The sequence below is a fragment of the Ruegeria sp. CI5 genome, assembly GCF_056536885.1.
Map to the genome: position 1 here is coordinate 342,977 of NZ_JBQFQN010000002.1, position 56,763 is coordinate 399,739.

Consider the following 56,763-nt stretch of genomic DNA (forward strand, 5'->3'; position numbering starts at 1 on the left):
CGCGCACCACGTTGCCGGGCGTGGCTGCGAAACTGTCCCAATGGGTCGGGCCGGCGCCGCCCTGTGCGTGGCCTTCGATCTGATAGGCAGAGGTTGCGACACCAAAGAGAAAGTCTTTGGGGAAATCAGCGCGGGTGTACTTCATGTTCAGAACCTGTTGGGGGCGGGACCAGTCGAGCCGCCGACTACCAGTTCGGCCTCGAGCAATCTAGTCTTGGCCGGGTCGTGGGGCGCGCGGATGCGCTCGATCAGCATCTCGGCGGCCAGTTCGCCGGCGTGGCGCACCGAAGACCGGGTGGCGGTAAAGATCGGAACGTCCTGCCCGTTCTTCAGATAGGACAGGTCGTCGTCATGTGCGATCACCGACACGTCGCGGCCCATTTTCAGCCCGGCCTCGTCCAGCGCGCGCCGCACCCCGATCGCCGAGATCATCGACGAGGTCAGGATCGCGGTCGGCGGATCGTCCAGCCGCAGCATGTCGCGGGTTTCGTGATGGCCATAGACTTCGGTCATCTCGGCGCTGCGCATCAGGGCCGGGTCGGGCGACAGACCGGCTTGTTTCAGCGCCTCAAGATACCCGTCGCGGCGCCTTTGGGCAAAATCCATGTCTTCCAGACCGTTGATCAGCGCGATCCGCCGGTGGCCCAGGTCGATCAGAAAGCGGGTCGCACGCAGGAACGAGCTTTTGTTGTTCACGTCGATCCAGTCATAGGGCACGCTGACGCCGGTCGACCGGCCATGCACGATGAACGGCACCTGCATCCGAGTCAGAACCTCGATCCGCGGCTCGTTCACCTTGGGGCCCTGCAGCACCACGCCGTCGACCGCACCGCGTTGGAACAGGCTGCGATAGGCGTCTTCGATCGAGGTGTCGTCGGCATTGGTGAACATCATGTCGTAGCCGTGCTCGGCATATTTCTTGACCGCGCCGGCGACGAAATCGCCGAAGATCGGGTTCACCATCTCGTGGCGCGACGAGCTGGGGATCACGTGGCCGATCACCATCGAACGACCCGTCGCCAGCCCCTTGGCGCGGGCGTTCGGCCGATAGCCATGTTTGGCCGCCGCCGCCTGAACCCGCATGCGAGTCTCTTCGTTCACCTCTGGGTAACCGTTCAGCGCGCGGCTGACCGTTGTCTGTGACAGACCCAGGATCTGAGAGAGCTGTTTGAGGTTCATAGCGGTTTCAAAAGGCTTTCAATTCTTGTGTGCGCCCTGTTGTGTGGGGATTTGCGGCTTGCGTCAAGTTGTTTTGCCATTCTTTGCTATATGTCAAGAAAACATGGACACGGACGGCCCATGTCAAAATCTAGCCATTGACAGGGCCAACATGTTAGCGGATAACGGCCGCATTCAAAGCGCTTTGAAAACTGAGTCACACACGCGCGGATACAGTTGGGAGGAAAATCAATGAAACACTCGCTTTTGGCAGGTGCGGCCACGTTTGCCCTGGTGGCGGGCGCGGCCCAGGCCGAAAAGGTCACCGTGTTCGGCCCGTGGCTTGGCCCGGACCAGGAGAATGTCGAAAAGGTGCTGGACGGCTTTGCCGCGGCCACCGGTCATGAATATGCCTATGTCGGGTCGGACAGCTTCGAGCAGCAGATCCGCATCGACGCCGAGGCCGGGTCGGCCCCGAACATCGCCGTGTTCCCCCAGCCGGGTCTTGCAGCCGATATGGCCAAGGCCGGGTTTCTGACACCGCTTGCTGACGGGACCGCCGACTGGATCCGGGACAACTATGCCGCGGGCCAGTCTTGGGTCGATCTGGGCACCTATGCCGGCCCGGACGGTCAGGACCACCTGTACGGCTTCTTCTACAAGGTCGATGTGAAATCGCTGGTCTGGTACGTGCCCGAGAACTTTGAGGACGCGGGATATGAAGTTCCGACCACGATGGAAGAGCTCAAGGCCCTGACCGACCAGATCGTCGCCGATGGCGGCACGCCCTGGTGCATCGGTCTGGGGTCGGGTGGCGCAACCGGCTGGCCTGCGACCGACTGGGTCGAGGATATGATGCTGCGCACCCAATCCCCCGAGGATTATGACGCGTGGGTTGCCAACGAGCTGAAGTTCAACGATCCCAAGGTCGTGGCCGCGATCGAGGAATTCGGCGCATTCGCCCGAAATGACGACTACGTCGCCGGTGGGGCCGGTGCGGTTGCAACCACGGATTTCCGCGACAGCCCCAAAGGCATGTTCAGCTCGCCGCCGCAGTGCTACATGCATCGTCAGGCCTCGTTCATCCCGGCCTTCTTCCCCGAAGGCACGGTCGTGGGTGAAGATGCCGATTTCTTCTACTTCCCGGCTTATGAAAGCAAGGATCTGGGCAGCCCGGTACTGGGCGCTGGCACCCTGTGGGCGATCACCAATGACAGCCCCGCAGCGCATGACCTGATCGCCTATCTGCAGACGCCCGAGGCGCATGAGACCTGGATGGCGCTCAGCGGCTTTTTGACCCCGCACAAGGGTGTCGATACCTCGGCCTTCTCGGACCCGACGCTGAAGAAGATGAACGACATTCTTCTGGGTGCGACCACCTTCCGTTTTGACGGGTCTGACCTGATGCCGGGCGCGGTTGGCGCAGGCACGTTCTGGACGGGCATGGTCGACTATGCCGGTGGCAAACCCGCGCAAGACGTGGCGGACGAGATCCAGGCGTCTTGGGACGCGATCCAATAAAGCCATGAAACCGGGCAATCCGACCTCAGGGTTGCCCGACCCATTGTCGCCAGGGAGGGTGACATGCATCCCGCATTGCAAGGTCTGCTGACGATCGCCATCGGCGTATCCGGCTGTGTTGGTTACTTCTACTTGTCCAACCAGTTTCTGGACAAGATTCTGTTCCCGCCGCGCGGCCCGAACGCCGGACGCAACATCAATCGGGCGAACATGGTCCGGCCATGGTTGTTTCTATTGCCCGCTCTGGTCGCGCTGGGGCTGTACCTGGCCTACCCTGTGGTGGAAACGCTACGCCTGTCCCTGACCGACCGGGTGCCCGGCGGCGGATACGAGTGGGTGGGTCTGGACAACTACGCCCAAATGATGGGAGAGCCCAAATTCTGGGAAGCGATGCGTAACAACATGCTGTGGCTGATCGTGGTCCCGGCGCTGTCGACAGCATTTGGCCTGTTGGTCGCCCAGCTGACCGACCGCATCCGATGGGGCAATGTCGCCAAATCTCTGATCTTCATGCCGATGGCGATCTCGTTCGTGGGCGCATCGGTGATCTGGAAGCTTGTCTATGACACCCGTCCGGTCGAGCAGGACCAGATCGGCATGCTGAATGCCCTGTACATCTTCTTTGGCGGAACCGACCCGCAGACCTGGCTGACGATCCCGTTCTGGAACAATTTCTTCCTGATGATCGTGCTGGTCTGGATTCAGACGGGCTTTGCCATGGTGATCCTGTCGGCGGCCCTGCGCGGCATTCCCGAAGAAACGGTCGAGGCCGCCATTCTGGATGGCGCCAGCCCGTTCCAGATCTTCTTCAAGATCAAGGTGCCGCAGATCAAGACGACGATTCTGGTGGTGTGGACCACGATCACCATCGTCGTGCTGAAGGTGTTCGACATCGTTTTCGCCATGACCAACGGCCAGTGGGAGACACAGGTGTTGGCCAACTACATGTTCGACAAGCTGTTCCGCGCCAATGACTGGGGCGTGGGTTCGGCCTCGGCCATGGTCATCATGCTGCTGGTGACGCCGATCCTTGTCTGGAACGTGCGCAACGCGCGCAAGGAAATGGAATAGGGGGTGCGTCATGAGTGAGATCGCAGGAACCCGCCCGGCGCTCAGATGGGCCGTACATGCCTCGGTTCTGTTTCTGGTGGTGCTGTGGGTGGTGCCCACGCTGGGCCTGTTCATCTCGTCGTTTCGCACGGCGGACCAGATCGCGACCAGCGGCTGGTGGCGGGCGATTTTCCCGTCCGAGCAGAACCTGACGCTGCGCAGCGCCGCGCCCGACACCCAGGTGCAGGAAAACGGCCTGTATGTGATCGAGGGCAACCTGTTCGACGCGGGCACCAAGGCGCGCATCTCGAAATGGGGCATCAGCTCGCGCGAGATCGATGCGTTTGAGCCGGGCCAGACCGCCGAACTGCGCAAGGGCGGTACGATCACCGTTCAGGCCAATGGCGACTACCGGATGGAGAACACCGAGGAATTCACTGGCAGCCGTGGGTCGCGCGTCTTCGTGACCGCCGAGTTGCCGCCCGAGTTCACGCTGGACAACTACCACAAGGTCCTGCTGGCCGAGGACAGCACCGACAGCATGGCCAAGGCGTTCTTCAACACGTTGACGGTCACGATTCCGGCCACGATCATTCCGATCCTGGTGGCGGCTTTCGCGGCCTATGCGCTGGCCTGGATGGATTTCCCGGGCCGTGCGCTGTTGATCGCCGCGGTGGTCGGTCTGCTGGTGGTTCCCTTGCAGTTGGCGCTGATCCCGCTGCTGAAATTCCACCTGAACATAGGCATCGGCAAAGGGTATCTGGGCGTCTGGCTGGCCCATACCGGCTTTGGCATGCCGCTGGCGATCTATCTTCTGCGCAACTACATGGCCGGGCTGCCCCGCGACCTGATCGAGAATGCGCGGGTCGATGGCGCCACCGAATTTCAAATCTTCACCAAGCTGATCCTGCCGCTGAGCTTTCCGGCGCTGGCCTCGTTCGCCATCTTCCAGTTCCTGTGGACATGGAACGACCTGCTGGTGGCCAAGGTGTTCCTGATCGACGCATCCGGCGAGACCACCGTGATGACCAACAGTATCGTCGAGCTTCTGGGCACGCGGGGCGGCAATTGGGAAATCCTGGCCACGGCCGCATTCGTGTCGATCGCGGTGCCGCTGGTCGTCTTCTTTGCAATGCAGAAATACCTGGTCCGCGGATTGCTGGCCGGTTCAGTAAAATAAGGGCGTGTGATGAACGTGCAGAACAACGTGGACCTCAAGCACTCAACCAAGACGGCGTCCGACTGGTGGCGCGGCGGCGTGATCTATCAGATCTACCCGCGCAGCTTTCAGGACAGCAACGGCGACGGCATCGGAGACCTGTGGGGCATCACCCAGCGGCTGGACTACATCGCCGGTCTGGGGGTCGATGCGATCTGGATCTCGCCCTTCTTCAAGTCGCCGATGAAGGATTTCGGGTACGATGTCAGCGACTATCGCGCCATCGATCCGATGTTCGGCACGATGGAGGATTTCCAGACGTTGCTGGACCGCGCCCATGGTCTGGGTCTGCGGGTGATGATCGACCTGGTTCTGTCGCATACCTCGGACCAGCATCCGTGGTTCGTCGAAAGCCGCAGCAACCGCGAAAACCCCAAGGCCGACTGGTATGTCTGGGCCGACCCCAAGCCTGACGGGACCCCGCCCAACAACTGGCTGTCGATCTTCGGCGGCTCGGCCTGGCAGTGGGATACGCGCCGGCAGCAGTATTACCTGCACAACTTCCTGACCTCGCAGCCGGACCTGAATTTCCACAACCCCGATGTGCAGGACGCGCTGCTGGACGTGGCGCGGTTCTGGCTGGACATGGGCGTTGACGGGTTCCGACTGGACACGATCAACTTCTACTTCCACGACGCGCAACTGCGCGACAACCCGGCGCTGCCGCTGGATCAGCGCAACGCAACCATCGCGCCGATGGTCAACCCCTACAACCATCAGGACCATCTGTATTCCAAGAGCCAGCCGGAAAACATCGCCTTCCTGGAACGGCTGCGCGCCCTGACCGACCAATATGACGGCCGCGCCTGTCTGGGCGAGGTGGGCGATGCACAGCGCGGGCTTGAGATCATGGGCGAATACACCCGTGGCGACAAGCGCATGCACATGTGCTATGCCTTTGAATTTCTGGAAAAACGCCGCCTGTCAGCAGAATACACCAAGCATGTGTTCGACCAGCTTCTGTCCAAGGCCGGCGACGCCTGGCCGTGCTGGGCGTTCTCCAACCACGACGTACAGCGCCACGCCTCGCGCTGGGATCTGGACGAGGCCGGCATCCGCCAGCACGCGGTTCTGATGATTTGCCTGCGCGGCTCTGCCTGCCTGTATCAAGGCGAAGAGCTGGGCCTGCCCGAGGCCGACGTGCCCTTTGAGCACCTGCAGGACCCCTATGGCATCGAGTTCTGGCCTGAATACAAGGGCCGCGACGGCTGCCGCACGCCCATGGTCTGGGCCTCGCAGGACGAACAGTCAGGCTTTACCACCGGTGCGCCCTGGCTGCCCGTCAGCACCGCTCAGGCCGAGCGCGCCGTGGACCGGATGGACGCCGACCCGCAGTCGGTGCTCAACCACTATCGTCGTGCCATCGCTTTGCGCCATGAGTATCCGGCGCTGATGTCAGGCACCCAGTCCGACACGCGCGAAACCGGCGCGATCCTCAGCTTCCTGCGCGAGGATGATACTCAGCAGGTGTTCTGCGCCTTCAACCTGGGAGATGGCGCCGCGGAAATCGACCTGCCCGAAGGCAACTGGCGCTGCATCGGTCAGGATCTGGGCGCTGTCGAGGCGCAGGGCAGCGCCACGCTGGCGCCCTCGCAATTCTGCCTGATGGTCCGAGAGAAAGGGTAACCCATGTCCGAGCTCAAGCTGACCGATGTCGCCAAGACCTACGGCAATGTCGATGTCCTGAAGGACATCAACCTCGAGATCCAGCGCGGCGAGTTGATCGTGTTCGTCGGCCCCTCGGGCTGCGGCAAGTCCACCCTGCTTCGGATGATCGCGGGGCTGGAACGTATTTCGGGCGGAACGCTGGAGATCGAGGGGCAGGTGATGAACGATGTGCCCCCGGCACAGCGGGGCATCGCCATGGTGTTCCAAAGCTACGCGCTGTATCCGCACATGACCGTGCGCGAGAACATGGCCTTTGCCCTGAAGATCGCCAAGATGCCCACCGATCAGATCGACGCGGCGGTAAACCGCGCGGCGCAGATCCTGCAGCTGGAACCGTTTCTGGACCGGCTGCCCAAGGCCCTGTCGGGCGGTCAGCGACAGCGGGTCGCCATCGGCCGGGCTATCGTGCGCGACCCCAAGGTCTATCTGTTCGACGAGCCGCTGTCGAACCTGGATGCCGCCCTGCGGGTGGCCACGCGGATCGAGATCGCGCGCCTGAAAGAGGCGATGCCTGACAGCACGATGATCTATGTCACCCACGACCAGGTCGAGGCAATGACCCTGGCCAGCCGGATCGTGGTTCTGGCCAACAAGGGCATCGCGCAGGTCGGCACGCCGCTGGAGCTGTACGAGACGCCCGACAACGAATTCGTGGCCCAGTTCATCGGCTCGCCCGCCATGAACCTGCTGCCGGGCACGATCACCGGCACCGGCGCCGCCACGACCGTCGCGCTGGATTCCGGCGGCACGGCGGTGTCGGCCATCCCGACCCAAGACGCCGACGCCGGCAAGAAGGTCAACGTGGGTGTGCGGCCCGAGGATCTGGTGGTCGCGGAAGGTGACCCCATCCTGACCGGGACCGTGGACTTTACCGAAGCATTGGGCGAGGTGACGTTGCTCTATTTCGCGAAAGCCCCCGGCGCCGAGTCGGTGATCGGCAAACTGCCGGGCATCCATCGTGGCTTGCGTGGCCAGACGGTTTCGGTGACTGCCGCGCCGGAGAAGATCCACCTGTTCCATGACGGCCGGTCAATGCGCAAATAGCTCCAACCGTGTCGTGATTCTGGTCTGAATTTGTCGCAATTTGATTTTTGCGGCTGAAATGATGCGCATCGATTAGGCGGATGCGCAAAAAATTCGCGTGATCTCCCTGTGTGACATGAGGCCAGTTCCGATGCGCCGTTAGGTATCGTCGGCCCTTTTGATATATGATCCTCGCGCGAATTCCAGCAGAGTCGCGCGCTGTTTGGGCGGGCTCCGGGCTTGGGCTTCCAAAGGAACTGGACCTAAGAATTTCGCAAACTGTCACTTTTTGGACTGACGGGGCGATCGCAAAACTCTAACGTGACGCACGGATAAAAAACAAAACTCAGTCCAAACACGGGAGAAACACGAATGACCAAATCGTCAAACTTCAGCCGTCGTACGGTGTTGAAAGGGGCCGGCGCCGCAGCGCTGGCGGCACCTCTGTACAGCAAAAGCGCCCTGGCATCTTCGGGCGAAGTCAACATCCTGATGTGGTCGGATTACCTGCCGCCCAGCTTCATCGAAGAGTTCGAGACCCTGACCGGGATCAAGGTGAACTACACCGGTATCGGCTCGAACGAAGAGATCATCAACAAGATGAAGGCCACCAAGGGTCAGGGCTTTGACATCGTTTCGCCGACCAACAACCGGTCGCTGCAGTGGGAGCCGCTGGAGCTTCTGCAGCCGTTCGACATGAACAGGGTTCCGATCGACAAGGTCAACCCGGCGATGGCCAAGATCGGCACCGATGCCTGGAACTTTGGTGACAGCGGCGCGCATTGGCTGCCGCATATCTGGGGTACCGAAGGCATTGCCTATCGGACCGACCTGTGGCTGCCCGAAGGCGACGCTCCGTCCTATGGTGACGTCTGGTCGGAAGAAAACGCCGGCAAGACCATGGGTCGCGCGCATTCGATGATGCTGGGCGCAGGCCTGTACATGGAGCGCATCGGCGAGATGGAGCCCGGCTCGGTCTGGGCCGCATATGGCGACGAAGACACCATGCGTAAGGTCTGGGGTCAAATCACCGACTGGTGCATCGCCCGCAAAGACCGGATCAAACTGATCTGGAACGACGCCGACACCCAGAAGAACGGCCTGCTGAACGAAGGGGTTGTCGTCGGACAGACTTGGGATGGCCCGCCGCTGGCACTGAAATCCGCGGGCGAACCGGTGCACTACCAGGCTCCGGTCGAGGGTGCGATGGCTTGGGTCGACGGCATGTCGATGCCGACCGGTGCAACCAATATCGACCAGGTCTACGCCTTCATCGACTTCGCCTATCAGGCCAAACCGGCCGGTGTCGCGATCGACAGCCACGGCTACAACTCGCCGGTTCTGGGTGCCGACCAGTATTCGGGCGACACCTACAAGAAGAACTTTGCCGAGGCCTATCCGGGCGACTCGCTGGCCAACCTGAACCCGTGGCCTGCCGAAGCACCTTGGTATGCCGAGACCCGGACCGAGTTCGTCAACAAGTTCAAGAGCGCCTGATCGCCTTGAGATCGCGCCCCTCGCGTTGTCGCGCGGGGGGCCTTTGGACCCCGCACGCGTTTGCCCCGCGTGACGGACAACGATGCGGTGCGGCCTGAAGCTGCATCACAGGGAGATACCAAAAATGAGTGCAGGGATCGGAGTCGATCTGGAAAACCTGTGGATCCGCTTCGGCGATTTTGTCGCTGTGCGAGATGCGAACGTGAACATCAACGGGGGCGATTTCTTTTCGTTCCTGGGGCCCTCGGGCTGCGGCAAGACGACGATTCTGCGCGCGGTGTCCGGGTTCCTGGAGCCCAGCGAAGGCAATGTGCTGATCGGTGGAAAGAACATGAAGGGCATCGGGCCGAACAAGCGCCCGACCGCGTTGATCTTCCAGAACCTTGCGCTGTTTCCGCTGATGAAGGTCTGGGAGAACATTACCTTTTCGATGGAGATCAAGGGCGCCAGCGCCGCCGAGCGCCGCAAGCGCGCGGATGAGCTGCTGGACATGATCGCTCTGCCGGGCCAGGGGGACAAGCTGCCCAGCGAGTTGTCAGGCGGCCAGCGCCAGCGTGTCGCCATCGCGCGCGCCTTGTGCGCCGAACCGGACGTGCTGCTGCTGGACGAACCGCTGTCGGCGCTGGACCTCAAACTGCGCCAGCACATGCGCACTGAGCTTCGCGAAATTCAGCAGCGGGTGGGCATCACCTTCATCTACATCACCCATGACCAGGGCGAGGCCCTGACCATGTCGGACAACATCGCCGTGATGCGCGCTGGCGTGATCGACCAGATCGCCGATGGCAAGACCATCTACAACGACCCGACAACCGCTTTTGCCGCCTCGTTCGTGGGCGAAAACAACGTCTTCCGCGGCAAGGTCAAAAGAGTGATGGGCGAAGAGGCCCTGATCTCGACCAACCGGTCCGGCGATCTGGTGGCGCGGATATCGACCGCCAATCAGGGCAAGTTGGCCGAAGGTGACGACGCCATGATGTTCATCCGACCCGAGGCGTTCTCGATTGCACCCGAGGGGACGAGCGGCGATCACTTCGTCACGGCGCGGGTAACCCACGAGGAATTCGAAGGCAACGTCTTCAACATCTTCACCGAAGGAGAGGGCGGCAAGGAGATCAAGGTCTCGATCCCGAACCACGGGCAGTCGTTCAAAGATCACACCGGGCAGAACATCACGCTGGAATACGAAACCCGCAACGCGGTTGTCGTTCCGGCGGGTGAGCTGGCTGCGGAATAAGGAGGCCCGACGATGCCTGGCTTCCTCAGGGACTTCTTCAACCGCAACGGTTTCGGCATGGGGCTCGCGATTTTGGGGCTTGTCCTGTTCTGGACGATCGGCCTGATCATCCTGCCGCAGCTGTCGATGCTGGACTTTTCCTTCCGTCCCAACCTGCCGCCCCCGGAAATCGGTGGCCCCAAGGACGTGTACACGCTGGAGAACTACAAATATCTGATCTACGGGCCGGAAGGCGGTAGCCAGTCCTACAACGCCGTTGATCTGCGCGTGTTCTTCCGGACGTTGATCGCCGCGGTCTGCGTGACGATCTTCAACCTGATCATTTGCTATCCGATTGCCTATTACCTGGGTCAGTCCAAGGGCAATCACATTCGTATCTTCGCGATCATGCTGATCATCCCCTATTGGATCAACGAGATCCTGCGTGCCTTTGCGCTGCGCATCATCTTCGGAGAGACCGGTGTGTTGAACACGCTGTTCGTCGGATTGGGGATCTGGGACACGCCGTTCGATTTCATTCGTAACGACATCGCGCTCTATGCGGGCCTCGGCTACGCGTACATCCTGCTGATGATCTTCCCGATGTACAACGTCATCGAAAGCCTGGATGGAAACCAGATCGAAGCGGCGCGCGACTTGGGCGCTCCGTGGTGGCGGATCCACTGGAGGGTGGTCATCCCCTATGCCAAGCCCGGCATCAGTTCCGGCTGTACGATGGTGTTCATGCTGTCGGCCGGTGCGCTGGCCGCACCGCAAATCCTGGGCGGGCCATCCAGTCTGTGGTTCACGCAACTGATCTATCAGCAGTTCAATGACAACAACGACTGGCCACAAGGCGCGGCCTACGCGATCGTTCTGCTGGTCACCTGTATCCTGTTCGTGCTGGCAATGATGCGCCTGTTCAAGGTGAACATGGGGGATATCGGGAAATGAACATGTCCTTCCTCCGTATCAGCATCTGGGTCTATCTGGCGATCTTCTTCGCGTACCTGCTGGGTCCGCTGGTGATCATGTCGATCACCGCCTTCAACTCGTCCGGTTTCCCGCGCATGAGCCCGTGGGAATGCCTGACCTTCCAGTGGTTTGGCGAGTTGTTTCAGGACCAACGCATCCTGAACGGCATCAAGAACTCGATGATCATCGGCGCGGGAACCGTGGTTCTGTCGGTGGCGATGGGCTTGGCTGGAGCGCTGATGCTAACCCAAATCTGGCCCAAGCTGCGCGCCACCTACTACACGATCATCATCGCTCCGATCCTGATCCCGGGCGTTGTTCTGGGTATCTCGACGCTGGTCTTCTGGGACCGGATCAACCGGATGCTGGGGCTGGGCGCCGACAGCTTTTTGTCGAACGGTATTTTCCTGACCGTGATTGGCCAATCCACCTTCATCGCCAGCTATTGTATGTTGGTTCTGGTGGCCCGGCTGCAGCGATATGACCTGGCGCTGACCGAGGCGGCGCTGGACCTTGGTGCAACGCATGCACAGGCGTTTCGCAAGATCCTGCTCCCGTTCATGCGCCCGGCGATTGCTTCGGCGGCGGTGCTGGCGTTTCTTGCCTCGTTCGAGAACTACAACACCACCACCTTCACGTTCGGCGAATACCCGACACTGACAATCGAACTGGCTCAGAAGGTGCGCTACGGCATTACACCTGCGATTTCGGCGCTGGCCTTTATCATCGTGGCGCTGACCGTGTTCTTCGCCCTGTTGAACGAAGCCAAGTTGAAGCGTCAGGAACTGGTCGCCGCCGCGCGCAAGGAAGCCACGGTCGAGGAGCTGGCAGGCAAGATCAAACTGCCCAGCTTTTTCTCGGGGAACATGGCGGCCGTGCTGCTGGTCATGTTTGCCGTGGCAACGATCACTGTCGTCGGGACGGCCATGGCCTACAACCCGGCCCAGTGCATCGCGGACGTCAAGGAAGAAAAGCGTCTGGAAGCCGAGCAGCGCATTCAGGAATTGCGCAAGCAACGCGAGGAGCAGCGCAAGCGGCGCGAGGCCGAGCAAGGCGACGCGCAGCAATCCACGCCCAAACCGTCGAACAACAGCGGTTTTGGCAATGTGTTCGCTCCGAACACATTGGGTGGTCAGGACGACGAAAGCTCAGCCGAGCCTGAAGATCAGCCTTCGGGCAACAGTGGGTTCGGCAACGTCTTCGATCCAAACAGTCTGAAGACCGACGAGTAGGAAGAAGCGCCTACCAGAGCACCACATCCGCCCGGTTCAGGTTCATTTCTTGCCGGGCGGATTGTGTTTCAGGATAGCGACTCCGCAGGCAGCGATGCTGTGGCCGTTCCAATCCACCGGTGTGGCGTTGTAGTTGATCAGGAAGTCATGGGTCGCGGTCTCGCGCCGCCGCAGGCCGGGCGGCATCGGGTGCAGGGTCAGCCCGACCTTCTGCGCGGCCATCTCAACGATCCGGTCCCACAGGTCTTCGTCCGGGAAGCCGGCCAGATACCAAAGCTGGTCACCGCCCTTGAGCGCCGGGGTTCCGTCCGCAAAGGTCAACAGATCGGGCGCGTTGCCGGTCAGCCGCTCGACCCAGTGTTGCGCGGCACCGCCGTCCTGAACCGGGCGGGTGATCTCGGGCGGCAGGGATTCCACCAGCGCCACGTCGCAGTCCAACGCCTGCAGGCCGGGGCGGCCTTGGGCCGGGATCTGGAAATCAGCCGTGATTGCTCCGGCGCGCGGGCCCAGAACCGTCAGTTTGGCCGCTGCCCGCAGGCGGTCGGCCAGCGCGTCGTCCAGCGTGGCCAGCCCGGGGGCGAGGATCAGATCATAGTCGGCGTCGTCCATGCCCGTGGCCGGAACGACGTCGACCGACAGCCCGGCGCGGCGCAGGGCGCAATAGGCGGAAAACACCAGCCGGAAATAGTTGAACCCCGCGCCCTGCGGCTGGGTCGCCCAGGCCCAATCCGACGGGTAGTCGAACAGGATGGCCACCCGCGCCTGCACCGGTTCGACCGGTCCCAGCGCGGCCAGTTCTTCGGCCGTCTGCTGCGCCTCGGCCAGACCTGGGGCAGGGTGGTTGTTCGGCGTCAGCAAGCCCGCGTGCATCTGTTCCTGTGCATAAGGCGCCTGCCGCCAGCGGAAATAGCTGACCACCTCGGCCCCGTGGGCCACGGCCTCGAGCGACCAGAGCCGCACCATGCCTGGCAGGGGGGCCGGATTGTAGGGCGCCCAGTTCACCGGTCCGGGCTGTTGTTCCATAACCCACCAGCGACCGCACCCGACGGCGCGGTACAGATCGTGGTGAAAGGCCTGCATGTCCGGGTCGCCCTGCTGCAGAAAGGCCGCCTTGTGCGCCGCGTCGGCCTCGAGCCGGTCGGACAGGAACCCGATCGGGTAGCTGTCCCAGGTGGCGATATCCAGATCGGCGCCCACTTCGAAATGGTCGAAATCCAGAATCCGGCCCATGTAGTTGTGCAGCAGCGGCGCATCGGTCAGGGGCCGCAGCGCCTGAACCTGGGCCCGGTTGAAGGCCGCCACCTGATCCGAGCTGAACCGGCGGAAGGCCAGCACATGCGCGGGGTTGGGTTCGGTCACGGTCAGGTTGGGCAGGTCGATCTGATCGAAATCACTGTATTCCATCGACCAGAACACGTTGCCCCAGGCCGCGTTCAGCGCCTCAATCGAGCCATAGCGTTCGGCCAGCCAGCGGCGGAAGGCCTTCCGCGCGGGCTCGCTGTAGCTGACGGTGGTGTCGTGGCAACCATATTCATTGTCGATCTGCCAGGCGGCCACATGCGGGTTGCGGCCATAACGTTCGCCCATGATCCGGGCGATGCGGACGCATTCCTCGATATATCCGGGATGGCTGAAACAGTAGTGACGGCGTGAGCCGAACTTCCGCGGCTGCCCGTTTTCATCTACCGCCAGCATGTCCGGGTGCCGGTCCAGCATCCAGCGCGGCGGCGTGGCGGTTGGGGTTCCCAGCACCACTTTCAGCCCGGCCGCACCAAGGGTCTCGATGGCCTGATCCAGCCAGTCGAATGTCAGTCGGCCCGGTTCCGGCTCCATCCGGCTCCATCCGAATTCGCCGATCCGGACCCAGCGCAGGCCGGCCTCGACCATGCGCGCGGCATCTTCGGCCCACATCGACTGGGGCCAATGTTCGGGGTAATAGCAAACGCCAAGTTCGGGGTTCATAGGATGACTCTGTGTTCTGCCTGACCTTGGCCCGCGTTTTCCGCGGCAAAGGTCATTCCGTTGGTGGGGTGCGATGCGATGGTGTCCGCATCCAGCCCTTCACGGGCCGAGGTGCAGAACAGCGTCGTCAGATCCGGTCCGCCGAAAGCGGGGCACGAGGTATGGGCCGCCGCGAAACGCACCGCGCGCAAGAAGGTTCCGCCGGCGTCATAGGCCGCGACCCGCGCCGCGCCCCATTGCGCGAGCCATAGGTTGCCCGCGGCATCGACGACCGCGCCATCGGGGTTCAGCCCCTCGGTGCGCAGGTCCAGAAACACCGCGCTGTCGCCCTCGGGCCAGCCGGTTTCCGGGTTCAGGCCCCAGCGCCGCACCTGCCCGGTGGCCGTGTCGCAAAAATAGGCGCAAGACCGGTCAGGCGCGAAACTGATCGCGTTCGAGATGGTCACGTCCGGCACCAGCTGCCGCAGCTCACCCCGCCAAAAACGATAGATCGCCCCCGCGCCCCGTTCCGCGCGCTTGCCCATTGTGCCGATCCAGAACCCGCCCCACGGATCAGCCCGCCCGTCATTCGAGCGGGTCACCGGGTTGTCGGCCTCGAGCGCGACGATGCGGTCCTTGTGACCGGTCTCAAGCCCGAACCGCCACAGGCCGGTTTCCGACGCGATCAGCAGCGTGTCGCGGTCGATCCAGCCTGCGGCCGAGACGTGCTCGGCAAAATCCCAGCTTTGCGGGCCACCCGCGTCGCGGGTCATCAGGCGCTTGTTGATGATGTCGAACCAGAACAGCTGTTGCCGTTCGGGGTGCCACAGCGGGCCTTCGCCCAACGCGCACGGGCGGTCGTCAAAGACCTGGCTCATCGCGCGGCCTCGTCAAAGGCGGCGACGATCTGGCAGGCGTTTTCGGCGATCTGGTCCACGGACATGCCGGGTTTGAACAGGGCCGAGCCGATGCCGAAACCGTCGGCCCCGGCCTTGAGCCAGTCGCCGAAATTCTCGGGCCCCGCGCCGCCCACGGCATAGACCTGCGTGCCCTTGGGCAGGATCGGGCGCATGGCCGCCAGCCCCACCGGTCCGGCCATCACCCCGGGAAACAGTTTCAACCCGGTGGCTCCGGCGCGCAGGGCGACGAAGGCTTCGGTCGGGGTATAGACCCCGGGCCAGCTTTGAAGGCTCAGATCCACCGTGCGCGCGATAACCTCGGCATCGCAATTTGGCGACACGATCAGCTTGCCGCCAACGGCGGCCACCTGTTCGACTTCGTCCACGGTCAGGACGGTTCCGGCCCCGACCAGCGCGCGGTCGCCGATCGAACGGGCCAGACGGCCGATGCTGTCCAGCGGGTCGGGCGAGTTCAGCGGAACCTCGATCCGGTCGATTCCGGCGTCCAAAATGGCTTGGCCGACGGCCTCGGCCTGTGCCGGTTCAAGCCCTCGCAGAATGGCGATGATGGGGCGGCTCATGCGGTTTGCCTCGTGAGGGTGCGGGCCTGCAGCAGACCGGCCAGCGTGGCTTGGGTCGCGTCGGCGGTTTCGACGAATGCGCCCTGTTGCTGCAGCGCGGTGGCATAGATGTTCGACAGGGCCTCGGCCCCGATGATGGCCAGTTGCTGACCCAGCCAATAGGGGCGGGTGGCGGCCAGTTCGGCACCGATCAGAGCGCCCGACAGGCGGGCGCGGGCGGTGGCCGGATCCTGGCCGTGCAGCAGGTCGGCCGCGCGCAGCCCGAACAGCCGCCCGGCCAGTTGCTCGGGCTTGGACAGCGTGTCCGCCACGGCCGTGGCAAAGGCGTCGTCGTCCCAGCCTTCGCCCACCGAGTGTTTCAGCACCGAGTGCTGGCCCAGCAGATCGAACAGTTCACCCGTCATGAAGGTGCGGAAACTGACGACCTCGCCGGCGCTGACCTGCACCCATTTGGTGTGGGTGCCGGGCAGGCAGATCACGCCATCCCAATGCGGGCGCGTGGACAGGTAGCCGGCGATCTGGGTTTCCTCGCCGCGCATCACGTCGGCGGGGTCGTCCTGTTTCAGACCGGGCACCACGAAGGCGCGGATGCGTGGATCGGTGCCGGGCACGCGCACCGGAACGGTCGAAATCGGCTTGGCCGGAACAGCCACATAGGGCGCCTCGACCCAGCCCTGCCGGGCACCGACCATGCCGCAGGCGATCACATCCACGGGCGCCGCGCCCAGCCAGCCTTGGACCAGCGTCAGCAACGCGTTCTGGAACTGATCCCGGCCCAGTGTCGCCATGCCCCGGTCGCATTGGGCGTGGTCCAGCACCGTGTCGCCCTGCATCGCCCAGGCGCGCAGATGCGAGGTGCCCCAGTCTACTGCGATCCACTCGGTGTTCATATCCTCACCCCGTTGTGACCACGCCGCCATCGACGACCATGCATTGCCCGGTCATGGCGCGGCTGGCCGTCGATGCCAGGAACAGCGTCGGCGCGATCATGTCGTCCGGGCTCAGATGTTCCTTCAGGCACTGGCGATCCATATGCGCGGCCAGATCCTCGGGCGTGGCCCACATGTCCAGTTGTTTCTGCGTCAGCACCCAGCCGGGCGCCAGCGCGTTGACGCGGATGTTCCTAGGCCCCAGCTCGCGCGCGAGCGAGCGGGTCATGCCGGTGATTCCGGCATTGGCCGTCGTATAGATCGGATAGCCTGCATTGCCCATCATGTAGCTGATCGAGCTGAAGTTGATGATCGACCCGCCGGTTTCGGCCATCTGGCGCGCGGCCTGCTGGCAGGCAAAGTAATAGGCCTTGAGGTTGACCTCGATCATCCAATCCCAGAACTCGGTCGTGGTTTCCTCAAGGCTGTGGCGCTTGTCATTGGCGGCATTGTTGACCAGCACGTTCAGCGGGCCGTGGGTCTCGGCGGCCTTGGTCATGGTTTCGTGCAGCAGCGCAGTGTCGGTCATGTCGCCCTGCAGGAACAAAGGCGCGCGGCCGTGTTTGGCGCGCATCTCTTCGACGAATGCGCTGGCGTCGGACCGGCCGATAAAGGCGACGTTGGCGCCTTGGGCCAGGAACCCGTCTGTCAGGGCCGCGCCCACGCCCGACCCGCCGCCGGTGATGAAGACGGACGCGCCGTCGAGGTCATGGAAGGTTGCTGGCTGGGTCATCAATGGCTCTCTCTGGTCACAAGGCGGGTGTCCTTGCCCACCAGGAAATCAAGGTCAGCGCCGCGGTCGGCCTGAAGGACATGGTCGATATACAGCTTGGCATAGCCGCGGGTGTAATGCGGGTCGTCGGGCTGCCAATCCGCGCGGCGGGCGGCCAGTTCCTGTTCGTCGACCAGCAGTTCCAACTCGCCCTTGCGGGCCGAGACGCGGATGCGGTCGCCGGTTTTCACCAGCGCCAGAGGACCGCCCGCCTGCGCCTCGGGGCTGACATGCAGGATCACTGTGCCGAAGGCCGTGCCAGACATGCGCGCGTCGGAAATGCGGATCATGTCACGCACGCCCTGTTTCACCAGCTTGGCGGGGATCGGCATGTTGCCGACCTCGGGCATGCCCGGATAGCCCTTTGGCCCGCAGCCTTTGAGCACCAGGATGGTCTCGGGCGTCACAGGCAGGTCGTCGCGGTCGATATTGGCCTTCAGGTCCTCGATGCTGTCGAAGACATAGGCCTCACCTTCCGTCTCCAGCAGGCTGTCTGTGGCGGCCGAGGGTTTCACGATGGCCCCGTTCGGCGCCAGGTTGCCGCGCAGAACGCGCAGCCCGGCGGCCGGTTTCACCGGATCGTCAAAGGCGTGGATCACGTCACGGTTGAAGCATTCCGCGCCCTCATAGTGGGCCGAGATGTCCTTGTTCAGAACGGTGCGGGCCGGGCGCAGATGCGATTTCAGCTCGGACAGGACCACCGGCATCCCGCCGGCATAGCAGACATCTTCCATCAGGTATTTGCCCGAGGGCATGCAGTTGACCAGCAGCGGAATGTCCGAGCCGATCTCGAAATCCTGCAGGGTCAGGTCCACGCCCACCCGGCCGGCCAGCGCCAGCAGGTGCACCACGGCGTTGGTGGACCCACCCACCGCGGCATTGGCCAGAATGGCGTTCTCAAACGCCGCCTTGGTCAGGATGTCCGAGGGTTTGAGGCCCTCGTCCACCATTTCGACGATACGTTTGCCGGTCATGTGCGCCAGCGCCATCCGGCGGGCATCGACGGCGGGCAGGGCGGCGTTTGTGGGCAGGCTCATGCCCATCGCCTCGACCAGCGACGCCATGGTCGAGGCCGTACCCATGGTCATGCACACGCCCTTGGACCGGCTCATGCCGGATTCGGCGTTCATGAAATCCTGCAAGGTCATCTCGCCGGCGCGCACGGCTTCCGAGAATTTCCAAACATCGGTGCCCGAGCCGATATCCTGACCGCGATACTTGCCGTTCAGCATCGGCCCCGAGCTGACCACGATGGTGGGCAGATCGACCGAGGCCGCGCCCATCAGCTGGCCGGGCGTGGTCTTGTCGCAGCCGCCCAGCAGCACCACGCCGTCGATGCCATAGGCGCGGATCGATTCCTCGACATCCATGGCCAGCAGGTTGCGGAACAGCATGGCGGTGGGCTTCATCTGGGTTTCGCCCAGCGACATCACCGGGAATTCGACCGGAAAGCCTCCGGCCTCCCACACGCCGCGCTTGACGCCTTCGGCGAGGTCGCGCAGGCCCGAGTTGCACGGCGTCAGTTCCGACCATGTGTTGCAGATGCCAATGATCGGGCGTCCGTCGAACGCATGATCGGGAAAGCCCTGGTTCTTCATCCACGACCGATGGATGAACCCGTCCTTGTCGAGCTTGCCGTACCAGTGCTGTGAGCGGCGTTTCTTCATGTCTGTGTTTCTTTTTTGTATTGGGTCGTGGTTTTCTTGTGTGTTTGCCGGATGATCAGGCCGCGCGGGCCGGACGGCACCAATCCGGCAGCCAGTCGGCATGGGCGGTCAGCAGGTCACTGACCAGGCTACGGATCTGGCGCAGGTCCAGTTCGGCGGCGGTGTGCGGGTCCATCATGGCGGCATGATAGATGTGTTCGGGGTTTTCCTCGACCAAGGCGCGCACGGTCAGTTCCTGCACGTTGATCTGGGTCCGCATCAGGGCGACCAGCTGCGGCGGGATGTCGGTCACGACCGAGGGCTGCACGCCGTTGCTGTCGACCAGGCAGGGCGTTTCGACCGCGGCGCCCAGAGGCAGCTGCGGGATCTGCCCGGTATTGGGGAGGTTGCCATAGGCGACATAGGGCGTGTCGGTGACGATGGCGTTCATCAGGTCGGCGGCGAATTCGTGGCTGCGGATCACCTCGATGTCGCGCCCGTCGGTCAGGGTCTTGGCCTGTTCCTTCCAATTCGCGACCTGCTCTTCGCAGCGGGTGGGGTATTCGTCCAGCGGGATCTGGAACTGGTCGATCAGGTCCTGACGCCCATCCTTGATGAACCACGGGACATACTCGGCCAGGTGTTCCGAGCTTTCGGTGCAGAAATAGCCCAGGTGATCCATCACCTCGTACCGCACCTTGTTCGGGCAGCGCGGCATCAGCAGCGGCGCCTTGGGCAACTGGCCGGCGTGATAGCCCCGGCGCAGCGCCGGATACAGGTCGCGGCCCTGATGTTCCAGCCGCAGGAAAAACGCCACATGGTTCACGCCCGCAACGCGATAGCGGATTTCATCCTTGGGCAGGTCCAGGTCATGGGCCAGCTCCTCGACCGTGTTCTGGACCGAGTGGCACAGACCCACATGTTTCAGCGCCGGGAACCGTTCGGCCAGCGCCCAGGTGTTGATGGCCATCGGGTTGACGTATTGCAGCAGCGTGGCATCCGGGCACAGCTGCGCCATGTCGCGGGCCACATCCCACAGGACGGGCACGGTGCGCAGGCCGCGCATGATGCCGCCCACGCCCAGCGTGTCGGCGATGGTCTGGCGCAGGCCATATTGCTTGGGGATCTCGAAATCGGTGACGGTGCAGGGTTTGTAGCCGCCGATCTGGAAGGCGGTGATGACGAAATCGGCCCCGTCCAGCGCCGCGCGGCGGTCGGTATGGGTGGACACGGTCGCGCCGGTCCCGACCGAGCGGATCATGGCGCGGGCCACGGTTTCGCTTTCGGCCAGACGCTCGGGGTCGATGTCCATCAGGGCAAAATGGCTGTCGGCCAGCGACGGGGTCAGCAGGGCATCGCCCACGATGTTCTGCATGAAAATCGTGGAACCTGCACCGATGAAGGTGATCTTGGTCATGACTGTAAACCTTGACTAGGCGTTATTTTACGGCACCGAGGGTCAGACCCGCGATGAAGTGTTTCTGCATCAGAAAGAACATGGCCACCGGCGGCAGGGCCGCGACGATCGAGCCGGCACTCATCAAGTGATAGGCGGCGCGGAACTGCGCGTTGAAGCTGGTGATGCCGGCGGTGACGGGTTGGCTCTCGGCCCCTTGGGTCAGCACGACGGCCCAGAAATAGTCATTCCAGATGAAGGTGAAGATCAGCACGCTGAGCGCGGCGATTGCGGGCTTCATCAGCGGCAGGACGACATACCAGAAGATACGCCATTCGCTGATGCCCTCGACCCGGGCGGCCTCGATCAACTCAAAGGGCAGGGCGCGGATGAAGTTGCGCATGAACAGGGTGCAGAACCCCGTCTGGAACGCGATGTGGAACAGCACCAGACCGGTTTTCGTGTTGTAAAGCCCCAAGTCCAGCGTCAGGTCGCGCACCGGCACCATCAGGATCTGGAAGGGTACGAAGTTGCCCGCCACGAACATGAAGAAGATCCACAGGTTCGATTTGAACTTGTAAATCCCCAGCGCGAACCCGGTCATGCAGCTGAGCGCCACCGCGCCGATCACCGTGGGAACCGTGATCAGGAACGAGTTCAGCAGATAGCGCGGCATGTCCGAGTTGAAGAACACCTGACCGTAGTTCCGTGCGCCTTCAAAGCTGGAGGGCAGACCCCAGTAGTTGGCGTTGGTGAAATCCGCCTCGGGCTTGATGGAAAACAGGGCCACCGCCAGCAGAGGGCCGAGCCACAGCAGAAGCGCGACCGGCAGCATTGCCTGATAGGAAATCTGCGCCGCGCGGGGTTGTTTTTCGATCGGTTTGGGAAACATCTCAGTGCCCCTTTTCTTCGCGGTACATCGACCACAGGAAGTAGGCGATGAAGCACAGCATGATCAGGAACAGGATCACGGCGATGGCCGCGCCATAGCCCATGCGGAACCCGTACTCCGACAAGGCGACTTCGAACATGTAATAGGCCAGCACGCGGCTTGACCCGAACGGCCCGCCCTGCGTCATGATCGAGATCAGGTCGAACGAGCGCAGCGCGCCGATAATGGTCACCACGAAGGCGATGAAGGTCGCCGGGCGCAGTTGCGGCAGGATGATATGCCACAGCATCCGCCCGCCCTTGGCGCCGTCCAGCCGGCCGGCCTCGATCTGTTCGGGGTCCACGGCGTTCAGGCCGGTCAGATACAGGATCATGCAATAGGCGGTCTGCGGCCAGAGGCCCGCGAAAATGATGCCGTAGGTTACGAAGCGTTCATCACCCAGGACGTTCAGCGGACCCAACCCGACCAAGCCCAAAAGCTCGTTCAGCAGTCCGAAAGTGGGGTCGTAGAACCAGGTGAAGACCAGCCCGACTACGACCTGGCTGATGACGAAGGGAAAGAAGAACAGGGATTTGTACAACCGGATTCCCCAGACCGTCTGGTTGAGGAACAGCGCGATGAACAGACCAGCCGGGATCGCCAGCAGGTACATGATCAGCCAGATCAGGTTGTTCTTCAGCGAGACATAGAAGGCGTCACGATCGACCCATTCCCAATACAGGTCTTCATAGTTGCGCATTCCGACATATTCGGCCGCGCCCAGCCCGTCCCATTCGTAGAGCGACAGGTTGAAGGACTGGAATACGGGGATGATCACGTAGACCATGAAGAACAGCACGCCCGGAGCCAGAAACAGCCAGGGTGCGATACGTTGCTGATTTCTGTGGAACCAGCTTTCGTGTTCGGTGACGTCGACAGCGGTCATGGTCAATCCCGGTTTGGAATGGGCAGGACGGGATCGTGCCCGTCCTGCGTTTGGCTACGGCGTGGCCGGGGTTGCCCCGGCCACAACCCGATCAGTTGTCATAGATGCGCTGACGTGCGCGTTCCAGCTTGGCCAGGATGCTGTCCAGGTTGTCCGGCTTGACCATGAACTCCTGGAAGCCTTCCATCGACACTTTGGCCATTTCCGCCGGTGCGTCGCGATCCCAGAACTGGGCGACGCCGCCAGGGCTGTTGGTCGACAGCATCTTGAAGCCTTCCTGCAGGAACTTGTCGTCATCCACTGAGGATTTGGCGTTGACGGGCAGTTGTCCGAGGTTCTTGCCGTTGTTGATTTCGGTCTGCTCGTCAGCCGAAACGACAAAACGCAGGAACTCGCGCGCGGCTTCTTTGTTCGACGCGTTCGCCGGGATGTGGAACGTGTCGGTCGGCGCATCTTCGGCCAGCTCGACATCTGGGTTGATCGCGACGAACTGGTAGAAGTCCAACTGGTCATCGGTCAGACCGGCCTCGCGCAGCGGAGCCACCGCGAAGTTGCCCATCAGATAGGCCGCGGCGTCACCCTGAACCATGAAGGGCAGGGCCTCTTGCCAGCTGTAGGTCTGGTGGTTGTCGATGAACGCGCCCATGTCGATCAGCTGCTTCCAGTTGGCGAAGGTCTGCTTGACCCGGTCGTCTTCCCAGCTGACCTCGCCATTGGCCAGTTGCTGGTGGAAGTCGAAGCCGTTGGTGCGCATGTTCAGGTAGTCGAACCAGCCGCCAGCCGTCCATAGGAACTTGGTACCGATGGTATAGCAGGCGCGACCCGAGTCGACGATCTTCTGGCAGTTGGCCAGCTCTTCTTCCCAGGTGGTCGGCTCGGACAGGCCCAGCTCGTCAAAGATGTCTTTGCGGTAGTAGACGCCCCACTGATAGTAGGTGTAGGGCACGCCCCACTGCTTGCCGTCGATGGTCATCGCGCCCTTGGTAGAGGCAAGGTTTTCGGCGATTTCCGGCTCGGCCCACAGGTCCGATACATCTTCGAACAGTCCGGCCTCGACATAAGGCTTCATGCGGTTGGCCGCGTACCAGGTCGCAACGTCGGGCGTATCCGCCGTCAGGAAGTTGCGGATCTGGGTCTTGTACGCCTCGCGGTCGATGACCGTGGTCTCGATCTCCAGACCCGGGTGCTGAGCCGCGAACCGCTCGATCATCGCTTCCATCGTCGCACGCGGCGCCGGATTCGATGTGTCGAGGAAGATTCGCAGCTCGCCGGTCAGTTCTGCCGAAACGGGCGCTGCAAGTGCCACACTGGCCGCCAGAGCCGCCGCAGTGCGCTTGAACATGGAATGCATGGTTTCCTCCCTTAGCTTCCATTCAGTGGTTCCAAATAGTGAAACCAAGTTTTATATATTGAAAACTACACATCGAATCGGCTAGGCTTGTCAATACCCTCGCGGCCCGTCCGCAAGGGGAAGTGGAGGAGAAATCAGACCCGTGGCAGGTGACGGAACCATCGGCAAAGCATGTGACGTGCTGGAACAGGTCGCGGCGTTCGGCCGGCCTGTGCGGTTTGCCGAATTGCTGGAAAGCAGCAGCTTTCCCAAGGCGTCCCTGTACCGGTTTCTGCAGTCGCTGACCAATCAGGGCATGTTGTCTTACGACCCAGACCGGCAGACCTATTCGCCCGGCCTGCGGCTGGTGCGGCTGGCGCATTCGGCCTGGACGCAAAGCTCGCTGGCGCCGATCGCGCGGCCGATCCTGGATGCGCTCAGCCTGGAAACCGGCGAGACGGTGCACCTCGCGCAGCTGGATGCCAGCCAGGTTCTGTACGTCGACAAGCGCAATGCCAAGAACCCGGTCGAAATGTATTCCGAGGCCGGAAAAGTTGGCCCGGCTTATTGCACCGGTGTGGGAAAGGCGATGCTCGCCTTTCTGGATGATGACCGGCTGGACAAGGCGATCTCGCAGCAAAGCTTTCACCGCTTTACCGACAAGACGCTGACCTCGGAGGAGGTGCTGCGGGCGGATTTGGCCCGGATCCGCGAACGGGGGTTCGCCATGGATGATGAAGAGCACGAGCCCGGCATCATCTGCGTGGCCTGTCCGATCCTGACATCGGGCGGGCGGGTGCTGGGGGCGATCTCGATTACCGGATCGACCCAGCGCATGGATTTCGACCAGTTGAAGAAATGGGTCCCTCGGGTACGGCGATCGGCCGACCAGATCGGGGCCGAAGCCGAAGCATGGCGGTTCCCCGAGGGCCGCAAGGACAGGATGCAAGCATCATGACAGGCGTTACCCTGAAGGGCGCAATCAAGCGTTATGGCCAGACCCAGGTCATTCACGGCATTGATCTGGAAATCGAGGATGGCGAGTTCTGCGTTTTCGTCGGACCGTCGGGCTGTGGCAAATCCACCCTGTTGCGGATGATCGCCGGGCTGGAGGAAACCACCGAGGGCGAAATCCGTATCGGTCAGCGCGATGTGACCCACATGGACCCGGCCAAGCGCGGTGTCGCGATGGTGTTTCAGACCTACGCCCTGTATCCGCACATGTCCGTGGCCGAGAACATGGGCTTTGGTCTGCGCATGAATGGCGTGCCCAAGGCCGAGATCGACAAGAAGGTGGCCGAAGCGTCGGAAATCTTGAAACTGGACCCGTATCTCAAGCGCAAGCCCAAGGCCCTGTCGGGTGGCCAGCGTCAGCGGGTCGCCATCGGCCGGGCCATCGTCCGCGGCCCCGAGGTTTTCTTGTTTGACGAGCCGCTGTCGAACCTCGATGCCGAACTGCGCGTTGAAATGCGGGTTGAGATCGCCCGTCTGCACCAGGAGATCGGCGCGACGATGATCTACGTCACCCACGACCAGGTCGAGGCGATGACCATGGCCGACAAGATCGTCGTGCTGCGCGATGGCCGGATCGAGCAGGTCGGCGCTCCGATGGATCTGTATCGCGACCCCGACAACCGGTTCGTGGCTGGGTTCATCGGCTCGCCCGCAATGAACTTTTTGGAATGCGATGTCGTCGATGGAACGGTGCGTCACCCCGCTCTGACGGACTCGATCCCCGTCACCAATGGCGTGCCGACCGATGCCAGGAAGGTGATCCTGGGGATCCGTCCGGAACATATTGCCGTGGATCGATCCGGCGACACCTGTACTGTCGATCTGACCGAGGCGCTTGGCGGCGTCTCCTACAGTTATTTGCTGACGCCCAACGGCGACAAGCTGATTGTCGAAGAGCGGGACGATCAACGCAGCAAAACGGGAGAGCGGATCGGAATCTCGGTCCGGCCTGAACGGGCCATGCTGTTCGACCCGGAAAGCGGGATGCGGTTGCGCTGAACCGCTGTTCAGTTGGAAAGTGTCAACACGCCGGGCCATCTGCCTGGCGCGTTTTTCTTTTGTCAGACGAATCGGATGGATTTTGGATACAAAATCCGATACAGCGAGATTGAGACAATGGATTTGAACGCCCGGCGATGGACGCGGGCAACTTGGAAAGGATCGGCCACATGTCACCCGACGTCTTTACCGGCACCATGCCCGCGCTCATGACCCCTTGTACGCCCGACCGTCAGCCCGACTTTGACGCCTTGGTGCGAAAGGGTCAGCAGATGATCGAGGCGGGCATGTCCGCGGTCGTCTACTGCGGGTCGATGGGCGACTGGCCGCTGCTGACCGACGAACAGCGGATGGAAGGGGTCGAGCGGTTGATCGGCGCGGGCCTGCCCGTGGTGGTGGGCACCGGGGCGGTCAACACGCAATCCGCCGTGGCGCATGCAGCGCATGCGCAAAAGGTGGGTGCAGCTGGGCTGATGGTTATCCCGCGGGTCCTGTCGCGCGGCAGTTCGGTCACGGCGCAGCGCAACCATTTCAAGGCCATCCTGTCGGCGGCACCGGATATTCCGGCGGTCATCTACAACAGTCCGTATTATGGATTCGCCACACGCGCCGACCTTTTCTTTGCGCTGCGGGCCGAGCACTCCAATCTGGTGGGCTTCAAGGAATTCGGTGGCAAGGACGATCTGCGCTATGCGGCTGAGAACATCACCAGCCGTGATGACCAGGTGACGCTGATGGTGGGGGTCGATACGGCCGTCTACCATGGCATCGTCAATTGTGGCGCAACCGGCGCAATCACTGGCATCGGTAATGTACTGCCCAAAGAGGTTCTGCTGCTGACCGCTTTGTCGAAAAAAGCGGCCACTGGCAATGCCGAGGCCCGCCAGCGCGCACAGGAGTTGACAGAGGCCATCCACGTGCTGTCCAGTTTCGATGAAGGCCCCGATCTGGTTCTGTACTACAAGCACCTTCTGGTTCTGAACGGCGAGGATGAATACCGCTTGCACTTCAACGAAACTGACGCGCTGACCGATGCGCAGCGCCACTATTGCGAACAGCAGTACAGCTTGTTTCGCGCCTGGTTTGCAGACTGGTCGAGGCAAGGCGGGGTGATTGCCGCATGCATGTGATCGACAGCCATACCGGCGGAGAGCCCACACGCGTGATTCTGGACGGCGCGCCCGATCTGGGCAGCGGTCCTCTGTCCGAACGCGCAGGGCTTTTGGCGACCCAGCACCGCCCGTTCTGGCGCTCGGTCATGCTGGAGCCGCGCGGTCAGCCAGCGATGGTGGGGGCGCTGCTGGTGCCCCCGGTCGATCCGTCCTGCGTGACCGGGGTGATCTATTTCGACGTGGATGCGGTGCTTGGCATGTGCGGGCATGGCACGATCGGGTTGACCGTGACGCTGGCCCATCTGGGGCGGATCGGTGTTGGCATCCACCGGATCGAAACCCCAGCGGGTGTGGTCACGGTGGAGCTGCACGATCCCAACACAGTGACAGTAACCAACATCGAAAGCCGGCGGGTGCATCAGGCCGTGACGATCGAGGTTCCGGATTTCGGGCCGGTTACAGGTGATGTGGCCTATGGCGGCAATTGGTTCTTTATCGTCGATCCCAGCCCGGTGCCGGTCGAGCCCGCGAACATCCGGCAACTGACCGATCTGGGCGTCGCCATTCGGCAGGCCTCGGTCGCGCAGGGCGTGGGCGGCGAAGCGGGCGAGCCGATCGATCATGTGATTTTTCAGGAGACCGCGCCGGCCTCCGGCGTCCACAGCCGAAACTTCGTTCTGTGCCCCGATGACGCCTATGACCGCTCGCCCTGCGGCACGGGCAGTTCGGCGCGGTTGGCCTGTCTGGCGGCCGATGGGCGCTTGGCGCCGGGTGAAGAAATCGTGCAGGCTAGCGTCATCGGCAGCCCCTATCGGCTGTCCTATCAGCCGGGTCCGAACGGCGGGGTGATCCCCTCGATCACCGGTCAGGCTTTCGTGATGGCCGAAAGCCGCTTGATTTTTGATCCCGCCGATCCATTCCGTTCGGGTATCGAGATCACATGAAGAAAGATGTCATCGTCATAGGTGCCGGCGTCGTTGGTATCAGCGCAGCGCTGGAATTGCAGCGTCGGGGTTACACGGTTCAGATACTGGACCGCGAAGGCGTGGCCGCGGGCAGTTCGGCGGGAAATGCCGGGGCGTTCGCCTTCCCCGAGGTCGAACCTCTGGCCACGCCGGGGATCATGAAAAAGGCCCCGAAATGGCTGCTCGATCCGTTGGGGCCGCTGTCGATCCCGCCCGCCTATGCCCTGCAGATCGCGCCGTGGATGTGGCGGTTCTGGCGGGCCAGCCGCCCCAGCCGGTACCAGGCGCTGGTCGCCGCGCAGGCCAACCTGATGCGCCTGTGCCAGGCCGCGACCGAACGGCAGATCGCCGATACGGGTGGAGAGGCGATGATGCAGCGCGACGGGCAGTTGCAGTTGTACGAAAGCGCGGCCGAGTTCCGCGCCGCCTTGCCCACGTGGGAGTTGCGTCGCCGGCATGGCATCGCCTTCGATCTGCTGGAAAGCCCCGAGGCGATCGCCGAGATCCAGCCCGGGCTCAGCCCGCGTTTTACCCATGCCGGGTTCACGCCACACTGGTGGAATACCGTCGATCCCAAACGCTGGGTCGAGCATCTGGCACAGGTGTTTCGCGACCGTGGCGGGGTGATCGAAACGCGCCCCGTACGCGCGCTGGAGCTGTCGGACACGGGCGTCTGGGTGCGCTTCGACCAGGGTGCGGCGGATGCCAGCAAGGTGGTCGTGGCCGCCGGGGCGTGGTCGCACCACCTGACCCGCACGGTGGGCGACCGGATCCCGCTCGAGACCGAGCGGGGCTATAACACGACCCTGCCGCCGGGCGCGTTCGACCTGCGGCTGCACCTTGCCTTCTCGCGGCATGCTTTCGTGGCCACCAAGATTAACGGCGGTGTGCGCATCGGCGGCGCGGTCGAACTGGGCGGGCTTGACCTGCCGCCCAATTTCAAACGCGCCGATACCTTGCTGAACAAGGCGCGCCAGTTCCTACCGGGGTTGAAGACCGAAGGCGGGACGCAGTGGATGGGGTTCCGCCCCTCGCTGCCCGACAGCATTCCGGTGATCGGACGGTCTTCGAAATCGCCGAACCTGATCTACGCCTTCGGGCACGGCCATCTGGGCCTGACCCAGTCGGCGGGGACCGCCGAACTGGTGGGCGCGCTGATCGACGGCACCGATCCGTCCATCCCGGTCGATCCCTTCGCCGCCACCCGGTTCTGAGCGGGGGATGCGCAGCAGCAAGACCATCCACGTGATCTCGGCCCATGCCGAGGGTGAAGTGGGGGATGTGATCGTCGGCGGTGTCGCCCCGCCGCCCGGCGACACGATCTGGGCGCAACGCAGCTTCATCGCCCGCGACCAGACCCTGCGCAACTTCGTGCTGAACGAGCCGCGCGGCGGGGTGTTCCGCCATGTCAACCTGCTGGTGCCGCCCAAACACCCTGATGCCGACGCCGCCTTCATCATAATGGAGCCCGAGGACACGCCGCCCATGTCCGGCTCGAACGCGATATGCGTGGCGACGGTGCTGCTGGACGGGGGCATCCTGCCGATGACCGAACCGGAAACCCACCTGACGCTCGAGGCGCCGGGCGGGCTGGTGCGGGTGCGGGCCGAATGCCGCAACGGCAAGGCAGTACGGATCTACGTCCAGAACCTGCCCAGCTTTGCCGACCGCCTCGCCGCGCCGCTCGAAGTCGCAGGGCTGGGGACCCTGACGGTGGACACCGCCTATGGCGGGGACAGTTTCGTCGTGGTCGACGCCGCGGCGCTGGGGCTGCGCATCACCGAGGACGAGGCCGCCGACATCGCCCGTCTGGGGGTGGCGATCACCGACGCTGCCAATGCGCAGCTGGGCTTTGCGCATCCCGAAAACCCGGATTGGAACCACATCTCGTTCTGCGCGTTCTGCGGACCGCTTGCCGAAACAGAAACCGGCCTAACCGGCCGATCCGCGGTGGCGATCCAGCCCGGCAAGGTCGACCGCTCGCCCACCGGTACCGCCGTTTCGGCCCGCATGGCGCTGATGGCCGCGCGGGGGCAGTTGCAGCCGGGCCAGAGCTTTGAGGCGGTGTCGATCATCGGCTCGCGCTTCACCGGCCGAATACTGGGCGCGACCCAGGTGGGAGACCATCCTGCCATCCTGCCCGAGATCTCGGGCCGGGGATGGATCACCGGCATCCATCAGCACATGCTGGACCCCGACGACCCCTGGCCACAAGGTTACCGCCTGCGCGACACCTGGGGTGCCTAGTCCAGAAGGGCCAGCAGGTCGCGGTGCAGTTGCGCGGAAACCTCGGCATATCCCCGGGCGGTGTTGCGCGCGCGGGCGGCAAAGCGGCGCTGTGACGGCAGGCGCGCGCCCTGATCGAGGATATCGGCAAACAGGCGCTCGGCCCGCGCGTCGTTGGCCTGTCGCCGCCCGCCGCTGAACTGGTCAGGGTCGAAGGCGATGATGATGTCGCCGTGGTATGGCGCGCCGCCTGTTCCTTGGGCGAACTCCATGCTCTCGAGGCTGGTCAGGTCGTCGATCAGCGGGCCGGCCAGAAGCTCGATCATGATCGACAGGGCCGAGCCCTTGTAGCCGCCGAAGGTCAGCATCGCGCCGTCCAGCGCCGCTTGCGGATCGGTCGTGGCGTTGCCGTCTTTGTCGATCGCCACGCCTTCGGGCAGGGGTTTGCCCGCGCGCTTGTACAGCTCGATCTCGCCGCGGGCGAAGGCGCTGGTAGCGAAATCGAAGGTGAACGGGTCCTTGCCCATGCGTGGCCAGCTGAAGGCCAGCGGGTTGGTACCCAGGCTGCCGCGTGTGCCCCCCGCAGGGGCCACCCAGGAATGGCTGGGCACCATCGCCATGGCCGCAAGCCCCTGGGCCGAAAGGGCCTCGACCTCGGGCCACAGCGCCGAGAAATGAAAACAGCGGTTGATCGCCATGGCCGCGATCCCGTGGGTGCGGGTCTTCTCGACCAGATGCGGCAGGCCTTTCTGGAACGCCAGCAACGACATGCCGCCCTGCGCGTCGACACGGACGATGGCATTGTCCGAGGGGGTGACCCGGGGCTGCGCATGGCCGTCGATCTTGCCGGCCTGCATGGTCTGGGCGCACATGAACAGGCGAAACAGCCCGTGCGACTGGCAATCGTCCATTTGGCAAGTGGTCAGCATCCGCGCGATCGCCTGTGCGTGATCGGGACCATAGCCCACATGGGTCAGGACGCGCAGGCTCAGATCGGTCATTTCCTCGGGCGTCAGCCGTACCGTTTCGCTCATGTCCTGTCCCCTGGTCTGATTTCGGTTGCCAAATGGGTAGCGGGGAATGCCGGCCCTGTTCAACCCGATAGACGGTTGGAAAAGCGGCCCGGGGCGGATATTTGTATCCAAAATGCAAATGCGGACAGACCCTTGGCAGCAAAACGCGCAATCACCCGTCAAAGCCTTCCATATGCGATCGCGTCCGACCTGCGCGAGCGCATTCTCAGCGGTGATCTGGCGGAAGGCGAGACCATCCGTCAGGAGGCATTGGCCGAAGACTATGACGTGTCGCGCATGCCGGTGCGCGAGGCGCTCAAACAGCTTGATGCCGAAGGTCTGGTTCAGCTGACGAACAATCGCGGGGCGCGGGTCACGCGCCACTCCCTGTCCGAAATCGGCGAGATCTTCGACCTGCGGTCGCTGTTGGAGACCGACTTGTTCCGTCGGGCAATTCCGCAGATGACCCAATCTGACTTTGCGCGCTGCGAACAACTGCTGGAGCAAATGGAGGCGTCGTACGACGCCAACGACGTCAGCCGATGGGGCGCGCTGAACTATCAGTACCATTCGGCCCTCTATGCGGCCGCGAACCGAAGCCTGACTAACGAGCTGCTGCATCGCGTGAGCCTGCAGTCGGACCGGTACATCCGAATGCATCTCAGGGTGATGCAACAACGCGAACCGGCCCGCAAAGAGCATCGCGAATTGCTGCGCCTTGCCCGGGATGGACAGGTCGAGCAGGCTTGTGCGCTTCTGTCCGCGCATATCGGACGAACCAAGGACCAATTGTTGGCACTGGTGGCTGCCAAGCGAGCGTCCGAAGAGGCGGCCGGACGCTGACGCCAAGCGACCGGAAAGAAAGCGTTTTCAATTCTTCTCTGTCTGTGCCAGTTCTGGCGTCGCGGGATGCGTGCCGAAACATGGATCGACCAAGTGCCCAGTGATGACCTCAACAGTTCGGAACAGGCCGTGCGTCAGGCGATTGGGGCGTATTCCAGACGCGTCTGGCGGTTTGCGCTGGCTCTGTCGGGGGCGCAGGATGTTGCCGACGACCTGACCCAGGCCACTTGCCTGCGCGCGTTGGAGCGAAGCCATCAGGTTACGCATACTGATCGGTTGGATTCGTGGCTGATGACGATCTGCCGGTCGATCTGGTTGAACGAGCTGCGGGCGCGGACCGTGCGCAAGTCCCAGGGGTTGGCCACAACGCCGGACGCCGAATTGATCGCGCCGGGTACCGACGCCGAAATGAATATTTTTGCGCGGGAAGTGTTTACACAGGTGATGCAACTGCCCGAGACACAACGCGAAACGGTCATGCTGGTCTTTGTCGAGGGCTACAGCTATCGCGAGGCCGCCGCGTTGCTGGAGGTTCCGATTGGTACGATCATGAGCCGGCTTTCCAATGCCCGCAAGAAACTGCAAGCTGCGATGCCGCAGGATGCCGGTGCGTCCGACCGACGGAGGGACTCATGACCTTTTCCGACGATACGCTAAAGGCCTATCTGCAAGGCTCATTGGGGTCTGAGGATAGCGATGCCATCGAGGCCGCTGTTGAGGATGATCCGGAACTGGAACAGCGCCTGATGGATCTGGATCCGATTGCGCCGGTGGTTCGCGAGGTGTTCCGTGACATTCCCGCCGCCGCGCCACAAGTTGAACTGCCGCCTAGGATTCCGTCTTCGGCGGGGCCCTGGCGCCTGTTGGGCGTCGCGGCTGCCGCGGCTGTGTTGGCCGTATCTTTGACCTTTTGGCTGACCCGCCCACAGCCGATGGGATGGGCAGAACAGGCGGCCTTGTATCAGTCGCTTTACACGCCGGATTCGATTGCAACGCTGGAATACCCGCCGGCTGTCGTCGACGCCCAGATCTCATTGGCCGAAGAGAAACTGGGCCGCCCGTTGAACCGGGATTCGCTTGAAGGTTTGCCGGGGCTGGAACTGAAGGCCGCGCAGGTTTTGTCCTTCAAGGGCAAACCATTGGTTCAGATCGTTTTTGCCGACGCTGATGGCAATCCCTTTGCGCTGTGCGTGATCCGCCAAGGCGATGGCGCGCCGAATTCAGAGTTGAAGCAGGAAGTCCTGAGCGGGCTTGCAACGGCCCGGTGGGCGCGCGACGGATACGGATACATGCTGTTGGGGAACCGGCCGGACAACGATTTGACCGTGCAGCTGGATTACCTGGCCCAGACATTCGCCGGCTGAGCCGCCTTGCGCGAAACCTCTTGTGAACCGGTGCGATTGGCCGAACAATGCATGGCATGACGACCAAGGCCACGAACCCGGACCCGGACGAGGACGATGTCCTGGACGGGCCGCGCAGTATCTATGACGTCGATCCGCCGGACGACGAAGTGCTTTGGTTTTTGCCGCCCGAAGATGCAGCGGCGCCCGAGGACATGTTGCCGCCGGGTCCGCGTGCCGATCGGGGCGCTTTGTTCGACCCGCGGGACTGGCGCGCAGCTCAGGCAGAAGTGGCGCAGGGCTTGGCGGATCTGACCTTGACCTTCGGGTCCTTGGACGAGCGGTTGCGCAGTGGTCCAAAGGGATGGACCCACCGGCTGGCCCTGATGGACGTATCCGACCTGGGGTGGTGGACCGGTGACCGGATCAGTGTTGATCGGCTTGCCCTGTGGACCGGATTGCGTATCGGAGCCACCGGGGACGATGTGCAAGCATTGTTTCGGGCGGGTTGGGCGGTTCGGCGACTGACTTCGGGCGCAGGGCCGTCGGACGGCGGCTGGCAATCGGGACTGGCCGCCTTTCTGGACCGGATGGCTCAGGGGATAGACGAAGTCCCAGAGGCGGTCGCAGATTTGGCCGAAGTGATGGATAGCGCACAAGCCCTGCACCCTGTCACGCAGTCGGCCATTGCCTTTCACGCGTGGCGCGCGCTGTCGCAAGGAATGGGACAGGATACCGAAGCAGCGGTGATCGCTGCGCGGCATGCGGCCACGATGGGTCGGGGCGGGGCACTGTTCATGCCGCTGGCACTGTCGGGCCCCGGGGCGCTGCGCGGCATCGGCACACCAGAGGAAAAACTCAACGCTTGGGTTCGTGGGGCAGGGCAGGCGGCCTTGGCCGCGCTGCTGCATCTGGATCGCGTCAGCGCGTGGGAGGCCCGGGCACGCGAGGCCACCAAGGGTCTCAGCGGGCGGACGCCGCCGGTCCTGATCGATGTGCTGACCGCATGGCCCATGGTATCTGCGCCATTGGCCGAGGAGTTGACGCAGGCATCGCGTGCAGCCGTGCAGCGCAATCTCGACAAGTTCACCGAACGTGGGTTGATCCGCGAAGTGACCGGGCAGGGCCGTTATCGGGTTTGGGCTGCCGCGCTGTAGTCCAACAACCATTCACGGAACGCGCGCGCGGGTGGCCGCAATGTGGCCCGTGAAGGGTAGATCAGGTGGTAGGCATCCCGGCCCGGCACGGCCACCTCGGGCAGACATGGCACCAGGCCAGACATCCGCATGATCCGGTCAGACGCGGGCGCGCGGGCCAGGGCGATCCCGACCCCTTGCGCGGATAGCTCGGCCGCCATCACTGAGTTGTCCGCGAAGAAATACTGAGCCTGCCCGGTCGGCAGCCGCAGGGCTTCGAACACGTGCGGCCAACTGGCCCTGTGGGTCGAAACCTCGATCAGCGGAAACCGGGCCAGATCCAGCGGAGTGCTGATCTGGTCGGCAATGTCCGGTGGTGCCACGGGAAAAAGGGTCTCGGTCAACAGCATGTCACCTTCGGCGCCGAACAGCGTCGGGTTGCCGAACACGATCTGCAGGTCGGTGAAACGATTGGCGAAGTCGGCGATCCGGTTCCCGGTCGTCAGGGACAGGTTGATCTGAGGATGGGATTTTTGGAACTGGGTCAGGCCCGCCGCAAGCACCCCTTGCGCGAACAACAACACGGATTGGACATACAGCCGTTGGTCCCGGGTCTGGCCGAACAGGCCGGTAGTGGCTGAGTCCAGCATCACCAGCGATTGCTGCACGACCGGCAGGTACGCCCGCCCGGCCTCGGTCAAAGTGACGGCATGGGCATGGCGATGAAACAGCGGCGTGCCCAGACGAGTTTCCAGCGCCTTGACCTGTTGGCTGACAGCGGCGGCCGACATGTTTAGCTGGGCGGCAGCACGGGCAAAGCTTTCGGTGCGGGCCGCGGCCTCGAAAACGCGCAGCCAGTTGAGAGAGGGGATGCGGGTCGACATGGAAATCAGGCTAAGGTGAACTTGCCCTGACAGGCAAGGCTTTGCGTTCTCGTCGCAAGACCGGTTCGGCTAGGCTGTGCGTGAACCGATCCGAAAAGGTGCACCCATGCCCGACATCCAAGACCTGGCCCGGCACAAACTGACGCCATCGCAAGCAGCGCAATACTGGGAAGACGGCTTCCTGTTTCCGCTGGATATTCTGTCTGCTGACGAGGCCGCGCAGGTGCGCTCGGAACTCGAGCAGATTGAACGCGACTGGATGGCCGCCGATCTGCCTCTGCCGCTGAATACCTACAAGCGCGTGAACTCACACCTCGTCATGCCTCTGGCGGCGCGACTGGCCATGGATCCGCGTATACTGGATGCCGTCGAAGGCGTCTTGGGTCCGGACATCATGATCTGGTCGGCCGAGTTTTTCATCAAAGAGCCGCGCACCGTCCAGACAGTTGGCATGCATCAGGACCTGACCTATTGGGGGATGGGCGAGACCCCGGATCAGGTTACGGCCTGGCTGGCACTGTCGCCGGCAACCGTGGAAAGCGGCTGCATGGATTTTGTCCGGGGCAGCCACAAGAACCCAATACTTCCGCACAATGATACCTATTCCGAGACCAACCTGTTGTCGCGCGGGCAGGAGATTGCGGTCGAAGTGGCCGAGGAAGACAAAACCCATATCGAATTGGCGCCCGGACAGATGTCACTGCACCACGGGCTAACCATTCATGGCTCGGGTCCGAACCGGTCGGACGATCGGCGTATCGGGATGGCCATCCGCTATATCAGTCCGAATGCGAAGCAGTTGGTGGCGGACCGCGACTACGCGATGGTCGCCCGCGGAGAGGACCGACAGGGAAACTTCATCCATGTCGATCCGCCCGCCACCCTGTTTTCCGACGAGTCGCTTGCCCTGTACGAACAGGTGCGCCGCGATCTGGGCAAGGCGCTGGCAGCTGGGGCCAAGGCCACCGTTCCACTCTATGATTGAGCCGGGTTCGAAACCCAAAGGCCAGGGGATTTGACGCCTACCGCCCAACCCCGACATAGGTTTCGAAACCAGATTTCTTGACCTTGTCGCGTGAATAGATGTTCCGCAGGTCGACCATGCGTGGAGATTTCATCTCAGCGGCCATCTGCGTCAGGTTCAGCGCGCGGAACTCGTTCCATTCGGTCAACAGAACCACTGCGTCCGCGTCCTTGGCTGCGGCATACGGGTCTTCGACCCACTCTACACCCGGCAGCAGAGCCTCACCCTCGGATCGGCCCTGAGGGTCGACCACGCGAACTTTGGCGCCTCCACCGATCAGGGCGGGCACGATGGTCAGTGATGGAGCATCACGCATATCGTCGGTGTTGGGTTTGAACGTCACCCCCAGAACCGCGACGGTCTTGCCGTTGAAACTGTCGTCGCAAGCTTCGCGGATCTTTTCGATCATGCGTTTTTTGACCTCGTCATTCACGCGCATGACGGTTTCGGTGATCTGCATGGGGAAGGCATGTTCCTGTCCGATCCGCGCAAGCGCCGCGGTGTCCTTGGGAAAGCATGATCCGCCGTAACCGGGGCCGGCATGCAGGAACTTGTTTCCGATGCGCCCATCCAAGCCGATGCCGCGCGCCACTTCCTTGACGTCGCCACCGACCCGCTCGCACAGGCCTGCGATTTCGTTGATGAATGTGATCTTGGTGGCGAGAAAGGCGTTTGCCGCGTATTTGATCATTTCGGCGCTTTCCAAATCCGTCGTCAGGATCGGAAAATCGCGCAGGTAAAGTGGGCGGTAGATTTCGGCCATCACCTCGGCGGCGCGGTCGTTCTCGACCCCTACAACGACGCGGTCCGGACGCATGAAATCGTCGATCGCAGCGCCTTCGCGCAGGAATTCCGGGTTCGAGGCGACATCAAAGTCTGCCTTGGGGTTTGCCGCCGCGACAACTTCCTGAACCTTGCGGTTGGTCCCGACCGGGACCGTGGATTTGGTCACCACCACGGTGTAGCCATCCATGGCATGGGCGATTTCCTCGGCCGCTGCCATCACATAGGTCAGATCCGCATGGCCGTCGCCGCGGCGGGTTGGTGTCCCGACAGCGATAAAGACGGCATCCGCGCCTTTCACCGCATTTGCCAGATCGGTGGTAAAGCTCAGCCGGCCAGCGGCCACGTTCTTGGCCATCAGAACATCCAGTCCCGGTTCGTAGATCGGAACCTTTCCGTCCTGCAGCATCTGGATCTTAGCTTCGGCTTTGTCGACGCAAATGACGTCATGGCCGAAATCCGAGAAGCACACACCCGACACCAGACCCACATATCCGGTGCCGATCATCGCAATACGCATTATTCAAATTCCCTTGTTACCAATGCCACCTCGGGCGGCCACACATTCGGAGAAACTTCCGCCGGTTTCAATGCCTGACAGTGGCCTCGGGTTGCATTCCATGACATCTTGCTGTTTTTGGGGCGACAAATGGGCGTCCATGAAACTGGTGGAACAAACTGATGACCAAAAAAGCGCTGATCACCGGAATTACCGGACAGGACGGGTCTTACCTGGCCGAATTTCTGTTGGCAAAGGGCTATGAAGTTCACGGGATCAAGCGTCGGGCATCCTCGTTCAACACCCAGCGGATCGACCACATCTATCAGGACCCCCACGAGCCTGATCCGAAGCTGCGCCTGCACTACGGCGATCTGAGCGATACCTCGAACCTGACCCGCATCATTCAGGAGGTTCAGCCCGACGAAGTCTACAACCTGGGCGCCCAATCTCACGTGGCCGTCAGCTTCGAGTCGCCGGAATATACCGCGGATGTCGATGCCATCGGCACCCTGCGCCTGCTTGAGGCGATCCGGTTCCTGGGACTTGAGAACAAGACCCGGTTCTATCAGGCGTCCACGTCGGAACTTTATGGGCTGGTCCAGGAAACTCCGCAGCGCGAAACGACCCCGTTCTATCCCCGCTCGCCCTACGCGGTGGCCAAGCTGTATTCGTATTGGATCACGGTCAATTACCGTGAGGCGTACGGGATGTATGCCTGCAACGGAATCCTGTTCAATCACGAAAGCCCGCGCCGCGGCGAAACCTTTGTCACCCGTAAGATCACGCGTGGTCTGGCCAACATCGCCCAGGGCCTGGAGAAGTGCCTTTACATGGGGAACATCGACAGCCTGCGCGATTGGGGCCATGCCAAGGATTACGTGCGGATGCAGTGGATGATGCTGCAGCAGGACAAGCCCGAGGATTTCGTTATTGCCACCGGCAAGCAGTATTCCGTACGCCAGTTCATCGAATGGTCGGCGGCCGAGCTTGGGCTCACCCTGGAGTTTTCGGGCAGCGGTGTCGACGAGGTCGCAACGGTGACGGCGATCGACGGCGACAACGCCCCAGCGCTGAAACCCGGCGACGTGATCATGCGGATCGACCCGCAGTATTTCCGCCCAGCCGAGGTGGACACTCTGCTGGGTGACCCGTCGAACGCCAAGGCCAAGCTGGGTTGGGAGCCGGAGCTGACCGTGCAGGAAATGTGCGCAGAGATGGTTCTGGAAGACCTCAAAACCGCCAAGCGTCACGCCTTGTTGAAAGAGCATGGGTTCGAATTGCCGGTCAGCTTGGAAAACGGCTGAGGAGGCAGAAATGCGCAAGATCTACATCGCCGGACATCGTGGCATGGTTGGCGGCGCAATCCTGCGCCAGCTCAAGGCGCGCCAGGCCGATGGCGAGGCGCTTGAACTGGTGACCCGAACCCATTCCGAATTGGATCTGACCGATCAGGCGGCCGTCCGCGCCTTCATGCAGGCCGAGCGCCCAGACGTAGTGATCTTGGCCGCTGCCAAGGTAGGGGGGATTCACGCCAACAACACGTATCCTGCAGATTTCATTTACGAAAATCTGATGATCGAGTGCAACGTGATCCATCAGGCTTTTGCGGCTGGCGTACGGCGTCTTCTGCAGCTGGGCAGTTCCTGCATCTACCCGCGTGAGGCAGCGCAGCCGATGCGTGAAGACGCGTTGCTGACGGGAGTTTTGGAGCCGACGAACGAACCCTATGCGGTTGCCAAGATCGCCGGGATCAAGCTGTGCGAAAGCTACAACCGTCAGCACGGGGTCGACTACCGGTCGGTCATGCCGACCAACCTGTATGGGCCGGGAGACAATTTTCACCCTGAGAACAGCCATGTTCTGCCAGCACTGATCCGCCGCTTCCACGAAGCCAAACGCGACGGGCTGGACGAGGTGCTGATTTGGGGAACTGGCAAGCCGCGGCGTGAATTCCTGCATGTCGATGACATGGCCGAGGCATCGCTGTTCGTAATGGATTTGCCGCAGGACGTGTATCAGGCCAATACGCACCCCATGCTGAGTCACATAAACGTGGGCTGCGGGCAGGACGTTTCGATTGCCGAACTGGCCGCACTGATCACCAAAATCACCGGGTATTCCGGCCGGATCACGCAGGACACCACCAAGCCTGATGGTACGATGCGCAAGCTGATGGACGTTTCTCGGTTGGCCGAGATGGGCTGGAAAGCACGCATAGGTCTCGAAGATGGTATCCGCGAGACCTATGACTGGTTCCTTGATCAATCGGCCGACGACCTGCGGGCCAAATAAGCACCCGGCCCAAAGACCGGGTGCGTTCGGTGATCAGAACCAGCGGCCGATGGCCGAGGCCGCCGGGGGTATCGCTGCCGGATCGGACACCGCCGACAGAACTTGCCACGCTACCTGTGTTTCGGTCGGCAAATCGAAGCTGATGAACCGTCCCAGAGCATTACCGCTGCCGCTCAGGGTTGGAGTACTGCCCACAGCAAAAGGCGCGGGGAAAGTCCAAGTATTCTGGGCGCTTGCAAACAGTGGCCCCATGCCGGCAGTACAGGCCACCGCACTCGCCGCGAGGGTGCAGATCTGAGTTCCGTCCGCGAAACGAACGAATTCGCCGTTCGCATTTGCGCCGCGTTCGATCACTGCGCCGGTCGGGATCCCGCCAGACTGCGTCACCGGACCCACGAGGTTGCCGGGGCAATATCCGTAGTCGGCTCGCATCAGCCGTCCCGGTGTTACATCTTCAGGGTTGGCTTGAACGGCCGCGCCACTGATCGTTCCCGATGTGGCATCCACGCGCACAGCCTCGGTCCAAGAGCCGCCGTCCGGTGAAACCTTGATGGAAAAATCGGTGCTGCCCGCAAGGCCCATCTCGGCGTGGCCGGTCCAGTTGGACTGAAACAGGAGGGAGGCGGTGTCAGTCGCGCTAGCCTTGTTGACCTTCAGCTGGTGGCCGCTCCCGTCATGGCTCAGCAATGTGGCGGGACTCCGAACCGAAAGGCGGTTGGTCGGATCGTATCCGGTTGCGACCCCGACCCCGGCAAGGTTCGCAGTATTGACCGGAGGATCGATCCATCCGCCGTTGTCCCAGACCTTGAGCGCGGCGCCGGCTTGGTCCCAAACACGCCATCCGTTTGCCGGCGTGACAAAGACCCAAGCATTGTCCAGCCAAGCCGCGAGTTGCCCAGGCTTCCCCGCCCAGGCGCCTGTCGGGCTGGCCCCCAAGCCGTAGATGGCACCTTGATCTGGTGCCGCAGGTGGAATGGTTTCATCCAGAGCCACAACACTCAGCTGCACGATCAGGTCCAGCTGCCGCAGCGCTTCGTTGTGGGTGACGTGTTTTTGCGCCTGTGAGGGTTGCAGAAACGGCAGATTCAAACGGGGGGTGATTTGGGACACGGGCGGGATCCTCCTTGGGCCATCGATTCACGGAATTCGCTGCGCGCCACCCTGCCGCGGATGGGATGAATCCCCGCTTTCACGTGCGAACGACACAAAAAGGATTTGGTTACTTGTGGATTTCCAAATACGAAACAAAGCCGCCCTTTTGGGGCGGCTGTGGATATTTTTAGTATGGAGGTCGGTCAGCTGATTCTGACCTGTACGCCCAAAGCGTGAACCGTTGGCGACCGGAGCCGCGGTGTTCAGCCAGGATCAGTTGCGGGCGTAGACATCCTCGTACCGGATAATATCGTCCTCTCCGAGGTAGGCGCCGGTCTGAACCTCGATCAGGACCATAGGCACCTTGCCGGGGTTTTCCATGCGGTGAACCGCGCCAAGGGGGATGTAGACAGACTGGTTTTCGCTGACCAGACGAACCTCGTCATCGATCGTGACCTTGGCGGTACCTTCTACGACGATCCAATGCTCGGACCTGTGGTGGTGGGACTGCAGGCTCAGGGCCGCGCCGGGGTTTACGTGAATCCGTTTGACCTGGAATCGTTCGCCCACGACCAGGCTCTCGAACCAGCCCCAGGGGCGATGGTCGACCGGCAGAGCTTCGGCCTGCGGTGCCCCTTTGGCCTTCAGGGCGGCCACGGCCTGTTTGACATCCTGTGCCTTGTCCATGCTGGCCACCAGAACGGCATCCGGCATGGCCACAGCGATCATGTTCTCGAGCCCCATGGCCACGACTTCTTGTGAGGCTGACTCGGACCGGATCAACACGTTGTTACAGTCGATCGTCGTCACCTCACCGGTGGTCGCAACGCCGTTTTCGTCGGGGCTGCTCAGTTCCTGGACGGCCGACCAGCTGCCGACATCCGACCAGCCGGCGGCATAGGGAACAACGCTCAGGTTTTTGGCCCGTTCCATGACCGCGTAGTCGATCGATATGTCTTCGACTTTCCCCCAGGCCAATGCGTCCAGTCGCAGAAAGCCAAGATCGGCCTTCGCGTCCTCGACGGCAGTCTGCACCGGCGGCAACAGGTTGGGTGCATGATCCTGGAACGCAGCGATGATGTCGCGCACCGCAAACAGGAAAATGCCGGAATTCCACAGGTAACTGCCATCGGAGATCATGGCCTTGGCCCGATCCAGATCGGGCTTTTCAACGAAATGGTCCAATGCGACCGCAGCACCTGTCGCGTCGGGCGCAGCGCTGAGCTTCAGATATCCATATCCGGTTTCCGGCCGGTCCGGAGTGATCCCGAACGTCACCAGATTGCGGTCCCTCTCGATGGCGGTCACACCTTGCGAAACCGCCGCGTGGAACGCGGATTTGTCGGGAACGACGTGATCGGAAGGTGCCACCAGCATTAAAGCATCCGGGTCTACCTTCGACAGGTAAAGCGCGGCCGCTAAAACCGCCGGAGCCGTGTTGCGGCCCTCAGGTTCAATGAGGATCGGACCGGGGTCGACACCAATGGCGGTAAGCTGCTCGGTGACGATGAAGCGGAACGATTCATTGGTGAGTATCAGGGGCTTGGCGTACGGTGCGTCCTTGGGCCCTCGCATCCTGTCCGCACAGTTCTGCAACAGGCTGCTGCTTCCGACCAGAGGCACGAACTGCTTGGGATAGCTTTTTCGGGACAGCGGCCACAGGCGGGTTCCGGAGCCGCCGCACAGAATGACGGGATAGATGGTGGTCATGACGAATGGGCTTTTCGGCTGGTTTTCTGACGTTTTATCGCAGTCATCACAGGGTGGGTGAAGGACCGCCGCTTATTGGGCGGCCCGACCTGTGGCAACAATATCATTCAGATAGGCGCTCAGATCGTCGCGCAGGTCATTCCGGGCCAAGGCAAAAGCCACGGTGGCCTGCAGGAAGCCCGCCTTGGATCCGCAGTCGAACCGTTGACCATCGAAGCGGTATCCGAAAACCGGGACACCGTTGCCGATGTCTTCGGCGATGGCATCGGTCAGCTGGATCTCCCCGCCGCTGCCTTTCTTCATCTGATTGAGGTTGTACAGCACCGATGGCCCCAAAATGTATCGACCGATGACCGCCATGTTCGACGGAGCCTCGTCGGCCTTGGGCTTTTCGACCATGCCGCGGGCGCGGATCACCTTGCCGGAACTGTCGGCGGCGTCCAGTATCCCGTACGAGCTGGTTTTTTCGGGTGCGACCTCCATCGCGGCGACCATGTTGCCGCCGGTTTCCTCGTAAGCCTCGACCATCTGCTGCAGGCAGGGTTTGTCGGCTGCAATAACGTCGTCCGGCAGCATGACCGCGAAGGGTTCATCGCCGATCAGGCGGCGGGCGCACCATACGGCGTGTCCCAAGCCCAAAGCCTTGTGTTGGCGGATATAGGCGATAGCACCGCTTTCCATGTTGGTGTTCTCGAGAACCTCCAACAAATCATCCTTGCCTTTGGCCTTCAGTTCCTGCTCCAGCACGAGATTGTGGTCGAAATAGTCTTCGAGCGCCGATTTCCCGCGTGATGTGACGAATATGAACTCTGTAATACCCGCAGCGCGTGCTTCGTCGATGGCATATTGAACGAGGGGCCGGTCGACCAGCGTCATGATTTCCTTCGGAACGGATTTCGTTGCCGGAAGAAACCGGGTGCCCAATCCTGCGACAGGGAAAATCGCCTTGGTGACCTTGCGTGACATGTGACCTCTCAAATTCAAAAACTTAGCCGGCGGACGTGGTGCATCCGGGGCTTCCTCTTAGGCTGCGAAACCGGATCAATCAATGATGCCCGAAGAAACAGGCCGAAAACGACCGAAGGGTGCCATCTGGTCATGGCAAAGTCAAAATACCCATTTCCAATATCTCTGCCCTAACGGGCAAGCACCCCGAAGCCGGTTGCCCGGCTTCGGGGACTGGATCAAGCGCTCGCCATGATCGCTTCCAGCGGATCGTGTTCAGCCACGAAATGCCCGGGCGAAATCTCGCTGAGCGCGGGAACATAGTCGGTCTGACCCGCCGCCAGGCGGCTGGGCAGGAACCGCAGCGCCGCCTTGGGATCCATCGGCGAGGGCAGCTCGCCCGGCAGTTTCAGCCGCTGGCGGCTGCGCTCGACATCCGGGTCCGGGATCGGCACCGCCGAGATTAGCGACTGCGTGTAAGGATGAACCGGGTTAGCGCAGATCACCTCGCCATCGCCCAGCTCGACAATGCGGCCGAGATACAGAACCATGATCCGGTTCGACACCGCGCGCACCACCGACAGATCGTGGCTGATGAAGATCATCGACAGGCCGAACTCCTGCTGCAGTTCCTTTAGCAGCTGCACGATCTGCGCCTGAATCGATACGTCCAGCGCCGAGACCGCCTCGTCGCAGATGATCAGCTTGGGCTTGTTGATCATCGCCCGGGCGATGCCCACCCGCTGGTTCTGACCGCCCGACAGCTCGTGCGGGTAGCGGTTGATCATGTTGGCGTTCAGGCCGACCCGTTCCATCATCTCGGCGACCATCTGCTTGCGCTCGCGCTCGGTCAGGTCGGGGCGATAGGTTTTCAGCGGTTCCGCGATCGAGGCGGAGATCGTCATCCGCGGGTCCAGGCTGGCCAGCGGGTCCTGGAACACGATCTGCAGGTCCTTGCGGTACTTGTTCAGCTCGGCCCGTTTCAGCCCGACGATCGGATGACCCAGCCAGCTGACATTCCCGGCGCTCGGCTCGATCAGCTGCAGCACGGCACGGGCGAGGGTGGACTTGCCGCAGCCCGACTCACCGACCACGCCCAGGGTTTCACCCTTGCGGATGTCAAAGCTGACGCCGTTCACCGCCTTCAACGGCACCTTGCGGCCAAAGATGCCGCCCGGAACGTGAATCGGGAAATGCACCTTGACGTCATCGACCTTCAGCAGCGGCGCCGCGTCGGTCTCCACCGCCTTGGGCGCGTCGCCCGCGTCGATGCGGGGCATGGCCTCGATCAGGGTGCGGGTATAGTCGTGCTTGGGCGCGTGAAAGATCTCGCGCGTGTCGCCGGCCTCGACGAACTCACCCAGGCGCATGACCTGCACCCGGTCGCACATGCGGGCCACGACGCCCATGTCATGCGTGATCAGGGCGATGGCGGTGCCTTCGTCCTTTTGCAGTCGCACCATCAGATCCAGAATGTCGGCCTGAACGGTCACGTCCAGCGCGGTGGTCGGTTCGTCGGCGATCAGCAGCTTGGGATTGCACAGCATCGACATGGCGATCATCACCCGCTGGCGCATCCCACCCGACAGCTCGTGCGGGAACTGGTCCAGACGGCGCGCGGCCTCGGGGATGCGCACGCGGTCCAGCCATTCCAGGCACCGTTGCCGCGCGGCCGAACCCTGCAGGCCTTCGTGCACCTGCAAGACTTCGCGCATCTGCTGGCCGACCCGCAAATGCGGGGTCAGGGCGGTCAGCGGGTCCTGAAAAATCATGCCCACGTCATCGCCGCGGATCTGGTTCAGCTTGTTCACGGGCAGGTTCAGAATTTCCTGCCCGTTCAGCAGCACCGACCCGGTGGCCCGGCCCGCCGGCGGCAGCAGCCCCATCGCGGCCATGAAGGTCTGGCTTTTGCCTGACCCGCTTTCGCCGACGATGCCCAGGCATTCGCCCGGCGCGATGTCAAAGCTGATGTTCTTGACGGCCTCGACCACCCCGTCGGACGTGTCGAACTGAACGCTCAGGTTCTTTACGGAAAGCAGGCTCATGTCAGCGGTCCTTCGGATCCAGTGCGTCACGCAGGCCATCGCCGATGAAGAACATCGTTATGATGATGGTGACGTAAAATGCCAGGGGGTACATCAGTTGCCACAACGTGCCGTAACCCATGGTTCCGGCGCCCTCGGCGATCAGACGACCCAACGAGGTATAGGGCTCGGAAATCCCCAGCCCCAGGAACGAGATGAAGCTCTCCGTCAGGATCATCTCGGGCACCAGCAGCGAAGCATAGACGATCACAACGCCCAGCAGGTTGGGCAGGATGTGGCGGTACATGATGGTGAACTCGCTGACACCGGCGGCGCGGGCGGCCTCGATGAACTCGCGGTTCTTCAGGGTCAGGGTCTGGCCGCGCACGATCCGCGCCATGGTCAGCCAGCCCACCGCACCTAGCGCGATGAACAGCATGAAGAACGACCGCCCCGCCACGACCAGCAGCAGGATGATGACCAGCGTGGCCGGAATGGCCAGCAGGATGTCGACGAAGCGCATCATCACGCCGTCGACGCGCCCGCCGATATATCCGGCGGCGATGCCATAGCACGTGCCCACGATCAGCGCGGTGGCCGCCCCGATCAGACCCACCAGCAACGAGGTTGTGGTGGCCTGGATGACCCGGCTGTACAGGTCGCGCCCCAGATCGTCGACGCCGAAATAGTGCCCTGTCTCGATGGACGGCATTCCCATGCCGGCCACGTCGCCCATGACGTTCCAGTCGATTTCCTCGTTGCTCCAGACGGCAAAGTAGGGCCCGATGATCGTGAACAGAACGATCAGTGCCAGGATGAACACGCTGGCCATGGCGGCCTTGTTGCGGACAAAACGCATCCGCGCGTCCTGCCAAAGCGAACGTCCCTGAATGACCGTGTAATCGGTGATGTCTTCGGCCAGATGGGCGGCTTTCTTAGATTTTCCAAGCATTTGCCAACCCCCTTAGTAACGGATTTTCGGATCGAACCAGGCATAGGCCAGGTCGGTCAGCAGGTTCACCAGAACGGTCAGCACGCCATAGAGGATCGTGACCCCCAGCAGCACGGCATAGTCGCGCGACAGGGCCGAACCCACATAGGCCTGCCCCAGCCCGCCGGTCGAGAAGTAGATGTCCACAAACACCGAGCCGGTCAGCACATAGACGAAAACCGGCCCCAGATAGGACACCACCGGCAGCAGCGTGGGTTTCAGCGCATGGCGCCAAATCACGGTGCGGGTGGGCAGGCCCTTGGCCCGCGCGGTGCGGATGAAGTTCGAATTCAGAACTTCGAGCATCGACGAACGCGTGATCCGCGCGATCGAGCCCATGTACGAGGTCGCAAGCGCGATGACGGGCATGATCAGGTATTGCCACTGGCCCCCGTTCCAGCCGCCGCCCGGCAGCCAGCCCAGCCACAGGGTGAAGGTCAGGATCAGGATCGGACCCATTATGAAGTTAGGCAGCGCCTGGGCGGCGATGCCCAGACCCACGGCGAAATAATCGATCCAGCTGTTGTGGCGGATCGCGGCGGCGATGCCCAAACTGACGCCCACCAGCGTGGCCACGAGGAAGGACAGCATCCCGTAGGTCAGCGAAATCGGAAAGCCCTGCGCGATGATGTCGTTCACGTCGCGGTCCTTGAACTTGAAGGACGGGCCGAAATCGAAATGCACCACGATGTTGTACAGGTAATCCCACAGCTGTTTCCACAGCGGCTGGTCCAGCCCGTAGCGCGCCTCGATATTGGCCAGAACCTGCGGCGGCAACGGCCGCTCCGAGGTGAAGGGCCCGCCGGGCGCGAAGTGCATCAGAAAGAAACTGGCGACGATCAGCAACAGGATCGTCGGAACGGCGATCAGCAGTCGCCGGATGACATAGGCAAGCATTTCATGCCCCCAATTATTGGCCCTGCCCCAGAGCATGTCCGGGGCAGGGCGCGATCAAAGGATGATGATTACTCGGCGATCTTGTAGAGGTTCTTCGAGTACCAGTTCTGCTCGACGTTGTTCACCGGCCAGTTCCCCACGTCGCTGTCCATCATGTAGACACCGGCGTAGTGGTAGATCGGGATCACAGGGGTTTCCTGTGCGATGATCCGCTCAACCTCGGTGTACAGCGGGGCCGGATCGTCCGAGGTTTTGGCCTGAGCCAGCAGCTCGTCGACCTTGGCATTGTTGTACTTGCCGTCATTGTAGCCGGAATCCGACTGCAGCAGGTCCAGGAAGGTCGAGGCTTCGTTGTAGTCGCCGCACCATGCGCCGCGGGCCAGTTCAAAGTTCTGGTTGCCGCGCTCTTCCAGGAAGATCTTCCATTCCATGTTGGCCAGCTCGACCTGCGCGCCCAGCTTCTGCTTCCACATCTGGCTGAGGGCCACGGCGACTTTCTTGTGCGCCTCGGAGGTGTTGTAGACCATCGCGAAACTCAGCGGGTTGTCGGGACCGTATCCGGCCTCGGCCAGCAGTTCCTTGGCCAGCTCGTCGCGCTCGGCTTGCGTCATCGACGCCATTTCCACGACCGGCGGGGTGAACCCTGCGGTGGCTTCGGGCACGAAGGTATAGGCTTCGGGCTGACCGCCGGCCAGGATGTTCTCAGTGATGATCTTACGGTCAACCGCCAGCGACAGGGCCTGACGCACGTTCGGGTCCTTGAAGGCCTCGGGGCCGCCGTCGGACAGGTTGAACGTGTAGTAGTAGTTGCACAGGCGCGGGAAGCTGATCGCCTCGTTCGGGTATTCTTTCTTCAGGCGCGGAAACTGGCCTGCGGGCACCTCGGTGCGGTCCAGTTCACCGGCCAGATAGCGGGTCAGGGCCACGTTTTCATCGTTGATGACCAGCGCCACGACCTTGTCGATGATGGTGTTGTCGTTGTCCCAGTACATCGGGTTGCGCTCGCGCACCGAGCGTTCGTTGGGCAGGTGCTCGGTCAGGACATAGGCGCCGTTCGAGACGATGTTGCCGGGCTTGGTCCATTCATCGCCGAACTGCTCGATGACCTTCTGCGGGGCTGGGAAGGTGGTCGAGTGCGTGGTCATCTGCGGGAAATAGGGCAGCGGCGCGCTCAGTTTCACTTCCAGCGTGTGGTCGTCGATCGCCTTGACGCCCAGGTCGTCGACCGGCTTGTCGCCCGCGATGATCTCGGCGGCGTTCTCGATCGACATCAGTTCCATGAACCAGGCATAGGGCGAGGACAGGGCCGGATCGACGGCGCGTTTCCACGCAAAAACGAAATCATGTGCGGTGACCGGATCGCCGTTCGACCACTTGGCGTTGTCGCGCAGGGTGAAGGTGTAAACGTCCTTAGTTTCGTTGGTGGTATAGCCGGTGGCCACGCCCGGAACCAGGTTGCCGTCTTCGTCCTGGTTCATCAGACCTTCGAACAGGTCGCGGACAATCTCGGCGCCCGACACGTCCTCGACCACCTGCGGGTCGACCGAGCTGTGCTCGTCCAGCACGCGGTAGACGAAGGTCTGGTCATCGGCCAGCGGCTCGCCGGTGACCGGATGGGTGCCCGCGGCCAGCGCGGCTCCGGTGATGAAGGTCGAGCACAGCAGGCCCGCCACCGAGTTTCGAAGGATGGTGTTCATGATCTTCTCCCAATTATTGTGGCGGCGGTCTGCGCATCCATATGGGATGGCGTCCGGCGGCCCTGGTTGCCCGACATCCGCTGGGACCCGGTTCTTTTGAATTTTGGGTTGTGCCAATTCGCAAGGAACACTGCGTCGCAGCTTTCTGGATTGCAGTCGGTGAAGTGGATGCAAGAGCTTCCTCTCGCTGGCCGAGACCGTGCCACTATTTTGGGCAGGGTTAAAGCCTTCCCATGAGTCCGGATCGCCTAAAGGTAGAAAGAAACTTCGTGACGCGTGGTCGCCGAAATTTTGTAACGATGGCGTGTATCGTTGCGATATTTTCGTGCCCAGGCCGCCCGGATTACAGCCCGAGGCGCGATCTGTTTCGGCAGAATTTCGCCGCTCGCTTTCGCCCGATCAGGCGAATCGCCAGCGGTCAGGGACGCAGCCGCGACTTCATGCCGGCTTCGGGGAAACAGGTGGGGGGCTGGTCGGTTTCTTCCTGCCAGCGGCCGATCGACCGGCGGGTTTTGTATCCCGGGAGCCCGTCGGCACCGCCCACGTCGTGCCCCATCGCGATCAACGCCTGCTGCATGGTCGCGATATCCGACCGGTAGAGACCGCCCACCTTGCCCCAGCGGCCTTTGAAATCGCCCACGCCATACTGAATGCGATCGCCCACATGGCCCACGAACAAGGCGTAGAGGTCACTCATGTTGTAGTCTTTGAGAACGTAGAAATTAGGCGTTACGACAAAGGCCGGACCGTTCCGGCCAGCTGGCATCATCAGGTAGCCCTCGCCGCGCAGCTCGTGTTCGGGAAAAGGGCGTCCCGAGACGCGGGTGACGCCCATGGAGACCCAGTCGCGGATCGCCCGGCCCTGGTCGGGACCCTCGAGCGCGCAGGACACAGATGCCGGTACCGTCACCTCGAACCCCCAATCGCGGCCGCTGACCCAACCGTGCCGCGCGAGGTAGTTTCCGATCGATGCGATCGTGTCGTCGGCCGACCCCCATATGTCGGCCCGGCCGTCTGCATTGCCGTCGGTCGCGTGGTTCAAAAAGCTGGTCGGCATGAATTGGGGCTGGCCCAACGCGCCGGCCCAGCTGCTTTTCATCGCGCGGCCGTTCACGTGACCGGCCTCGACGATCTGCAGCGCGGCGATCAGTTCGCCGGTAAAATAATCCGCGCGGGTGCTCATGAATCCCTTGGTGGCCAGCACCTGGATTGCGTCATGCCGGATCGGAACCTGCCCATAGCCGCTTTCTCGGCCCCAGACCGCAAGGATGATCCGGGCGGGAACGCCGGTCTGTTCCTCGACCCGGCGCAGCGTTTCCGCATGACGCTTGGCCATACGCCGACCGCCGGCGGCGGCACCCTGAACCGAATTTGCGTTGAAATACCGGCCGGGGGACCCGAACTCGGCTTGCCTTTGCTTTTTGGGCGTCCGTGCCGGAGAACCCGGCGGAACAAGATCAGGCAGTTCCCAATTCAGGCGAACCCCTTCGGTTGCGCTGTCAAACGTGCGGCGTGATACACCCTGCGCCCGGGCCAACGGCCAGACCTGTTGCTGCAACCAGTCCTGAAACTGCCGCTCGACCGCGGCTCGGTCCTGCGCGATCGCTGCGCCGGAAAACGCGATCAGTCCAATCAGAAAAAGCAGTAAACGCATGACACAATGCCTGACCCGACCCACTGGCCAAGTCAACTCGATGGTGACGTGGGTTACGGCCGCCGGGGAAAAACCTTGTGAAATCTGCTGACTCTGCCGATAGTTGCACCAACCTGAAGTTTGATGAGGGCGATCCGGCGTGAGCGGAAACAGGACTATACCTGCGGTACTGACAGCGCTGATCGTGGTCGTATTGTGGTTGGGCACGGCGCAATCGGCTCTGGCCAGCGACAGTTTCATGGATCCTCAAGGCCCTATTGCGGCGGTCCAAAAAACACACCTGGTGCGCGCGACCGCGTTGATCCTGATTGCGGTCATTCCGGTTCTGGTTCTGGTTCCCTTGATCGCTCTTCGCTATCGGCGCCGCGCGCAAAGCCCGGCTGCCTATCGGCCCAAATGGGATTTCTCGCCCATGCTGGAAACCGCGATGTGGGGTGTGCCGGTGGTGATCGTGGCGCTGCTGTCCTTTTATCTTTGGAAAGCAACCCACCGGCTGGACCCTTACGCGGCCCCGTTCGGCGATGAACCGGCCCTGCGTGTGCAGGTGGTGGGGCTGGATTGGAAATGGCTGTTCATCTACCCCGACCTGGGCATCGCGACGGTGGGTGAGTTCGGGGTGCCAACAAAACAACAAGTCGCCCTGACACTGACGACGGACACGGTGATGCAGTCATTCATGGTTCCCGCCCTGGCGGGGCAGATCTATGCGATGCCGGGAATGACGACCCAATTGCATCTCGTGGCTGATGCCCCCGGACAAATGCAGGGCGAAAACACCCAGTACAACGGGCGCGGCTTCACCAAGCAGAAGTTCCAGACGGTCGCGATGCCGCCGCCGGATTTCGACTCATGGGTCGACCGTGTTCGGCAGAACGGTATCGTTCTGAATCCGGCAACCTATCGGACACTGGCCATGCGGACGGACCGGGACGAGGTTCAGGCCGCGCTTGGCACCGCGCAGATGCCCGATAATGCGCTGTATTTCCGCCTGGATGATGGCGATCTGTTCCACAGCATCCTGGGCCGGTATCACAACGGGCAACCTTTGCCGCAGGATCAGCAACCGGGAACCGCTCAATACGGGCAGGAGGACAAGCAATGACATCTGCCGAGTCCGGTTTCTTCGGCCGTCTGAACTGGGATGCCTTCCCCATCGCCGGGCTGATCCAAGACCCCAATACGAATGAAATCGTGGCCAATGCCGCGGCGGGCGTGGTGATCGTGGGGGTGGCCGCGGTTCTGGGACTGCTCACCTGGTTTCGCCTGTGGGGGCCGCTGTGGCGCGACTGGTTGACCAGCGCGGATCACAAGAAGATCGGCATCATGTATATCGTCTTTGCCATCGTCATGCTGGCGCGCGGCGTTCTGGAAGGCGTCGTGATGCGCGCCCAACAGGCGGCCGGGCCGGGCGAGGGGTTCCTCGAGGCCGAACACTTTGCCGAACTGTTCAGCACCCACGGCACGATCATGATCTTCTTCGTTGCGGTGCCCTTCGTGTTCGGACTGGCGAATTTCCTCGTCCCGCTGATGATCGGCGCACGCGACGTGGCCTTTCCGGTGATGAATCAGATCAGCCTCGGCCTGACGGTTTCGGCGGGGATGATGCTGATGGTCTCACTGGTGGTGGGCGAGTTTTCCACCGGCGGCTGGACGGCCTATCCGCCCTATACCGGCGCGGCCTTCAATCCGGGCGTGGGGCCGGATTACTGGATCTGGGCGATCGTGGTGTCGGGCATCGGCACCACCCTGACGGGGATCAACTTTGCCGTCACGATCTACAAACTGCGCGCGCCTGGGATGAAATTCATGCGGTTGCCGATGTATTGCTGGACGATCATCTGCAGTTCGATCCTGATCGTGTTCGCCATGCCGCCATTGGGGGTGGCGGCGCTGTTGCTGGCCGCTGACCGGTATCTTGATTTCCATTTCTTCACCAATGACCTGGGCGGCAACATGATGAACTATGCCAACCTGTTCTGGCTGTTCGGCCACCCCGAGGTCTATCTGCTGGTTCTGCCGGCCTATGGCATCTATTCCGAAGTCTTCGCGACCTTCTCGGCCAAGCGGCTCTATGGCTACAACTCACTGGTGATCGCGACCATGTCGATTGCGGTGCTGTCGTTCACCGTCTGGCTGCACCATTTCTTCACCATGGGCCAAAGCGCCCTGATCAACGCGGTGTTCGGCATCGCCACGATGCTGATCGCCATACCAACCGGCGTCAAGGTCTATGACTGGATGGCCACCCTGTATCGCGGCCGCATCCGGTTCTCGGTGCCGATGCTGTACGGGCTGGCCTTTCTGATGCTATTCGTGATCGGGGGGCTCAGCGGGGTGATCCTGGCCAACCCAACCGTTGACTATCAGGTGCACAATACGCTGTTCCTGGTCGCGCATTTCCACAACGTGTTGCTGCCAGGTGTCCTGTTCGGATTGCTTGCGGGCTACAACTACTGGTTTCCCAAGGCGTTCGGCTTCCGCCTGGACGAGGCTTGGGGGCGGATATCGGTCGTGCTGTGGACGGTGGGCTTCATGCTGACCTTCCTGCCGCTGTATTTCGTGGGCCTGATGGGGATGCCGCGCCGCTCCTACAGCTGGGAGGACCCGAGCTTTCACCCCTACATGATCACGGCCGTCATCGGCGCGCTGGTCATTCTGGCGGCCTTGCTGTCGGTCGTCGTGCAGCTGTGGGTCAGCATCCGCAACCGCGAACAGAGCCGCGTATCGGTTGGCGACCCCTGGGACGCCCGTACGCTGGAATGGTCGATCCCGGCCCCGCCGCCGCCCTACAATTTCGCGATCATCCCGCATGTCACGGACCGCGACGATTTTGCCGCCGCGAAAGAGCGTGGCGAGGCCTACCCGCACCCCGACCGGTACGAGGACATCACCATGCCGCGCAACACCAGCATCGGTTTCGTGCTCTGCGTGCTCAGCGGTGTGTGGATGTTTGCGCTGGTCTGGTGGATCTGGTGGCTGGCGGCGCTGGTGACAGTGATGATGATCCTGTCGTTCATCCTGTGGACCTTTCAGACCGATACCGAAGAAGTGGTTTCAGCTGAAGAAGTGCGCAGGCAGCACGAGGCCTGGCTGGACGTGGTCCGCAACGCGACCCCTGTGAACCGGGATCACGAAGGTGCGCCAGAAAACACCGGGCTTGCCCGACCGGATCTGGAGGCGGCGACATGACGCCTGCACCAACCCACAGTTACCCAGGTCTGAACCTTGGGCGGCGTCATGCCAGCGCCCACAAGGCGACCGAAGTGGTGACCTTCGGTTTCTGGGTCTTTCTGATGAGCGACCTGGTCTATTTCGGGCTGATGTTCGGCGTCTACGTCACCATGATCGACGCGCAGGCCGGTGGTCCTGGCCCGCACGACTTGTTCGATCTCTACAGCATCTTTGCCCAGACCCTGATCCTGCTGACCAGCAGCCTGACTGTTGGACTTGCCATGCTGGCGCTGAAATACAACCTGCCGCGCGGTCGGATCGTCCTGTGGTTCGGGGTTACGCTGCTGCTTGGGCTGAGTTTTCTGGTCCTCGAAATCCGCGATTTCATGTCGATGGCGGAAAAGGGTGGCATCCCGCAGCGCAGCGGTTTCTTGTCCGCCTTCTACGGGTTGGTGCCTCTGCACGGGCTGCATGTGGCGGCGGGCTGTGTGTGGCTGGTCGTTCTGGGCATTCAACTGCGGGTCATGGGGATGACCGACCTCGTGATTTCGCGCGTGGTGCGGCTGGCACTGTTCTGGCACTTCCTTGATCTGATCTGGATCGGCATCATCACCATCGTGTATTTCGGAGGGCTGACCTATGGATAAACGGTCCGAGATGCACAGACGCGAGCGGCGCCGGTATGTGATCGGCTATGGCGGCTCGCTGTTGCTGACACTGATCGTGTTTGGGATCGCCTACTGGTTCGGCATCGAGACCAAGGGTGTCTATCTTGCAATTGGGCTGTTGGGTTTGGCGCAGCTGATCGTTCAACTGGTCTATTTCCTGCATATCGACCGTCGCCGCAGCAGCCGCGAAGATCTGGATTTGGTCCTGTTCTCGACGCTGGTTCTGCTGATCATCATTCTTGGAACGGTCTGGATCCTGGGCAATCTGGCCATGCGGATGCACATGCCGGGCATGTAGCGACCGGCTAGCCCATCATCCACAGTCCCAGCCACAGGGCCAGCCAGCACAGTCCGAGGCTGAGCAGGATGTTTCCACCCGCAAGGACAATCGTCCGCTCACGCTGCAGTTCAAGAGACTGGTAGGCAAAGCTGGAGAATGTCGTGAACCCTCCGCAAAAGCCGAAAACCAGGCGCTTTTCTTCTTCGGCCATCTCCACGGGCCCGCCGAGGTACCCGATCCAAAGCCCCAACAACAGGCTGCCCAATACGTTCACGACCAGCGTCGAGACCGGCAGGTCGTGGGTGATGGCCCGCGCGACCCAGTGGCGAAGGACTGCTCCCAGTCCGCCGCCCAGCCCAAACACCGCATGCAGATACAGATCGGTCATTCGGCCCGCCCTCCTGAGTGGCGGCGGCGTCCAATTGCCTCGCCCAGAATGGCCGCGCCCAAACCGCAGATGACTTCGGCCGCCAACGGCAAGATGACCGACCAGCCGTCGGTTTCAGCGATCCGTTCCAGTTCGGCGGCAAAGGACGAAAACGTCGACAATCCGCCGCAGAAACCAACGGCCCCGAGGTGCAGAACATGGGCATGCACCCGGCCCCGTATGGCGTAGAGCCATCCCAGAATGAAACAGGCCACGACATTGATGCCGAAGGTCGATGTCAGCAACGGCATCCCCGGAATTTCCAGCGCAAACAGTTCGCGTAGGATCGACCCAGCCGCCCCGCCGACAAAGACGGCGGCGTACATCATGGGCTTCCCCGAAACTGCCGCCTGAGTTTTGGCCAAGGACGCTTCTCCGCCTGTGGGGTTTGGATTTGGATAGCGGCTGTGCCGCCCGGGTTCAACCGCCGCAACCAAGCCACCGCAAATCCGCCCGATGCTAGGGGTGGCCGTACAAAGGCTTGCAATCAAAGGGCAACCTGCCCACGATCTATCGGGACAGGCCCGATGGGGTCGGAACCAGAGGGCAGGTCATGACGTCGAATTCCGTATGCAAGGTATTGCTGGATATTCTCGCGGATGCCGGAGGGTGCCAGATCTTCGGCGTGACGGGCGATGCGCTCAACCCCCTGCTTGAAGCCATGCGCGGGGATAGCCGGTTCGAATGGATCGGGGTCAGGCACGAGGAAAACGCAGCCTATGCAGCCTATGCCCAGGCGCATCTGACCGGCGGGATCGGGATTTGTGCCGGAACCGTCGGACCCGGCGCGCTTCACCTGATCAATGGACTGTACAACGCCCGGCGTGAGGGTGCAGGGGTCGTGGCGATCACAGGTCAGGTCGCTCATCGGGAGCGCGGGACCGGATACCACCAGGAAGTCAATCTTGAGAAAGTGTTCGAGGATATCTGCGGCTACCAGGCCGTGATCAATTCGCCGGACCAGATGCCGCGACTGGCTCAGATCGCCGTACAACGCGCCTTGATCAACCGCGAGGTCGTGCGGATCGAACTGCCCATCGACATATCCGAACAGCAGGTGCCCAGCTTGCACCAACTGCACCCGATCCTGAAAACGCCATCAACGCTGATCCCGCCCGAATCCGAAATCGACCGTGCGGCCGAGATCATCAACGCGGGCAGGAAAGTCGCTCTTTTCGCCGGCGTGGGATGCAGAGAAGCC

General features: G+C 62.3%; 51 protein-coding genes and 1 pseudogene (2 of these 52 only partly in view). 27 read left to right on the forward strand and 25 right to left on the reverse strand.

All coding sequences use genetic code 11. The annotated features are described in order from the left end of the window. Both ACR0BA_RS10380 and ACR0BA_RS10385 read right to left on the reverse strand, forming a co-directional pair. A pseudogene (locus ACR0BA_RS10380) lies at window positions 1-145 on the reverse strand (GH1 family beta-glucosidase); its annotated part reaches 1,154 nt to the left of the window's first position; the annotation flags it as partial. A 2-nt stretch (window positions 146-147) separates the two neighbouring features. Further along, window positions 148-1,179, reverse strand: coding sequence for a LacI family DNA-binding transcriptional regulator (locus ACR0BA_RS10385; protein WP_093963166.1), 1,032 nt, complete (start codon window positions 1,177-1,179; stop codon window positions 148-150). A 231-nt stretch (window positions 1,180-1,410) separates the two neighbouring features. Between ACR0BA_RS10385 and ACR0BA_RS10390 the strand changes: the two genes are divergently transcribed. The 9 genes from ACR0BA_RS10390 to ACR0BA_RS10430 all read left to right on the forward strand — a co-directional run bounded on the left by ACR0BA_RS10390 (window position 1,411) and on the right by ACR0BA_RS10430 (window position 12,559). Further along, window positions 1,411-2,679 carry an ABC transporter substrate-binding protein gene (locus tag ACR0BA_RS10390; RefSeq protein WP_480727826.1) on the forward strand — a complete coding sequence of 423 codons (1,269 nt, stop codon included), beginning with the start codon at window positions 1,411-1,413 and terminating at the stop codon, window positions 2,677-2,679. A gap of 63 nt (window positions 2,680-2,742) precedes the next feature. Beyond that, window positions 2,743-3,750: a carbohydrate ABC transporter permease gene (locus ACR0BA_RS10395; RefSeq protein WP_170359279.1), complete on the forward strand. Its 1,008-nt coding sequence runs from the start codon at window positions 2,743-2,745 to the stop codon at window positions 3,748-3,750. Between the two features lie 10 nt (window positions 3,751-3,760). Beyond that, window positions 3,761-4,909, forward strand: coding sequence for a carbohydrate ABC transporter permease (locus ACR0BA_RS10400; RefSeq protein ID WP_170391627.1), 1,149 nt, complete (start codon window positions 3,761-3,763; stop codon window positions 4,907-4,909). 9 nt (window positions 4,910-4,918) lie between these two features. Beyond that, window positions 4,919-6,574 carry an alpha-glucosidase gene (locus ACR0BA_RS10405; protein WP_480727827.1) on the forward strand — a complete coding sequence of 552 codons (1,656 nt, stop codon included), beginning with the start codon at window positions 4,919-4,921 and terminating at the stop codon, window positions 6,572-6,574. Between the two features lie 3 nt (window positions 6,575-6,577). Further along, window positions 6,578-7,660: an ABC transporter ATP-binding protein gene (locus ACR0BA_RS10410; protein WP_480727828.1), complete on the forward strand. Its 1,083-nt coding sequence runs from the start codon at window positions 6,578-6,580 to the stop codon at window positions 7,658-7,660. A 351-nt stretch (window positions 7,661-8,011) separates the two neighbouring features. Further along, window positions 8,012-9,136: an extracellular solute-binding protein gene (locus ACR0BA_RS10415; RefSeq protein WP_170341229.1), complete on the forward strand. Its 1,125-nt coding sequence runs from the start codon at window positions 8,012-8,014 to the stop codon at window positions 9,134-9,136. Window positions 9,137-9,260: 124 nt separating this feature from the next. Next, on the forward strand, window positions 9,261-10,373 hold the full coding sequence (locus tag ACR0BA_RS10420) for an ABC transporter ATP-binding protein (protein WP_170341232.1): 1,113 nt from the start codon (window positions 9,261-9,263) through the stop codon (window positions 10,371-10,373). 12 nt (window positions 10,374-10,385) lie between these two features. Continuing rightward, window positions 10,386-11,306, forward strand: a complete 921-nt coding sequence (locus ACR0BA_RS10425; protein WP_170341829.1) for an ABC transporter permease — start codon at window positions 10,386-10,388, stop codon at window positions 11,304-11,306. Beyond that, window positions 11,303-12,559: an ABC transporter permease gene (locus ACR0BA_RS10430; RefSeq protein WP_480727830.1), complete on the forward strand. Its 1,257-nt coding sequence runs from the start codon at window positions 11,303-11,305 to the stop codon at window positions 12,557-12,559. Before ACR0BA_RS10425 ends, ACR0BA_RS10430 begins: the two co-directional genes overlap by 4 nt. 42 nt (window positions 12,560-12,601) lie before the next feature. Here ACR0BA_RS10430 and ACR0BA_RS10435 read toward each other — a convergent pair whose 3' ends face one another. The 10 genes from ACR0BA_RS10435 to ACR0BA_RS10480 all read right to left on the reverse strand — a co-directional run bounded on the left by ACR0BA_RS10435 (window position 12,602) and on the right by ACR0BA_RS10480 (window position 23,891). Then, window positions 12,602-14,521 carry a beta-galactosidase gene (locus ACR0BA_RS10435; protein ID WP_480727832.1) on the reverse strand — a complete coding sequence of 640 codons (1,920 nt, stop codon included), beginning with the start codon at window positions 14,519-14,521 and terminating at the stop codon, window positions 12,602-12,604. Then, a complete protein-coding gene (locus ACR0BA_RS10440) occupies window positions 14,518-15,378 on the reverse strand; it encodes an SMP-30/gluconolactonase/LRE family protein (RefSeq protein WP_480727834.1) in 861 nt (286 codons plus the stop codon). The genes ACR0BA_RS10435 and ACR0BA_RS10440 overlap by 4 nt, the downstream gene beginning before the upstream one ends. Further along, the gene (locus ACR0BA_RS10445) at window positions 15,375-15,980 is read right to left on the reverse strand and encodes a 2-dehydro-3-deoxy-6-phosphogalactonate aldolase (protein WP_480727835.1); all 606 of its coding nucleotides are present in this window, start codon (window positions 15,978-15,980) and stop codon (window positions 15,375-15,377) included. The genes ACR0BA_RS10440 and ACR0BA_RS10445 overlap by 4 nt, the downstream gene beginning before the upstream one ends. Further along, window positions 15,977-16,870 carry a 2-dehydro-3-deoxygalactonokinase gene (locus tag ACR0BA_RS10450; protein WP_480727837.1) on the reverse strand — a complete coding sequence of 298 codons (894 nt, stop codon included), beginning with the start codon at window positions 16,868-16,870 and terminating at the stop codon, window positions 15,977-15,979. Before ACR0BA_RS10450 ends, ACR0BA_RS10445 begins: the two co-directional genes overlap by 4 nt. A gap of 4 nt (window positions 16,871-16,874) precedes the next feature. Beyond that, a complete protein-coding gene (locus tag ACR0BA_RS10455; RefSeq protein ID WP_480727839.1) occupies window positions 16,875-17,642 on the reverse strand; it encodes an SDR family NAD(P)-dependent oxidoreductase in 768 nt (255 codons plus the stop codon). Further along, window positions 17,642-19,348, reverse strand: a complete 1,707-nt coding sequence (locus tag ACR0BA_RS10460) for an IlvD/Edd family dehydratase (protein WP_480727841.1) — start codon at window positions 19,346-19,348, stop codon at window positions 17,642-17,644. Before ACR0BA_RS10460 ends, ACR0BA_RS10455 begins: the two co-directional genes overlap by 1 nt. A 55-nt stretch (window positions 19,349-19,403) precedes the next feature. Next, window positions 19,404-20,744: an alpha-galactosidase gene (gene melA / locus ACR0BA_RS10465; RefSeq protein WP_480727842.1), complete on the reverse strand. Its 1,341-nt coding sequence runs from the start codon at window positions 20,742-20,744 to the stop codon at window positions 19,404-19,406. Between the two features lie 22 nt (window positions 20,745-20,766). After that, complete coding sequence (locus tag ACR0BA_RS10470) at window positions 20,767-21,615, reverse strand: carbohydrate ABC transporter permease (protein ID WP_093963150.1); 849 nt, start codon at window positions 21,613-21,615, stop codon at window positions 20,767-20,769. A 1-nt stretch (window position 21,616) separates the two neighbouring features. Beyond that, a complete protein-coding gene (locus ACR0BA_RS10475; RefSeq protein ID WP_093963149.1) occupies window positions 21,617-22,540 on the reverse strand; it encodes a carbohydrate ABC transporter permease in 924 nt (307 codons plus the stop codon). A gap of 91 nt (window positions 22,541-22,631) precedes the next feature. Beyond that, window positions 22,632-23,891 carry an ABC transporter substrate-binding protein gene (locus ACR0BA_RS10480; protein ID WP_093963148.1) on the reverse strand — a complete coding sequence of 420 codons (1,260 nt, stop codon included), beginning with the start codon at window positions 23,889-23,891 and terminating at the stop codon, window positions 22,632-22,634. 142 nt (window positions 23,892-24,033) lie between these two features. Here ACR0BA_RS10480 and ACR0BA_RS10485 point away from each other — a divergent pair, with 142 nt between their 5' ends. The 6 genes from ACR0BA_RS10485 to ACR0BA_RS10510 all read left to right on the forward strand — a co-directional run bounded on the left by ACR0BA_RS10485 (window position 24,034) and on the right by ACR0BA_RS10510 (window position 30,207). After that, window positions 24,034-24,828, forward strand: a complete 795-nt coding sequence (locus ACR0BA_RS10485; RefSeq protein WP_170525818.1) for an IclR family transcriptional regulator — start codon at window positions 24,034-24,036, stop codon at window positions 24,826-24,828. Next, window positions 24,825-25,883, forward strand: coding sequence for an ABC transporter ATP-binding protein (locus ACR0BA_RS10490; RefSeq protein WP_170341853.1), 1,059 nt, complete (start codon window positions 24,825-24,827; stop codon window positions 25,881-25,883). Before ACR0BA_RS10485 ends, ACR0BA_RS10490 begins: the two co-directional genes overlap by 4 nt. Window positions 25,884-26,053: 170 nt before the next feature. Further along, entirely contained in the window at window positions 26,054-27,013 is a 960-nt protein-coding gene (locus ACR0BA_RS10495; RefSeq protein ID WP_480727844.1) for a dihydrodipicolinate synthase family protein, read from the forward strand. Beyond that, window positions 27,004-27,939 carry a 4-hydroxyproline epimerase gene (locus tag ACR0BA_RS10500; RefSeq protein ID WP_480727846.1) on the forward strand — a complete coding sequence of 312 codons (936 nt, stop codon included), beginning with the start codon at window positions 27,004-27,006 and terminating at the stop codon, window positions 27,937-27,939. The genes ACR0BA_RS10495 and ACR0BA_RS10500 overlap by 10 nt, the downstream gene beginning before the upstream one ends. Further along, window positions 27,936-29,174, forward strand: coding sequence for an NAD(P)/FAD-dependent oxidoreductase (locus ACR0BA_RS10505; protein ID WP_170435595.1), 1,239 nt, complete (start codon window positions 27,936-27,938; stop codon window positions 29,172-29,174). Before ACR0BA_RS10500 ends, ACR0BA_RS10505 begins: the two co-directional genes overlap by 4 nt. A 7-nt stretch (window positions 29,175-29,181) precedes the next feature. Beyond that, window positions 29,182-30,207: a trans-3-hydroxy-L-proline dehydratase gene (locus ACR0BA_RS10510; protein ID WP_480727848.1), complete on the forward strand. Its 1,026-nt coding sequence runs from the start codon at window positions 29,182-29,184 to the stop codon at window positions 30,205-30,207. Here the strand turns inward: ACR0BA_RS10510 and ACR0BA_RS10515 are convergent. Then, on the reverse strand, window positions 30,204-31,220 hold the full coding sequence (locus ACR0BA_RS10515; RefSeq protein WP_480727850.1) for an Ldh family oxidoreductase: 1,017 nt from the start codon (window positions 31,218-31,220) through the stop codon (window positions 30,204-30,206). The two genes, ACR0BA_RS10510 and ACR0BA_RS10515, sit on opposite strands and share 4 nt — an antisense overlap. Window positions 31,221-31,352: 132 nt before the next feature. On the opposite strand from ACR0BA_RS10515, the gene ACR0BA_RS10520 reads away from it, so the two are divergent. The 4 genes from ACR0BA_RS10520 (at window position 31,353) to ACR0BA_RS10535 (ending at window position 34,542) form a co-directional block, all read left to right on the forward strand. Next, window positions 31,353-32,042, forward strand: coding sequence for a GntR family transcriptional regulator (locus ACR0BA_RS10520; protein WP_480727851.1), 690 nt, complete (start codon window positions 31,353-31,355; stop codon window positions 32,040-32,042). 66 nt (window positions 32,043-32,108) lie between these two features. After that, window positions 32,109-32,678: an RNA polymerase sigma factor gene (locus ACR0BA_RS10525; protein ID WP_480727852.1), complete on the forward strand. Its 570-nt coding sequence runs from the start codon at window positions 32,109-32,111 to the stop codon at window positions 32,676-32,678. After that, complete coding sequence (locus tag ACR0BA_RS10530; protein ID WP_480727854.1) at window positions 32,675-33,406, forward strand: hypothetical protein; 732 nt, start codon at window positions 32,675-32,677, stop codon at window positions 33,404-33,406. Before ACR0BA_RS10525 ends, ACR0BA_RS10530 begins: the two co-directional genes overlap by 4 nt. 56 nt (window positions 33,407-33,462) lie before the next feature. Then, window positions 33,463-34,542 carry a helix-turn-helix domain-containing protein gene (locus ACR0BA_RS10535; protein WP_480727855.1) on the forward strand — a complete coding sequence of 360 codons (1,080 nt, stop codon included), beginning with the start codon at window positions 33,463-33,465 and terminating at the stop codon, window positions 34,540-34,542. Here ACR0BA_RS10535 and ACR0BA_RS10540 read toward each other — a convergent pair. Further along, complete coding sequence (locus ACR0BA_RS10540) at window positions 34,515-35,405, reverse strand: LysR substrate-binding domain-containing protein (protein WP_170441071.1); 891 nt, start codon at window positions 35,403-35,405, stop codon at window positions 34,515-34,517. The genes ACR0BA_RS10535 and ACR0BA_RS10540 overlap by 28 nt on opposite strands. 106 nt (window positions 35,406-35,511) lie before the next feature. On the opposite strand from ACR0BA_RS10540, the gene ACR0BA_RS10545 reads away from it, so the two are divergent. Then, window positions 35,512-36,390 (forward strand): phytanoyl-CoA dioxygenase family protein, encoded by an 879-nt coding sequence (locus tag ACR0BA_RS10545; protein WP_170391647.1) that lies wholly within the window; start codon window positions 35,512-35,514, stop codon window positions 36,388-36,390. A gap of 37 nt (window positions 36,391-36,427) precedes the next feature. Here the strand turns inward: ACR0BA_RS10545 and ACR0BA_RS10550 are convergent, their stop codons facing one another. Beyond that, window positions 36,428-37,732, reverse strand: coding sequence for a UDP-glucose dehydrogenase family protein (locus ACR0BA_RS10550; protein ID WP_170367380.1), 1,305 nt, complete (start codon window positions 37,730-37,732; stop codon window positions 36,428-36,430). A gap of 161 nt (window positions 37,733-37,893) precedes the next feature. Between ACR0BA_RS10550 and gmd the strand changes: the two genes are divergently transcribed. Then, entirely contained in the window at window positions 37,894-39,018 is a 1,125-nt protein-coding gene (gene gmd / locus ACR0BA_RS10555) for a GDP-mannose 4,6-dehydratase (RefSeq protein ID WP_170365953.1), read from the forward strand. A 10-nt stretch (window positions 39,019-39,028) separates the two neighbouring features. After that, complete coding sequence (gene fcl, locus ACR0BA_RS10560) at window positions 39,029-40,006, forward strand: GDP-L-fucose synthase (RefSeq protein WP_480727857.1); 978 nt, start codon at window positions 39,029-39,031, stop codon at window positions 40,004-40,006. 33 nt (window positions 40,007-40,039) lie between these two features. Here fcl and ACR0BA_RS10565 read toward each other — a convergent pair whose 3' ends face one another. The 8 genes from ACR0BA_RS10565 to ACR0BA_RS10600 all read right to left on the reverse strand — a co-directional run bounded on the left by ACR0BA_RS10565 (window position 40,040) and on the right by ACR0BA_RS10600 (window position 51,016). Next, window positions 40,040-41,116 (reverse strand): DUF2793 domain-containing protein, encoded by a 1,077-nt coding sequence (locus ACR0BA_RS10565; RefSeq protein WP_480727859.1) that lies wholly within the window; start codon window positions 41,114-41,116, stop codon window positions 40,040-40,042. Between the two features lie 255 nt (window positions 41,117-41,371). Continuing rightward, window positions 41,372-42,808 (reverse strand): mannose-1-phosphate guanylyltransferase/mannose-6-phosphate isomerase, encoded by a 1,437-nt coding sequence (locus tag ACR0BA_RS10570; protein ID WP_480727860.1) that lies wholly within the window; start codon window positions 42,806-42,808, stop codon window positions 41,372-41,374. A gap of 72 nt (window positions 42,809-42,880) precedes the next feature. Next, window positions 42,881-43,774, reverse strand: a complete 894-nt coding sequence (gene galU / locus ACR0BA_RS10575; RefSeq protein ID WP_093963131.1) for a UTP--glucose-1-phosphate uridylyltransferase GalU — start codon at window positions 43,772-43,774, stop codon at window positions 42,881-42,883. Window positions 43,775-43,992: 218 nt separating this feature from the next. Next, entirely contained in the window at window positions 43,993-45,798 is a 1,806-nt protein-coding gene (locus tag ACR0BA_RS10580) for an ABC transporter ATP-binding protein (RefSeq protein WP_480727861.1), read from the reverse strand. A 1-nt stretch (window position 45,799) separates the two neighbouring features. Then, on the reverse strand, window positions 45,800-46,729 hold the full coding sequence (locus ACR0BA_RS10585; protein WP_480727863.1) for an ABC transporter permease subunit: 930 nt from the start codon (window positions 46,727-46,729) through the stop codon (window positions 45,800-45,802). A 12-nt stretch (window positions 46,730-46,741) separates the two neighbouring features. Next, a complete protein-coding gene (gene oppB, locus ACR0BA_RS10590) occupies window positions 46,742-47,665 on the reverse strand; it encodes an oligopeptide ABC transporter permease OppB (RefSeq protein ID WP_093963128.1) in 924 nt (307 codons plus the stop codon). 68 nt (window positions 47,666-47,733) lie between these two features. Further along, entirely contained in the window at window positions 47,734-49,362 is a 1,629-nt protein-coding gene (locus tag ACR0BA_RS10595) for a peptide ABC transporter substrate-binding protein (protein WP_093963729.1), read from the reverse strand. A gap of 418 nt (window positions 49,363-49,780) precedes the next feature. Beyond that, window positions 49,781-51,016 (reverse strand): lytic murein transglycosylase, encoded by a 1,236-nt coding sequence (locus ACR0BA_RS10600; protein ID WP_480727864.1) that lies wholly within the window; start codon window positions 51,014-51,016, stop codon window positions 49,781-49,783. A gap of 139 nt (window positions 51,017-51,155) precedes the next feature. Here ACR0BA_RS10600 and ACR0BA_RS10605 point away from each other — a divergent pair, with 139 nt between their 5' ends. Genes ACR0BA_RS10605 through ACR0BA_RS10620 form a run of 4 tightly spaced genes read left to right on the forward strand, consistent with a single transcriptional unit; the run spans window position 51,156 to window position 55,153 of the window. Continuing rightward, a complete protein-coding gene (locus tag ACR0BA_RS10605; RefSeq protein ID WP_367646476.1) occupies window positions 51,156-52,118 on the forward strand; it encodes a cytochrome ubiquinol oxidase subunit II in 963 nt (320 codons plus the stop codon). Next, window positions 52,115-54,205, forward strand: a complete 2,091-nt coding sequence (locus tag ACR0BA_RS10610; RefSeq protein ID WP_480727865.1) for a cbb3-type cytochrome c oxidase subunit I — start codon at window positions 52,115-52,117, stop codon at window positions 54,203-54,205. The genes ACR0BA_RS10605 and ACR0BA_RS10610 overlap by 4 nt, the downstream gene beginning before the upstream one ends. Further along, window positions 54,202-54,834, forward strand: coding sequence for a cytochrome c oxidase subunit 3 (locus ACR0BA_RS10615; RefSeq protein WP_480727867.1), 633 nt, complete (start codon window positions 54,202-54,204; stop codon window positions 54,832-54,834). The genes ACR0BA_RS10610 and ACR0BA_RS10615 overlap by 4 nt, the downstream gene beginning before the upstream one ends. Continuing rightward, complete coding sequence (locus ACR0BA_RS10620; protein WP_480727869.1) at window positions 54,827-55,153, forward strand: cytochrome o ubiquinol oxidase subunit IV; 327 nt, start codon at window positions 54,827-54,829, stop codon at window positions 55,151-55,153. Before ACR0BA_RS10615 ends, ACR0BA_RS10620 begins: the two co-directional genes overlap by 8 nt. A 7-nt stretch (window positions 55,154-55,160) precedes the next feature. Here the strand turns inward: ACR0BA_RS10620 and ACR0BA_RS10625 are convergent, their stop codons facing one another. Further along, the gene (locus tag ACR0BA_RS10625; RefSeq protein WP_170365938.1) at window positions 55,161-55,523 is read right to left on the reverse strand and encodes a fluoride efflux transporter FluC; all 363 of its coding nucleotides are present in this window, start codon (window positions 55,521-55,523) and stop codon (window positions 55,161-55,163) included. Then, window positions 55,520-55,891, reverse strand: coding sequence for a fluoride efflux transporter FluC (locus ACR0BA_RS10630; protein WP_254429382.1), 372 nt, complete (start codon window positions 55,889-55,891; stop codon window positions 55,520-55,522). The genes ACR0BA_RS10625 and ACR0BA_RS10630 overlap by 4 nt, the downstream gene beginning before the upstream one ends. 224 nt (window positions 55,892-56,115) lie before the next feature. Between ACR0BA_RS10630 and ACR0BA_RS10635 the strand changes: the two genes are divergently transcribed. Next, window positions 56,116-56,763, forward strand: the 5' end (the start) of a protein-coding gene (locus ACR0BA_RS10635) for a thiamine pyrophosphate-dependent enzyme (RefSeq protein ID WP_480727871.1). Its footprint extends 1,098 nt past the window's final position; 648 of the gene's 1,746 nt are visible here — the first part of the coding sequence; the start codon lies at window positions 56,116-56,118; the stop codon falls past the right edge of the window.

Bases quoted from the DNA above. Each gene is read 5' to 3' on its own strand.
- ACR0BA_RS10545 (WP_170391647.1), top strand. From the start codon at position 35,512: ATGCCCGACATCCAAGACCTGGCCCGGCACAAACTGACGCCATCGCAA.
- ACR0BA_RS10580 (WP_480727861.1), bottom strand. From the start codon at position 45,798: ATGAGCCTGCTTTCCGTAAAGAACCTGAGCGTTCAGTTCGACACGTCC.
- ACR0BA_RS10390 (WP_480727826.1), top strand. From the start codon at position 1,411: ATGAAACACTCGCTTTTGGCAGGTGCGGCCACGTTTGCCCTGGTGGCG.
- ACR0BA_RS10470 (WP_093963150.1), bottom strand. From the start codon at position 21,615: ATGTTTCCCAAACCGATCGAAAAACAACCCCGCGCGGCGCAGATTTCC.
- ACR0BA_RS10435 (WP_480727832.1), bottom strand. From the start codon at position 14,521: ATGAACCCCGAACTTGGCGTTTGCTATTACCCCGAACATTGGCCCCAG.
- ACR0BA_RS10625 (WP_170365938.1), bottom strand. From the start codon at position 55,523: ATGACCGATCTGTATCTGCATGCGGTGTTTGGGCTGGGCGGCGGACTG.
- oppB (WP_093963128.1), bottom strand. From the start codon at position 47,665: ATGCTTGCCTATGTCATCCGGCGACTGCTGATCGCCGTTCCGACGATC.
- ACR0BA_RS10500 (WP_480727846.1), top strand. From the start codon at position 27,004: ATGCATGTGATCGACAGCCATACCGGCGGAGAGCCCACACGCGTGATT.
- ACR0BA_RS10505 (WP_170435595.1), top strand. From the start codon at position 27,936: ATGAAGAAAGATGTCATCGTCATAGGTGCCGGCGTCGTTGGTATCAGC.
- ACR0BA_RS10620 (WP_480727869.1), top strand. From the start codon at position 54,827: ATGGATAAACGGTCCGAGATGCACAGACGCGAGCGGCGCCGGTATGTG.
- ACR0BA_RS10600 (WP_480727864.1), bottom strand. From the start codon at position 51,016: ATGCGTTTACTGCTTTTTCTGATTGGACTGATCGCGTTTTCCGGCGCA.
- ACR0BA_RS10430 (WP_480727830.1), top strand. From the start codon at position 11,303: ATGAACATGTCCTTCCTCCGTATCAGCATCTGGGTCTATCTGGCGATC.
- ACR0BA_RS10425 (WP_170341829.1), top strand. From the start codon at position 10,386: ATGCCTGGCTTCCTCAGGGACTTCTTCAACCGCAACGGTTTCGGCATG.
- ACR0BA_RS10495 (WP_480727844.1), top strand. From the start codon at position 26,054: ATGTCACCCGACGTCTTTACCGGCACCATGCCCGCGCTCATGACCCCT.
- ACR0BA_RS10585 (WP_480727863.1), bottom strand. From the start codon at position 46,729: ATGCTTGGAAAATCTAAGAAAGCCGCCCATCTGGCCGAAGACATCACC.
- ACR0BA_RS10510 (WP_480727848.1), top strand. From the start codon at position 29,182: ATGCGCAGCAGCAAGACCATCCACGTGATCTCGGCCCATGCCGAGGGT.
- ACR0BA_RS10615 (WP_480727867.1), top strand. From the start codon at position 54,202: ATGACGCCTGCACCAACCCACAGTTACCCAGGTCTGAACCTTGGGCGG.
- ACR0BA_RS10570 (WP_480727860.1), bottom strand. From the start codon at position 42,808: ATGACCACCATCTATCCCGTCATTCTGTGCGGCGGCTCCGGAACCCGC.
- ACR0BA_RS10515 (WP_480727850.1), bottom strand. From the start codon at position 31,220: ATGAGCGAAACGGTACGGCTGACGCCCGAGGAAATGACCGATCTGAGC.
- ACR0BA_RS10440 (WP_480727834.1), bottom strand. From the start codon at position 15,378: ATGAGCCAGGTCTTTGACGACCGCCCGTGCGCGTTGGGCGAAGGCCCG.
- ACR0BA_RS10535 (WP_480727855.1), top strand. From the start codon at position 33,463: ATGACGACCAAGGCCACGAACCCGGACCCGGACGAGGACGATGTCCTG.
- ACR0BA_RS10445 (WP_480727835.1), bottom strand. From the start codon at position 15,980: ATGAGCCGCCCCATCATCGCCATTCTGCGAGGGCTTGAACCGGCACAG.
- ACR0BA_RS10455 (WP_480727839.1), bottom strand. From the start codon at position 17,642: ATGACCCAGCCAGCAACCTTCCATGACCTCGACGGCGCGTCCGTCTTC.
- ACR0BA_RS10595 (WP_093963729.1), bottom strand. From the start codon at position 49,362: ATGAACACCATCCTTCGAAACTCGGTGGCGGGCCTGCTGTGCTCGACC.
- ACR0BA_RS10460 (WP_480727841.1), bottom strand. From the start codon at position 19,348: ATGAAGAAACGCCGCTCACAGCACTGGTACGGCAAGCTCGACAAGGAC.
- ACR0BA_RS10420 (WP_170341232.1), top strand. From the start codon at position 9,261: ATGAGTGCAGGGATCGGAGTCGATCTGGAAAACCTGTGGATCCGCTTC.
- ACR0BA_RS10490 (WP_170341853.1), top strand. From the start codon at position 24,825: ATGACAGGCGTTACCCTGAAGGGCGCAATCAAGCGTTATGGCCAGACC.
- ACR0BA_RS10480 (WP_093963148.1), bottom strand. From the start codon at position 23,891: ATGCATTCCATGTTCAAGCGCACTGCGGCGGCTCTGGCGGCCAGTGTG.
- galU (WP_093963131.1), bottom strand. From the start codon at position 43,774: ATGTCACGCAAGGTCACCAAGGCGATTTTCCCTGTCGCAGGATTGGGC.
- ACR0BA_RS10525 (WP_480727852.1), top strand. From the start codon at position 32,109: ATGCGTGCCGAAACATGGATCGACCAAGTGCCCAGTGATGACCTCAAC.
- ACR0BA_RS10550 (WP_170367380.1), bottom strand. From the start codon at position 37,732: ATGCGTATTGCGATGATCGGCACCGGATATGTGGGTCTGGTGTCGGGT.
- ACR0BA_RS10385 (WP_093963166.1), bottom strand. From the start codon at position 1,179: ATGAACCTCAAACAGCTCTCTCAGATCCTGGGTCTGTCACAGACAACG.
- gmd (WP_170365953.1), top strand. From the start codon at position 37,894: ATGACCAAAAAAGCGCTGATCACCGGAATTACCGGACAGGACGGGTCT.
- ACR0BA_RS10410 (WP_480727828.1), top strand. From the start codon at position 6,578: ATGTCCGAGCTCAAGCTGACCGATGTCGCCAAGACCTACGGCAATGTC.
- ACR0BA_RS10530 (WP_480727854.1), top strand. From the start codon at position 32,675: ATGACCTTTTCCGACGATACGCTAAAGGCCTATCTGCAAGGCTCATTG.
- ACR0BA_RS10475 (WP_093963149.1), bottom strand. From the start codon at position 22,540: ATGACCGCTGTCGACGTCACCGAACACGAAAGCTGGTTCCACAGAAAT.
- ACR0BA_RS10610 (WP_480727865.1), top strand. From the start codon at position 52,115: ATGACATCTGCCGAGTCCGGTTTCTTCGGCCGTCTGAACTGGGATGCC.
- ACR0BA_RS10400 (WP_170391627.1), top strand. From the start codon at position 3,761: ATGAGTGAGATCGCAGGAACCCGCCCGGCGCTCAGATGGGCCGTACAT.
- ACR0BA_RS10405 (WP_480727827.1), top strand. From the start codon at position 4,919: ATGAACGTGCAGAACAACGTGGACCTCAAGCACTCAACCAAGACGGCG.
- ACR0BA_RS10415 (WP_170341229.1), top strand. From the start codon at position 8,012: ATGACCAAATCGTCAAACTTCAGCCGTCGTACGGTGTTGAAAGGGGCC.
- ACR0BA_RS10395 (WP_170359279.1), top strand. From the start codon at position 2,743: ATGCATCCCGCATTGCAAGGTCTGCTGACGATCGCCATCGGCGTATCC.
- ACR0BA_RS10630 (WP_254429382.1), bottom strand. From the start codon at position 55,891: ATGATGTACGCCGCCGTCTTTGTCGGCGGGGCGGCTGGGTCGATCCTA.
- ACR0BA_RS10450 (WP_480727837.1), bottom strand. From the start codon at position 16,870: ATGAACACCGAGTGGATCGCAGTAGACTGGGGCACCTCGCATCTGCGC.
- ACR0BA_RS10540 (WP_170441071.1), bottom strand. From the start codon at position 35,405: ATGTCGACCCGCATCCCCTCTCTCAACTGGCTGCGCGTTTTCGAGGCC.
- fcl (WP_480727857.1), top strand. From the start codon at position 39,029: ATGCGCAAGATCTACATCGCCGGACATCGTGGCATGGTTGGCGGCGCA.
- melA (WP_480727842.1), bottom strand. From the start codon at position 20,744: ATGACCAAGATCACCTTCATCGGTGCAGGTTCCACGATTTTCATGCAG.